This window comes from Rhizobium sp. Pop5, from assembly GCF_024721175.1.
Lineage (GTDB): Bacteria > Pseudomonadota > Alphaproteobacteria > Rhizobiales > Rhizobiaceae > Rhizobium.
In genome coordinates this window covers 343553-400810 of record NZ_CP099400.1, presented here as the reverse complement: position 1 = coordinate 400810, position 57258 = coordinate 343553, and the positions used below count along the sequence as shown (strand labels likewise).

Below are 57258 nucleotides of genomic sequence, written 5' to 3'. Positions count from 1 at the left end.
CCGCAGCAAACGGAAACGGTATTCTCGAGATCACCGCGCGCGGCAATCTGCAGATCCGCGGGCTGCGAGCCGAAACCGTAGGGCCGCTCGCTGCCGATATCGATGCCGCCGGGATCATCGTGCCAAACGGGCCGGCGATCGAGACCTCACCATTGCACGGCATCGACCCGGAAGAGACGAGCGATCCGGCGATCATGGAAACTGCATTGCGCACCAAGCTAGGCGATCTCATCGCCTCGCCGCGGCTCGCGCCAAAACTCTCGCTTATCGTTGACGGCGGCGGAGTATTCAGCTTGTCGGCACTTTCCGCCGATATCCGTGTCATCGCGCAACCTCGCGCTCATTGGCTTGTCGCAATCAATGGCGACGGCGAGACTGCAATGCCAATCGCGATCGGTCCGGCCGAGGCGGCAATCGCGGCCGTCGGCGAAATTCTGAGCCTGCTGGTAGACCTCGGGCAGGGTGGGCGGGCGCGGTGCATCGACCTGGCGCTTCTGCGGGCGCGTTTTCCCAATATGGACGGCACCCATTTCATTCCGTCACGAGCAGCAAAGATGCCGCTTTGCGGCCTGCACACGCTTGCGGACGGCAAGACAGTGCTCGGTGTCAGACCGGAATTCGGACAAATGAGGGCACCCGATCTGATCGCGCTACTCGATTTGGCAAAGACCGCTGGTGCAACGGCGATCCGGCTTGCGCCCGGTCGTGGTTTCTTCTTGATCGGGCTTCCAGAAGAGACCGTGGCGGCCATACAGATCGCGGCCGCCCGGTACGGCTTCAGCGCGCAACCCGACGAAAACAGCGAGCATATCGCCGCCTGCGCCGGCGCAGGCGCCTGCGGCTCCGCTTTCTACGAAACGAGAACCCTGGCGCGCCGCATCATCGCAGCAGCGCCTGCCCTCTTTGATGGTTCACTGACGCTACATCTCTCCGGCTGTCCCAAGGGCTGCGCCCATGCCCGGCCGGCGCTGACCCTGACGGGCTCGGCTGAAGGTTACGGTCTCATCCTCAACGGGCTTGCGTATGATCAGCCCGATGAACGGATCGCTGGCGGTCGGATCGATTTCGCTATAGAGAGGCTCGCCCGGTCCATCGAAGACAACAGAGGCGCTGGCGAATCGGCTGCCGCCTGCCTTACACGGCTTGGCGCAACCGGCGTTTCGAAGGCGCTGCGACAGGAATAGGAATGCCAGACTACGATTATATCCGCAGCGGCGACGCGATCTATGAGCGTTCTTTCGCCATCATCCGCGCCGAAGCCGATCTTTCGCGTTTCACCGAAGATCAGGCCGAAATTGCCGTGCGCATGATCCATGCCTGCGGACTGGTGGAAGCAGCGCAGCATTTTGTTTTTTCCGCCGATTTCGTCGGTACCGCGCGCGATGCGCTGAAGGCCGGGGCACCGATCTTTTGCGACGCGGAAATGGTATCCCATGGCGTCACACGCGCTCGGTTGCCGGCGCTGAACGACGTCGTCTGCACGCTACGAGATCCTGAGACGCCGGAGCTTGCGCGTGAGATCGGCAATACGCGCTCTGCCGCCGCCATGCATCTCTGGCTCGATCGGCTTGGCGGAAGCATTGTCGCGATCGGCAATGCGCCGACCGCGCTCTTCCATCTGCTCGAACTCCTGCGCGATGGTGCCCCGAAACCGGCTGCAATCCTCGGCATGCCCGTCGGTTTTGTCGGAGCGGCGGAATCGAAGGATGCGCTGGCGGAAAATTCTTATGGCGTCCCCTTCGCCATCGTGCGCGGACGGCTCGGCGGTAGCGCCATGACGGCTGCTGCCATCAACGCGCTGGCGAGGCCGGGCCTATGACGACATCAGGCCGCCTCATCGGCGTCGGCACGGGTCCCGGCGATCCCGAGCTTCTGACCCTCAAGGCAGTCCGCGCTATCGAAGGCGCTGATGTCGTCGCTTATTTCGCCAAGCAGGGCAGGGGAGGCAACGGCAAGGCGATTGTCGAACCGCTGCTGAAGCCGGGCGTGACACTGCTGCCGCTCTACTATCCCGTGACCACCGAGATCGACAAGAACGACGAGCGCTATCAGCGCCTGATCACGGAGTTCTACGACCAGTCTGCCAAATCAGTCGCCGGGTATCTCGATGCCGGACGGACCGTTGCGGTTCTCAGCGAAGGCGATCCGCTTTTCTACGGCTCTTACATGCATCTGCATGTCAGACTTTCCACCCGCTATCCCACGGAAGTGATCCCCGGCATCAGCGCCATGTCAGGCTGCTGGTCGCTGGCCGGCATGCCGCTCGTCCAGGGCGACGACGTGCTTTCCGTACTGCCCGGTACGATGGCCGAGACCGAATTGACCCGGCGCCTCGCCGATACGCAGGCCGCCGTCATCATGAAGGTCGGTCGCAATCTCCCGAAGATCCGCCGGGCGCTGGCGACAGCCGGCCGTCTTGCGGAGGCCGTCTATGTCGAGCGCGGCACCATGGCGAATGCGGCGATGGAAAAGCTTGCCGACAGATCCGAAGGCGATGCGCCATATTTTTCGCTTGTGCTGGTGCCGGGTTGGGAGAGCAGCCGATGAGTGGCAGGCTTTTCGTGATCGGCACTGGGCCTGGAAATCCCGAGCAGATGACGCCGGAGGCGCTGGCGGCCGTCGAGGCAGCGACGGATTTCTTCGGCTATGGGCCTTATCTCGATAGGCTGCAGCTCCGCCCCGATCAGCTGCGGCATGCTTCGGATAATCGCGAGGAGCTCGATAGGGCAGGGGCCGCTCTCGCGATGGCAGCGGATGGCGCGAAAGTCTGCGTCGTTTCCGGCGGCGATCCCGGTGTCTTCGCCATGGCCGCCGCCGTCTGTGAAGCAATCGAGAATGGGCCGGCCGCCTGGCGTGCGGTCGACGTCACCGTGCTCCCCGGTGTCACGGCGATGCTGGCGGTGGCGGCAAGAGCCGGTGCGCCGCTTGGCCACGATTTCTGCGCAATATCGCTTTCGGACAACCTAAAGCCTTGGAATATCATTGAAAACCGTCTTGAACTGGCGGCGAAAGCGGGCTTTGTCATTGCCCTCTATAACCCGATCAGCCGGGCGCGGCCCTGGCAACTCGGCGAGGCCTTCAAGCTGTTGCGCCACCATCTGCCGGCAAAAACCCCCGTCATTTTCGGCCGCGCAGCCGGGAGGGAAAACGAGCGCATCGCGGTGCAACCGCTGTCGGAGGCGGATGCGTCGATAGCCGATATGGCGACCTGCATCATCATCGGCTCCGCTGAAACGCGGATCGTCGAGCGGCCCGGCAAGCTGGACCTCGTTTATACGCCGCGTTTCATGGCGGGAGAAAAGAGGTGATCGATCGCCACAAGCGCCGCCTCGACAGTTTCGACAACGGTGACGGCCGGGGCCGATGCCCGAACGACCATCATCACTTCGATGCCGAGCAAGCGAGCGGCCTCGATCTTCGCGTAGATGGCAGCGCCGCCGCTGTTCTTGGCAATGATGACGTCGATATGGTGTTGTTTGAGCAAGGTGCACTCGCGCTCCAGGGTGAACGGGCCGCGATCAAGCACGTAGTCGACATTGGCAAGCACAAGCCGCGGTTCGACGGGATCGACGCTGCGGATGAGATAGTAGTGTTGCGGCGCGGATTCCGCGTGATGGGCTCCCTGCCGGCCCGTCGCCAGGAAGACACGGCGGGGGGGGGGCCGAGCGCTGCGATGGCAGCCAGAATGCTTTTCACCTCCTGCCAGCGATCGCCCGGCTGGCGTTGCCATTCAGGACGCCGCAGAGCGATCGCAGGAATGGAGGCGGTCTCGGCCGCGATGGCGGCATTGGCCGAAATTCGTTCAGCGAAAGGGTGCGTGGCGTCGATCAGCAGCCCATATTCGCCGATTTCCAGGAAGTCGGCCAGCGCCGCAGCACCGCCGAAACCGCCGATGCGGACCGGAACCGGCTGTGCGGCCGGTTTTTCAGTGCGGCCTGCAAGCGAGAGAAGAACATCGCAATCGTCCCGCACCGCGAGCGCTTCGGCGAGCAGACGCGCCTCGCTGGTGCCGCCGAGAATGAGGATGCGGGGGTCTTCCCATGTCTGATCTTTCTCCCCCTTCCGGCCAGCGCTGGCTGACTATTATCGGCATCGGCGAAGATGGTCCAGCAGGGCTGGGCGAGGAAGCGAAGAGGCTGATTGCGGCCGCACCCGCCGTCTTCGGGGGAGCGCGGCACCATGCGCTCGCCGCCTCGCTGATATCAGGCAAAAAGCTCCCCTGGCAGAGCCCGTTCGAACGCTCGGTCGAGGCCATCCTCGAAAGACGCGGCACGCCGGTCGTCGTGCTTGCTTCAGGCGATCCGTTTCTCTACGGCGTCGGCGCGACGCTCTCGCGCTATGTGGCGGAGGAGGAGATGCACACCATTCCCGCGCCGTCCGCCTTCAGCCTTGCCGCCTCCCACCTCGGATGGCCATTGCAGGACGCGACGACGATCTCGCTGCATGGAAGGCCGATCGAGCTGATCCGGCCGCACCTGCACCCCGGACGGCGGATCATTGCGCTGACCTCGGATGAAAAGGGACCTGGCGAGCTCGCCGCCCTGCTTGCCGCTGCCGGTTTCGGTCAGTCGCAGCTTACGGTGCTCGAGGCGCTGGGTGGTCCGCGGGAACGGCAGAGGCGGACCATCCCAACGGCTTTCGATCTCGTTGACATCGATCCCCTGAACGTTTGCGCGCTTGAGATTTCGGCAGGGGAGGGGGCTCGCATCCTGCCTTTTGTCGCGGGTCTCGAGGATGATCTGTTCGAGCACGACGGCCAAATTACCAAACGCGAAATCAGGGCGATGACGCTTTCGGCGCTTGCACCGCGTCACGGCGAACTGCTGTGGGATATCGGCGCGGGCTCCGGATCGATCGGCATCGAATGGATGCTGGCCGATCCCAGCCTGAAGACGATCGCCGTCGAGCAATCGCCGGAGCGGGCGGCGCGTGTCGCCCGCAATGCATCCGCCTTCGGCGTGCCGCATCTCGCCATCGTCGAAGGGTCAGCCCCCGATGCGCTGCACGGTTTGCCTGAACCGGATGCGGTCTTCCTCGGCGGCGGTGGCAGCGAACCTGGCGTGATGGACGCCGCGATTGCCGCGCTGAAGCGGGGAGGGCGGCTTGTTGCCAATGCCGTGACGCTGGAGATGGAAGCAGTGCTGCTCTCAGAACACGCAAAACGCGGCGGCTCGCTGACACGGATCGAAATATCGCGCGCGGGGCCCGTGGGGCGCATGGGCGGCTGGCGGCCGGCGATGCCGGTGATGCAGTGGCGCTGGACGAAAGGATAAAGGGATGACGGTGCATTTTATCGGCGCGGGGCCCGGGGCAGCGGATCTGATCACGGTGCGCGGCCGCGATCTGATCGCCCGGTGCCCGGTCTGCCTCTATGCCGGCTCGATCGTCTCGCCTGAACTGCTGCAATATTGCCCGCCTGGTGCACGCATCATCGATACTGCCCCTATGTCGCTCGATGAGATCGAGGCGGAATATCTTCGCGCTGCTGCCGCCGGCCAGGATGTCGCCCGGCTGCACTCCGGCGATCTCTCCGTCTGGAGCGCGGTTGCCGAGCAGGTGCGCCGGCTGCAAAAGCACGGGATCGCCTATACGATGACACCCGGCGTTCCGGCCTTTGCTGCAGCGGCCGCAGCACTAGGACGTGAACTGACAATCCCTGCCGTAGCCCAAAGCCTGGTCCTCACCCGCGTTTCCGGCCGGGCTTCACCGATGCCGAACGAAGAGACGCTCGCCAAATTCGGCGCGACTGGCGCCACGCTGGCGATCCATCTGGCGATCCATGCACTGAAAGAGGTAGTCACGGAATTGACGCCGCTTTACGGCGCCGACTGCCCGGTCGTCATCGTCGTCAAGGCCTCCTGGGCGGACGAACGCATCCTGCGCGGCACGCTTTCCGATATCCGGGCAAAGGTTGCGGCCGAACCGATCGAACGCACGGCAATCATCTTCGTCGGCCCGTCGCTCGCGGCGGAAGATTTCCGCGAGAGTTCGCTCTATGATCCGGCCTATCAGCGCCGGTTCAGGGGCAGGGAATAGCTTCAAAAAGATTGGCCGCGCTGGTGGCGCGGCCGCTTGGATGGCAACAGTAAGCGAGCTTGCTCTGCTTCAAACCCGCGCTCCCAGATAATCCATGCTGGCGCGAAGCGCACCGGCCGGATCCTTGACCGCATGGACTTCTGCCGCGAAGGGTTCGAAGGAGAACGGCCCCTGATAGCCCGCCTGCAGCAGCGCCTTGATCTGCCCGGCATTGTCGAGCCGGTCGTCATCATCCACGAGCACACGATGGGAATCGCGCATGTCGGCAACGGACACGGAAGGATCGCTGACGCCTGAGATGTGCACGAGACCGACGAGATCAGGGAAGGTCGCCGCCTCGCCGGCAAGGTGATGATGGAAGGTGTCATAGACGAGCTTGAACGTCGATTGCGCCCCAAGCTCCTTAATCGCTTCGGCCGCCTCGGTCTTCGACCGCAGCGAGCAGATCTCGAAACCGAGCGGCTCGACGAGACCGACAATGCCGGCCTTATCGAGCATCGGCTTCAGCGCAGACAGAGCCTCGCGTAGGTTGGCCTGCCGTTCGCCATCGGCGCAGCCGGTGCCGTCGTTCTTGGGAACGAGGACGAGCGCCTTGGCGCCGGATGCGCGGGCATAGTCGATCAATTCTTGCGCTTCCTTGGCGCGCGTGTCGTTCCATTCGTTGAAACGCTGCAGGGCGTTGATCGAAATGATCGTCAGACCATGGCGGGCGGCTGCTTGTCTGATCGCTTCCGGCTTGGTGCCGTCGAGAATTGCATTGCCGGGAAGGTCGTTGCGGATCTCGACGGAGTCGATGCCGAGCGCCTTTGCCAGTGCGAAGAAATCACCAATGGCAAGCGACGGGGCGGCCATATGGTTGAGCGCAAAGCGGATCGAAGTCATGACGAATATCTCCTCCTGATCTCCGCGCCACGGCGGAGCAGTCCTCGTGAATGGGCGTGGGAATCTCTATCGGAATTCGCCCGGCAATCCATCCGTCATCGCCCGCGCCGGCTCTCATTTCTGAAAGAATTTCAGCAATAATGATAGTATTCCATCATTTCTCAGATGTTCTCTGAGATATGAATATCGAAGGGCAGGAAGAACTGGCCGGGAACGGCCGTTTCGCTGTTTTCGATCGCACTCGTCATCAGTGCCATCAGTTCCTTGCACAGTGCGGGCAGGGGGGTGCCGATCGCCATGGCTACGATATCGTCGGCAAGCCCGGCTTTGCTGTCGGGCGTCAGCTCGTTGACCACAAGAACGATCTTGCCGCCGAGATTTTCCTCACGGATCGCCGAGATCGCGCCCTCCATGCCACCGCCGCAGACATAAAGGCCGACAAGATCGGGATGCTTCTGCAGCAGCGTCAGCGTCGCCTCATGGGTGATCTCTGGAGTATCCAGGTTGATCAATGTATCGATGACGTCGAATTCCGGCGCGTTTTCACGAAAATAGGAACGAAAACCGATTTCGCGCAGCTCATGTCCGTGAAAACGGTGGCTGCCGACGAAACAGGCGACCTTGCCCGGCACACGGGCAGTCTTGGCGATCACCCAGGCTGCTGTGCGGCCGACCTTGCGGTTGTTGACGCCAATATAGGCATTGCGCACCCCTGAGGCGAAGTCGGAAAGCAGCGAAAAGACGGGAATGTCTCTTTCCCTCAGTTCCTCGATTGCCGCCGTCACCGCAGGATAGTCTGGAGCGACGAGAGCGATAGCCTGATTGCGGGCGCCGAGAGCCTTGAGCTTCTCGACGATCGCCGCCGGTGTCGAAGCGGAGGGATAGTCGATCTGGATCTGGAGACGGGCGGTGGTCACGGCGCGCGCCGCCGCTTCGATCTCGCGGGCGAAAGCCTGATAGAAGGGCTGCATCGGCTTCTGCAGCAGAAAGGCGAGCCTATATTGCGGCAGATCCTCGAACACGCGTTGCCGGATAAGCCCGACGGCATGATAACCGATCGCCTGCGCCGCATCATAGACCCGCCGCGCCGTCTCCTCCCGCACCCGGTGGCGGGCATTGAGAACGCGGTCGACGGTGGCGACGCTGACGCCTGAGGCGCGGGCGAGATCGGATATGGTGGGGCGGCGCATGGCTTTCCTGATGGATTCAATCATTGATGCAAGCCATTCCTGATGGTTTTTGATAGAATATATCAAGCCTGCATTGAGCGCCCTCGAAAGTCAACTTATTCTCCTCGGCAACAGCATAGCGGGAGGCGGTTGATGGCGATCCAGACGACGAAACGTGACTACGACCTGCTCGGCGAAAGCGGCCGCACCGCCGTCGAGACGGGGCTGGCGGCAGCCGAATGGTATCACACCGATATTCCGCGCAAGGAGATGAAGACGCTGATGCAGCGTTCCGATGCACCGGCGATCCGTGACACCATCATCTGGCTCGGCAGCATGGTGGTCCTTGCCGGGCTCGGCATTTATTTCTGGGGTTCCTGGATCGCGCTGCCCTTCTTCCTCGCTTATGGCGTGCTCTACGGCTCGGCCTCCGACAGCCGCTGGCACGAATGCGGTCACGGCACCGCCTTCAAGACGCGCTGGATGAACGACGCCGTCTATCAGATCGCCTGCTTCATGATCATGCGCAATCCGGTGACCTGGCGCTGGAGTCACACGCGCCATCATACCGATACCGTCATTGTGGGCCGTGATCCTGAGATCGCCGTGATGCGGCCGCCGGATCTCCTCCGGCTGATCCTCAATTTCTTCGGCGTTCTCGACGTATGGCACGCGGTCGTCGACATGCTGCGCAATGCCTTCGGCGTCATCAGCGCCGCGGAGAAGACCTTCATTCCTGAGATGGAGCAGCCGAAGGCGATCCGCTTCGCCCGCATCTGGCTCGCCATCTATGTCGTCACGATCGCAATAGCGATCGCCACTGGTTCCATCCTGCCGCTGATGCTGATCGGTCTACCGCGCCTCTATGGCGCCTGGCACCATGTGCTCACCGGGCTGCTGCAGCATGGCGGCCTTGCCGACAATGTGATCGACCACCGGCTGAACAGCCGCACGGTCTATATGAACCCGGTCAGCCGCTTCATCTACTGGAACATGAACTACCACGTAGAACATCACATGTTTCCGATGGTGCCCTACCACGCGCTGCCCAGGCTGCATGCGATGATCAAGCATGACTTGCCGGCGCCGAACCCGTCGATCTGGTCCGGCTATCGCGAGATGATCCCGGCCTTCCTTCGTCAGTTGCGCAATGAGGACTATTTTCTGAGACGCGAACTGCCGGCGACGGCACGGCCCTATCGCGAAGAATTCCACAACGAACTGGCCCCGGCGGCACAATAATCACGATCGAGGGAGGATAAGATGAGCGGAAACTGGATCGAAGTCTGCGGCAAGGACGAGATCGACGAAGAGGATGTCATCCGCTTCGATCATGGCGGGCGCACCTTTGCGGTCTACCGCAGCCCGGATGACGAATTCTTCGCCACCGACGGGCTTTGCACGCACGAACATATCCACCTCGCCGACGGGCTTGTCATGGATGAGATCATCGAGTGTCCGAAACATAATGGCCGCTTCAACTATAAGACGGGCGAAGCCAAGGGTGCGCCGGTCTGCGTCAATCTCAAGACCTACCCGGTAAAGATCGAAGGCGGCAGTGTCTTCATCTCGGTCTGAAGGAGGCTGATGTGGCTCATTTCGTCATCATCGGAGCCGGCGAATGCGGTGCACGCGCCGCCTTCGCCTTGCGGGAAAAGGGTTTTGCCGGCGAGATAACGCTTGTCGGTGCCGAGCCTCTCCATCCTTATGAGCGGCCGCCGCTTTCGAAGGCGGTATCCGCCGATGCGTCCGATCCGAAATTCATCGCCACGTTGGAAAAATACGTCGACAGCGGCATACGGTTGCTGACCGGCGTCGAGGCGAGGGATCTCAACACCGCATCCAGGACCGTCTCGCTGTCCGGCGGCACGACGCTCTCCTATGACAAACTTCTGCTTGCGACGGGCGCGAGCGCTCGTTCGTTTCCGGGCGCTCCGACTGACAGCCCGCATATCCGCTCGCTGAGAACGCATCACGATGCGGCAGCGCTACGCGATGCGATGAAGCCCGAACGGCATATCGCCATCATCGGCGGCGGCTTTATCGGACTGGAACTTGCGGCAACCGCACGGCTGCTCGGCGCCGAGGTCACAGTCGTCGAAGGGCTAGAACGCGTGCTAAAGCGCGGCGTACCTGAAGAAATCGCCCATCTCCTCACAAAGCGCCATCGCGCCGAAGGCGTCGATATCCGCTGCGGCGTCTCTATAGCAGCGCTGACCGAGGAAGGCGGAAAGGCCGTGATCAGATTGTCGACTGGCGAGGTCATGGAAGCCGATCTCGCCCTCGTCGGCATCGGTGCGCGGCCGAATGTCGAACTCGCCGAAAAGGCCGGGCTCGCAATCGACAACGGCATTGCCGTCGACACCTATCTCCGGACTTCAGCAGCTGACGTTTTTGCAGCTGGCGACTGCTGCTCCTTTCCGCTGCCGATCTATGGCCGCCGGCGGGTGCGGCTCGAATCCTGGCGGAACGCCCAGGAGCAGGGCACATTGGCCGCGGCCAATATGCTCGGCCTCGACGAAGCCGTTTCATCAGTGCCGTGGTTCTGGTCGGATCAATACGACATGACGCTGCAGATATCAGGCCTTGCCGAAGGGGCCGTCCTGCATCTGCGCCGCGACCTCGGCCCAGGCGCCTTCATTCTCTTCCACCTCGACGCCCATGGCCGGCTGATCGCCGCGAGCGGCATCGGGCCGGGCAATGTCGTAGCGCGCGACATCAGGCTCGCGGAAATGCTGATCGCAGCCCGCGCCCGTCCCGATCCGGGCGCGCTGACATCAAGCGACATCAAGCTGAAATCCCTCTTGGCCCCCTGAGCCGCCTCTCTTTTAAGGACTTGACGATGAAGAAACACAAGCGCGCGACCGTCGCCGATCTGCTGGCGGAAAAGGGCAAGCGCCCGCTCACCATGTTGCGCGTCACCACTCTGGAGGAGGCGGAAGCCGCCGAAAAGGCGGGGATCGACATGGTCTCGGTGCCGCCCTCTCTGCTTGGCCCGGTCTTTCGCGAGATCGCGCCCACGCCCTTTGCCATTCCGGGGCTCGAATATGGTGACCATGTCTCGGCGGAAGACTATCTTCGCGCCGCTTTCGCGGCACTCAAGTCTGGAGGTGATGCGGTCTATTGCGCCGCAAGCCTGCAAACGATCCGGCGCTTGCGCGACGAGGGCATTCCCGTCTGCGGTCATCTCGGGCTGATCCCTTCGAAGGCGACCTGGACAGGCGGCTTCCGCGCGGTCGGCAAGACGGCGGCGAGTGCGGCCGAGATCTGGCGCCAGACCAAGGCGCTGGAAGAGGCCGGCGCCTTCGCCGCCGAAATCGAAGTGGTGCCGGGGGAAGTCGCTGCCGCCATCAGCGTCAACACGTCGATGCTGATGATCTCCATGGGCGCGGGCACAGGCTGCGATGCCCAATACCTCTTCGCCGACGACGTGCTCGGCGCCAATCGCGACCACTATCCGCGCCACGCCAAGGTCTACCGCAACTTCGCCGCCGAATACGACAGGCTGCAGCGCGAGCGCATCGCCGCCTTTACGGAGTTCGCAGACGATGTCCGGAGTGGCGCTTATCCGGAAAAGCGCCATCTCGTCGGCATCGATGAGGCGGAATTGAAGATATTTCTGGAGCAGTTGAAGACGGGCAATAGCTGAGCGCAACTACGCTGAGTGCCTCCATCATGTGGGAAGCGCCGCGTTGGCGCTTCTCCTCCATTGATTCCGCCCAGGCCTGTGTCAGGAATGACTCTGCTCGATTCATTCGAAACGGAGTATTCGGCCCCCCTGTGACAATCGGCTTTGCGCATGCGGAATTGATTGCGGTGCTCGTCGCGGTGACGGGTGATGAGCCGCGTGTCATGACCATTCGGTCCGGCGATGCGCTGCCATCAGGCCCCTTCGAAATGGGGCATCGCACGCTGCAATCCGGCCTGCGCGAATGGGTGCAGGAGCAGACCGAGCATCCGGTCGGCTATCTCGAACAGCTCTATACCTTCGCCGACCGCGACCGAAACAACGACATCCCAGGCGGGCGGACGATCTCGATCAGCTATCTCGGCCTCGTCAACGAGCAGTCGGGCGCCGGCCGGCCGGGATGGCACGGCTGGTACGAATATTTCCCCTGGGAAGATCATCGGGAGGGCCGGCCGGCTGTGCTCGAGGAGGTCATGACGCGCCTCAGGAACTGGGCCGATGCCGATCCGGCGCGGCGCGACCACCGGCATCGCCGGGCGGATTTCACCTTCGGCCTCGACGGCGGTGGCTGGAACGAGGATCTGGCGCTGCAACGCTATGAACTGCTCTACGAAGCAAGGCTCGTGGCCGAAGCGGGATGCGCAGCGGAAGCCAATCTCGGCCGCGCCATGTTTGCCGATCACCGCCGTATTCTGGCAACCGGCATTGCAAGGCTGCGCGCCAAGATCAAATATCGTCCCGTGGTCTTCGAACTGATGCCTGACAGTTTCACGCTGCTGAGGCTCCAGCGCACCATAGAAGCACTCGCCGGGCTGACATTGCACAAGCAGAATTTCCGCCGCCTGATCGAACAGCAGGAGCTGGTCGAGGAAACTGGCGGAACGGAAAGTGAAACCGGCGGCCGGCCGGCCAAGCTCTTCCGCTTCCGCCACACGGTGCTCGAAGAACGCGCGCTCGCAGGAACGAAATTACCGCTCTCTCGCAATTGACATATGCTCACCATGAGAATATCTCTTTGCACACGATATGCTCAAATCGAGCATAATAAGGAGCCGGTCATGAATCACGCTGTTTCCGCATCCTCGCTCTACGACCGCGTCAGCCGCGTCATCCCGAAAGCCGAATGGATGATGTTCGCGAACGACGTCGATGCGATCCTCGAGCTTAAGCGTCGCCGCAATGCTGTCATTCTCGCGCATAACTACCAGACGCCGGAGATCTTCCATGGCGTGGCCGATATCGTCGGCGACAGTCTGGCGCTCGCCCGCAAGGCGATCGAAGTCGACGCCGATGTGATCGTGCTTGCCGGGGTGCATTTCATGGCAGAGACAGCCAAACTTCTGAACCCCGAGAAGACGGTGCTGATCCCCGATCTCGGCGCCGGCTGCTCGCTGGCGGATCTGATCACGCCTGAAGACATAGCGCTGTTGCGCCAGGCCCATCCCGGCGTACCCGTCATCACCTACGTCAATACGTCAGCCGCGGTGAAGGCTGCCTCCGACATCTGCTGCACCTCGGGTAATGCCAAGCAGGTTGTTGAATCGCTTGGTGTCCCGAAAGTACTGATGATCCCGGACGAATATCTGGCGCGCAACGTCGCCCGCGAAACCGATGTCGAGATCATCGCCTGGCATGGACATTGCGAGGTGCATGAACTCTTCACCGCAGACGATGTGCGCCAGCTGCGCGAAAACCATCCCGGCGTGACGGTGCTCGCGCATCCGGAATGTCCGCCTGACGTGGTGGCGGAAGCCGATTTCGCCGGCTCGACCGCCGTAATGTCCGACTACGTCGGCAAGCAAAAGCCGGCGCGGGTCGTGCTGCTCACTGAGTGTTCGATGAGCGACAATGTCGCCGTGCACCATCCCGAGGTCGAGTTCATTCGGCCCTGCAATCTCTGCCCGCATATGAAGCGGATTACGCTCGCCAATATCCGTGCCGCGCTCGAAGAAAACCGTCACGAGGTCACTGTCGACCCCGCGATCGCCGTTGCCGCACGCCGCGCTGTCGAAAGGATGCTCGCGATATGACCGAGATCCTCGAACAGTTGGCAGGGCGCACCGTCATCGTCGGCAGCGGCCTCGCCGGACTTATGACCGCCCTGACACTCGCGCCCGAGCCTTCCGTCATCGTGACCCGCGCAGCACTCGGCGCGGAAACGTCGAGCGCATGGGCACAAGGCGGCATCGCCGCCAGCATGGGCGTGGACGACCGCGCCGAACTGCATCTTGCCGACACGCTTGCCGCCGGCGACGGTCTCTGCGACCCGGCGGTCGCCGCCGGCATTATCGCCGAAGCACCGGCGGCGATTGCCGCGCTCGAACAGGCCGGCGTGCGTTTCGACAGGAATGCCGCGGGCGAGCTTTCGCTCGGGCTTGAAGCCGCCCATAGCCGCCACCGCATCGTCCATGCCGAAGGCGACGGCTCCGGCGCGGCGATCATCGCCGCACTCGTGCGGGCGGTGATACAAACGCCTTCGATCACCGTTCTCGAAGGCTTCGAGGCCCGGCGGATTCTGATGAACGGCAAGCGTGTGGCGGGCCTGCATTGCGCGACCGCGAGCGGCGCCGCCGTCCTTCGGACATCGAGGGTGGTGCTCGCCACCGGCGGCATCGGCGGGCTTTATGATGCGACCACCAATCCGATGGGCAATTTCGGCCAGGGGATCGCGCTTGCGGCAAGAGCGGGTGCCGTTCTCGCCGATATGGAGTTTGTGCAGTTCCATCCGACAGCGCTCGATTCACGCCGCCGGCCGCTGGCGCTCGTCAGCGAGGCGGTGCGCGGGGAGGGGGCTTTCCTCCTCAACGAAAAGGGCGAACGCTTCATGGCCCGCATAACAGGCGCCGAACTTGCGCCGCGTGACGTGGTGGCGCGGGCGATCAGCGCCGAGATCGCCCGTGGCGGCAAGGTCTTCCTCGATGCCCGCGACGCTCTCGGTAGTCGGTTCGCTGCGCGCTTCCCCGTCATCGCTGCCCTGTGCGGCGAGGCGGGCATCGATCCGGCGACAGACCTCATCCCTGTGCGCCCGGCCGTTCATTACCACATGGGCGGTGTTGCGACGGATGCGAACGGCCGCAGCTCGGTGCCCGGTCTCTGGGTGGCCGGGGAAGCGGCGTCGACGGGTCTGCACGGTGCAAATCGGCTCGCGAGCAACTCGCTGCTGGAAGCGGCCGTAATGGGCATGCGGGCGGCGCGCGACATCTCCGGCGCGCCGGCAAGTGGTGCCGGCTGCACTATCGCCGGGAAGCTGCCGGCGCCGGCCGATGCATCACTCATCCGGCCAATCGTCTCGCGCCATCTCGGCGTGCTGCGCAACGCCGGCGCCTTGCAGGGAGCGATCGCCTCACTGTTGCCGCTTGCCGAAGGCGACGGTGCCGCCGCCGATCCTGCCATCGTCGCGCTGCTGATCGCCGTTTTTGCCAGCTTGCGGATGGAATCGCGTGGTGCCCATGCCCGCACCGATTTCCCGCTGAAACTTGCCAATGCAGGCCGGCGACAGATGAACCTTTCCCAAGCGCTGGAGATCGCCCGCGCAACATCTCCCTATTCGCTTGCAAGGAGTGCCTGAGATGAACCTCGTCCCTCTTCCGCGCCTGATCGTCGAACCTCTGGTGCGCGCAGCCCTTCTCGAAGATCTCGGCCTTGCCGGCGACATTACCTCGGCATCGGTCATTCCGGAGCATCATCGCTCGACAGTAGTGATGGCCGCCCGGCAGCCGGGGGTGATCGCCGGCCTCGATGCGGCCCAACTCGCCTTTTCCCTCGTCGATCCCGAAATCGTCATGCGCCGCCATCTCAAGGACGGCGATGCAGTCAAGCCTGGCGATGTGATCGCCACCATCGAAGGTCCCTCGCGCGGGCTGCTTACCGCCGAGCGCACCGCGCTGAATTTTCTCGGCCACCTCTCGGGCATTGCAACCGTTACGTCTGAGATTGCGGCCACCATCAGTGGCACCAAAGCGTCCGTCGCCTGCACGCGCAAAACGACACCGGGGCTCAGGGCGCTGGAAAAATATGCGGTGCGGGCCGGCGGCGGCATGAACCACCGTTTCGCGCTCTATGACGCGGTGCTGATCAAGGACAACCACGTCGCTATCGCCGGTGGCATCGCCGAGGCAATCCGCCGGGCGCGGGCCGGCGTCGGCCATATGGTAAAGATCGAGGTCGAGGTCGATACGCTCGATCAGTTGCGTGAGGCGATGGAGGTCGGCGTCGATGCCGTCCTGCTCGACAACATGACGCCGGACCAGCTTCGCGAAGCCGTTGCGATTGTCGCCGGCCGCGCCATCACCGAAGCATCCGGCCGTGTCACCCCAACAACCGCCACCGCGATCGCGGCATCAGGCGTCGACCTCATTTCTGTCGGCTGGCTGACGCACAGCGCGCCGGTGCTCGATATCGGATTGGATTTCGTCGAGGCTGCGATCACAATGGAAGCAAGCGCAAAACGGATCGCCCAGGCGCTATGATGCCTTGGCTGCCGAACTGATTTTCGACCTTCGCCGACGGCGATCGCCGGCTTGAAGAGAAGTAATGCGCCAGAATGAGGCACCTCGCACAGCGCGCATCAAGTGTCGATAAAGCATTTTCCTCCACAGATGGCATGAGAAGATGCAATTATTCGATGAAATTTCTCATTTTTATAGCAAAGCCGCTATGCGAGACGCTCTTATAGCTCTAACATGCTATTAACCGGCCGGCGCGTCAGCGCGCCGTGGCTTCAGGGGTGAGAAGCGAGATGCAAGGGACATCGGGAGAGGTATCGACGAACAGGCTCTGCCTGCTCGGAAGACCGCGATTGATGGCGGCAGGGAGAGAGCTCCCCTTGCCGGAGAAGTCTTATTTTCTCCTCGCCATGCTCGCCGCAGAAGCCAATCTCGAACTCGACCGCGAAACGATCAGGCGGCAGCTCTGGCAATCGGAGCTTCCGGAAAAGCGGGCAGGGAGCCTCCGCCAGCTGCTCGCGCGCATCGAACAGAGCATCCCCGCCGACCTTCCGCCGCTCCTCGCCACCACCAGAACCCATATCGGGCTTGCGGACGGCTGGGAAGTCGACGTCCGCATCCTGAAGCAGAAAGGGCCGCTCGCGCCCGAAGACAGCGAAATCCTCAACGGCGAATTGCTGGAAGGCGCCAAGTCGCCGACGCAGGGTGCGGAGGACTGGCTGACCTTCGAGCGTCAGCGTATCGACGAGTTACGCTCGACCCATCTCACCCGACTGGTCGAGACATCGGAAGACAGGTCGGATGAAGAGCAGGTCGCGCTTGCAAAGCGTCTGCTGGAACTCGACCCCGCCAGCGAGACCGCCTATCGCGCCTTGATGCGCCTTCATGTCAGGATGCACGACCCGGCTGCGGCGCGTCAGGCGTATCTGAAGTGCAAGAGCCAGCTCAAGGACGATTTCGATACCGAGCCGGAAGAAAGCACCACGGCGCTCGCCCGCGAACTCGGCCTGATCCCGGCTGCGCAGGCTGCCGCTGCGGAGCGTCCCGCGGCGCCCGGCATGTTCGCCGACATGCTCGGCCAGCCGCGCATCATCATCCTGCCGCCAGAAAGCATCTTCACCGATCCGCTGATGGAGCGCGTCGGCAGAGCGCTTCTCGAAGACGTCACCATCGGGTTGAGCCAGCAGCGCGGCTTCAAGGTGATTGCGGCGCATACGAGCTTGGAGATCCTCAGCCGCTCGGTCGATCCCTCGCGCGCCGTACCCGGCCCGCTGGATCTCAGCTTCGACTACGCAGTCTACGTCACCATTCAGGGTCGCGACGAGGATGTCTATGCGACCTGCCGCCTGACACGGACGACAACCTCGGAGGTGATCTGGGCGCTGGAATTGCCGCTGGTGATGCAGAAGATCAGCGAATCCTTTGCGCATCTGACGCGGCGGATCGTCTCCTCGCTCGCCGATACGATCGAGCGCCACGAGCTGGCGATGCCGATCGGTGATGCGCCGGCCTCAGCCTATCGTCTCTACCTGGAAGGCAAGCGGCTGATCTCCCGGACAGATCTGCAGCACCTGCGTCAGGCACGCAAATGGTTCAAATCCTCGCTCAACCGTTATGAGCATTTCTCGGCGGCCCATGCCGGAGTCTCACGCGCGCTCGGCATGGAATGGCTGATCCGCGGCATGCAGGATACGGAGTTGCTCCAGGAGGCGAATGGGGCTGCTCGGCTGGCACAGCAAACTGATCCGAACAGTGGCCGGGCCTATCGCGAGCTCGGCTTCGTCGCGCTTTACCGCCGCCGTTTCGACGAAAGCCTGGAATATTTTCAGCAGGCTCAGGACCTCAACCCCAACGATGCGGATATCCTTGCGGACTATGCCGACGCTCTGTGCCACAATGGCGATTTCGACAAGGCGCTTGAGCTGAACCAAGCCGCTTTCAGATTGAATCCGCTGCCGCCAGACTATTACTACTGGAATCTGGGCGGCATTCATTTCGACCGCGAAGACTATGGAAAAACGATCGAGGCGCTTGAGCCGGTAAAGTCCAAGCAGGCGACCGCTCGATTGCTCGCCGCCGCCCATGCCATGGCAGGGGATATGAAAAAGGCGGAAAGCTACACGAAGATCGTTCTGGAAAACTTCCCCGATTTCCGCAGTGAGGATATTCGGCATTTCGTCCCGGATCGCCATCCCCGGTACACGGAAGCGCTGATTCATGGCCTGCAACTGGCCGGACTTCCTTGATCCATTGCATTTTAACTAAGCCTGTAACGCTTAAATGACGCAGGGGATGATCCTCTCCAACGGCTAACGGCGGCGTCCCGCCGCCTGTCTATTGGAGATGGAAAATGAAGACCAGTGTTGAAACCAACGCAGCAATTCTCTCCCAGCCGCGCTTCTCGGCCGCAGCCAAGGCGGCAATGAAGCAGGACGAACTGAGCATCGCTCCTAACGCCCTCGAAAACCTGACGCATGCTCTGAAATTCCGCTAAGGACGAGATTGCATGTCCGCTTTCGCCGATCTTGAGACGCTTGCCGGTGACCTCAAACGATCATCGGCCGGCGTCAGCGAATATCATGACCGCGCGGTCACGCCGGCTCAGACCTTGGCAGCGATCAGGCCGCACCTGCGTGAATTCGGCGTTACGCGCGTCGGCCTGCTGACCGCGCTCGATGTCCTGAACATTCCGGTCGCCTTCGCGACGCGGCCGAACAGCCATACGCTCTCGGTCTTTCAGGGCAAAGGCATCGACAATGATGCCGCCATGACCTCGGCGGCCATGGAGGCAATCGAGACACGGATCGCGGAAATTCCGCCGTCCGACCTGACGCTGGCGACGGTTGAGAGCATGCGGGCGGAGCGCGCTGCCATGATCGATCTGGACAGTGTGGCACGCTGCGCGCCGGACGAGATCGGCAGTCACCCTATCCCCTGGTGCTCCGGCCTCGACATCCTTTCCGGCAACAGCGTTTTCGTGCCCTGGTGGCTCGTCGGTCTCGACCATCGCGGCGAGAGGCCGCCGGGCTTCGAGCAGTCGAGCGACGGGCTTGCCTCCGGCAACACGCCCTCCGAGGCGGTGTTGCATGGGCTTTGCGAACTGGTGGAGCGCGACGCCTGGGCCTTGACCCAATTGAAATCGCCTGAAAGCCTGAAGGAGAGTCGCATCGACCCCGCCTCCTTCGACGATGCGGTCATCGACATCATGATCGATCGGATCGCGCGCGCCGGCATGCGGCTGCTGCTCCTCGACATGACGACGGATATCGGCATTCCCGCTTTTCTCGCAGTGATCATGCCTGGAAATCTTTCCGACCGTGTCGATGCGCGCTGGTCGTATGTTTGCGGCGGCTGCGGCTGCCATCCCGATCCCGTTCGCGCCGCGCTGCGCGCCATCACCGAAGCGGCGCAGAGCCGGCTGACCGCGATTGCCGGCAGCCGCGACGATTTCTCGCCGCGGATCTATCAGCGGCTCGACCAAAGTGCGGCGATGCAGCAGGTTGTCGAGCTCTGCGAGGGCGACGGCCGGATGCGCGCCTTCCAGGCCCACCATCGCCGCCCGGCGACGATACAGGACTCCATCCGCCATGTAGCCGACCGGCTGACGGCGAACGGCATCGAGCAGATCGTCGTCGTGCCGTTTGCGCATGCGGCACTGCCGGCCTCGGTCGTCAGGGTGATCGTGCCCGGCCTGGAAGTCGATATTTCAGGCCAGTACATCCAGCTCGGCATGCGTGCGGTCAACACGTTGAGAGGAGCCCAGTCATGAAGGTGATGTTCGTCGGCCCCAGCCTCGGCAGCGATCTCGCCGCGGCAAGAGCGAGATCCCCCCGCATCGATTTCCGCCCGCCGGCCGCCTGCGGCGACATCCTCAAGGCAGTCCGGGACGGCGCAACGGCGATCGGCCTCGTCGACGGTTATTTCGGCGATCTGCCTTCGGTCTGGCACAAGGAAATCCTCTTCGCCCTCGAACGCGACGTCGCGGTTGCCGGCGGCGCCAGCATGGGAGCGCTGCGGGCAGCCGAATGCGCTCCTTTCGGGATGATCGGCCTCGGCTCGATCTTCGAAGATTACGAGACCGGACGGATTATCGACGACGAGGCCGTCGCGCTGGTGCATGCGCCGCAGGAACTTGGCTGGCTGCCGCTGTCCGTGCCCTGGGTCGATTTCGAGCCGACGATCGATGCGCTTCATGCCAATGGCGAGATTTCGCCCGGCGAGCGCAAGAAATTGCTGCTTGCCGGCCGCTTTCTGCATTTTTCGGAGCGTACCTATGCGAAGGTGGTCGACGAGTGCCACTTCGCCCGTAAACCGCGCCGCGACCACATTCTCGCAGCCATCCGCAAGTACCGTGTCGAGCGCAAGCGCAACGATGCGCGGCTGGTGCTGGAGTGGCTGCGCCGGGACGAATTCCTTCCCGTCAACCGTGACTGGCACTTTGCCGCGACTTCCCATTGGGAGCTTCTGCATGCCGAAGTCACGCGCAGCGTGACACCTGTAACGCTAGAATAACGGTCGCGGCAGAAAGATGCACTGGTGATGGAATCGTAGGGTTTCACGACCAAGAGGGCGGGAACGATGTTTGAACAACATGCCGAAGGTACAGGCAGTGAATACGCAAGGATCTTCCGGCTGCTGTCGGCAGCCAAGGAGGAGGCTGAAAAGCTTCAGCTGCGTAATCTGATGCACCTGACGAACATGGCGCTGCTGCAGGTCGTCATCGATTGGGACGGCATAGATCCCGACAGGGAACTAGACGTCAATCTCGAGAAGCTGCTCGGCAGCAAGGCCAAGATCGCAATGAAGGATGCCAGCGAGAATCTGATCCTGATCGATCGCCATTGATCGCGATCAATCGCTATTGATCCTCATGCGGCCCGTTGGGATCGCGTGACGGATAACCGGTTTATTCGGCCGCGTCAGCTTCCAACTGTTCGGTGTGGGCGATCGCCTGAACGAGCTTCAGGATCTTCTTGCGAAGTGCTTCGTTCTTGATCGAGAAGAACGCAGCATTGAGAAGGACGCCCTCACGCGAAATCACGAATTCCTCGCTGGGAGCGGGGTTGTCGTTAGCCGTATCGGGCGTCGATAGATCGTCGAAGAACGTCCTGACGTCGACCTTCAATGCGCCTGCGATTTCAACCAGCATGCTGGCCGAAACGCGGTTTGAGCCCTTTTCATATTTCTGGATTTGCTGGAACGTCACGCCGACGCGATCGCCCAATTCCGTCTGGGAAACTTTCCTCAGCAGACGTTGTATACGGATGGTCTTCCCGACGTGAACATCCACTGCATGCGGTTCTTCTTTCATTTTATTTTCCCTCCTGAGGCCAGTGGACATGATGTTATTCGCCATATCCCTGCCTGACAACTTTTACCCGAGATGAATAAAGCTAGCAATTGTTTGGTTGTAAGTCGTTTCAAACCGAAACATCGCGTCGCTTCATTTAGGAAGCAGCAAAAAACATGCCAAAGTAGCACTTTTGTAAGGCACATCACTTTTTTCGCGATATCGTAGCGTTCCCGCAAAATTGCGGTGCTTCCCGTCAGGAATTGCGTAAAGCGGATCAGAGCGACCAGATGCGCTGCGCATTGGCGAAAAGCAGCCTGGAACGCTCCGCATCGCTGCTGGAGGAAAGCACGGCATGGGTCGCCGCTACCCAGGTGGAAAGCCCGCCGCCGCGCGTGCAGACGGGCCAGTCGCTGCCCCAGACGACACGATCCCAGCCGAAACTTGCTGTGACATGTTCGATATAGGGCCTCAGCGTCTCAGCCGTCCATCTTTCGGCATCGGCATAGGCGACGACGCCGGAGACCTTGCAGATGACGTTCGGCCGCCGGGCTATCTCCGATACGCCGGCCTTCCAGGGCTTGAAGGCATTCGAACGGATATCGGGCACGCCGCAATGGTCGAGCACGAACTGCACATCGGGAGCAAGATCGAGAAGGGCGGTCACGCGGCCTGCCTGATGCGGCAGCGTGCAGAGATCGAAGGTCAGGCCGCTGCCGCCGATCCGCCGGATGTTTTCGCGGAACAGCGCGCCTTCAGACACATTGTCGGGCACGACATGGAGCACGCGGCGGAATCCCTTGACGAATGGATCGGCCTTTTGCCTCTCGAGATAGGCGGCAAAACCTTCCTCTTCCGGCCGGCAGGAAACGATGGCGCCGGCAAGCATGCTGCCTTCTCTTTTAGCAATGCCGGCGACGTGGTCGGTCTCGGCCTGCATGACGGCGGGATCAACGTCGACCTCCATATGCAGCACCTTCGTGATGCCGCAGCGTCGGGCCTCGGCCGCATAAGTCTCGTAGAGGAAATCGTGATCGAGGTCGGGTTCGGCCGAAAGCCAGGGATAGCGCAGCGCCGACCGGTCGACGATATGCAGATGGGTATCGATGAGCACGCTCTTTTCCTCCAGGAGTGGCTTTCCGGCAACCTAACTTTGGTGAATGGATTGTTCAAATAAAAATTATCAGCCGTCAGCAGGGTTGGCGACGTCGGCTCCGGCCAGCAGCGAAAGCTGGGCCGCGGCCTTCTGCACCAGCAGAACTGTCTGGCTGATATCGGGTGACGAAGGCGCATTCACGAGAGCGATGAAGGGACAGGTCAGGGCTGCGATGCAGCGCCGATCCGGCCCGAGAACGGGAGCGGAAAGATTGTAGACCCCTGATGTCTGTGCGCTCGCCATCATCTCGTAGCCACGTTCGCGGATCTGGTCGAGGCGATCGTAAAATTCGGCGCCAAGCTCGATGTCGGCGCGGCTGCGCACATGTTCCGAGATCATCATCTCCCGTTCCTCCTCGCTGCGGAAGGCCAGCAGCACATGACCCGAACCGGTGTCGAAGAGGCTGATATGAGCACCGACGCGGATCGAAAATCCCCAGTAGTCCGGCGCTTCCTGCTGGGCGATGACGACAGCCGCGCCGCGGTCGAAGACGGCGAGGTGATTGGCCTGCCGCGTACGCTGGGCAAGATCGCGCATCAGGGGCGTGGCATAGGAGGCAAGGCGGCGCACCGGCGCGTGCAGCTGGGCGAGGCCGAAGAGCTTCAGCGTCAGCGAGTAGCGATCGCCATCCAGCCGGGTGACGTAACCGCGGCGAACCAGACGGTCGAGCATGCGATAGAATTCATTGGGGCTGCGGTCGAGCCGCTTGGCGATCTCCGCCTGGGTGAGGCCGCTGTCAACGCCGGCAAGCAGCTCCAGAATATCGAGGCCCTTGTCGAGAGCGGGAGCGCGGTAGCGGTCTGACTCGTCGATCTCCATTCCTTCCTCCTGTGAATATCGTCCTGCATATACGCAGAACCGCAGCCGGAAAAGGAAAACTTCGCACTTGACCCTTGGCCAATCGTCTGTTTGTCTATAAACAGACAAATCATACCTGAAGACATGATGGGAAGACAAAGACCCAAGATCCCCGAACCGGGAGATCAGCGGGCTGAGGACAAAGGGAGGAAGACCATGCGGTCCATGGGAACGGCTATCGCCCCGGCGTTGGCCGGAAGCATGCCGACGTGCTGTGCACACATCTTGCCAGAACCCGGTCGAAGCGCGCAAAGAAAGTAAATGACAGACGGTGACGGGCGAGCTTCATGGCTGCGCCTTACCTGAGACAGAGCCGCACATCGTTCAGCGCAATCAAATCAAGAAAAGGTCCGTGATATGACAAACAGACTTTCCGGCAAGACCGTTCTCATCACCGCCGCCGGTCAGGGCATTGGCCGGGCGACGGCAATGGCCTTTGCCGCGGCCGGGGCCAAGGTCCACGCGACCGACATCAACACCGATGCTCTGGCAACGCTCGCCGCCGAAACCGGCGTTTCCACCCATAAACTGAATGTGCTCGACGGTGATGCGGTCACGGCCCTCGTCGCCGAGATCGGCGCCGTCGACGTGCTCTTCAACTGCGCCGGCTTTGTGCATGCGGGCTCGATCCTCGAAATGCCGGATTCCGATCTCGAATTCGCCTTCGATCTCAACGTCAAGGCGATGATCCGGACGATCCGCGCGGTGCTGCCCGGCATGCTCGAACGCAAGGATGGGGCGATCATCAACATGGCCTCCGTCGCCTCCAGCATCAAGGGCGTGCCGAACCGCTTCGCCTACGGCGTTACCAAAGCGGCGGTCATCGGCCTCACTAAAGCCGTCGCCGCCGATTACGTCGCTCAAGGCATCCGCTGCAACGCCATCTGCCCCGGCACGGTGGAAAGCCCGTCGCTGCAGGACCGCATGCGCGCGCAAGGCGATTATGATGCGGCGCGCGCCGCCTTCATCGCTCGCCAGCCGATGGGCCGGCTCGGCACGCCGGAGGAGATCGCCGATCTCGCCGTGTATCTCGCCGGGGCGACCTACACGTCGGGCCAGGCGATCGCCATCGACGGCGGCTGGACGATCTGATCGGAGCATATCGCGCAAAACCGTGCAGCGGTTGCGATGACGACATGCAGCGGCCGGCAGCCTGCCGGCCGGTTCGGCCACCGCCACCGGCCCAATACAATTACAATCGGGAGGAACAATCATGACCCGCATCACCGACCTTCGCGTCTTCGACCTTCGTTTCCCCACGTCGCAAAGCCTGGACGGCTCCGATGCGATGAACCCCGATCCGGACTATTCGGCCGCCTACGTCATTCTCGATACGGATGCGCCTGATCTTGCCGGCCACGGCCTGACCTTCACCATCGGCCGCGGCAACGACATTTGCTGCATGGCGATCGAAGCGATGCGCCACCTCGTCGTCGGCACTGAGCTTGCCGATGTTCTCGCCCATCCCGGCAAGTTCTGGCGGCATCTCACGAGCGACAGCCAGCTGCGCTGGATCGGCCCGGAGAAGGGCGCCATTCATCTGGCGACCGGCGCCGTCGTCAACGCCGTCTGGGATCTGCTCGCCAAACAGGCCGGCAAGCCCGTCTGGCGGCTCGTTGCCGAAATGTCGCCGGAAGAGATCGCCGATATCGTCGATTACCGCTACCTCACCGATGTGCTGACGCGCGACGAGGCAATCGAGATCCTGAAGCGCGCTGAGGCGGGCAAGGCGGAACGCATCGCCACCCTCGAAAAGGAGGGCTATGCCTGCTACACGACCTCGGCCGGCTGGCTGGGATATGAAGACGAAAAGCTGCGGCGCCTCTGCCAGGAAGCGATCGACGCCGGCTTCAACCATATCAAGATGAAGGTCGGCCGCGACCTGGAAGACGATATCCGCCGCCTCAGGATCGCCCGCGAGGTGATCGGTCCCGATCGCTATCTGATGATCGACGCCAACCAGGTCTGGGATGTCGGCCAGGCGATCGACTGGGTCAAGGCGCTCTCCTTCGCCAAGCCCTTCTTCATCGAAGAGCCCACCAGCCCCGACGACGTCGCCGGTCACCGCAAGATCCGCCAGGCGATCGCGCCGGTGAAAGTCGCGACCGGCGAGATGTGCCAGAACCGCATCATGTTCAAGCAGTTCATCGCCGAAGGCGCGATCGATATCGTTCAGATCGATTCCTGCCGCATGGGCGGTCTGAACGAAGTGCTCGCCGTGCTCCTGATCGCCGCCAAATTCGGCCGACCGGTCTGGCCGCATGCCGGCGGCGTCGGCCTCTGCGAATATGTGCAGCATCTGTCGATGATCGACTATGTCGCGGTCTCGGGGACCAAGGACGGCCGCGTCATCGAATATGTCGACCATCTGCACGAACACTTCCTCGACCCCTGCCGCATCGAGGATGCCGCCTACATGCCGCCGACCCTCCCGGGCTTCTCTATCGAGATGAAACCGGCCTCAATCAGCAACTATACGTTTCGGCGCTAAGAAAACGTCATCGAAGCTGACGTATCCCAGAACGACCGCAGGAAGATTTTCGGACTTTTTACAGTCTTTCTTGCCTGCGGCAGAGCTTCCAATCTGGCGGAGCCGCTCCAATTCTGTTGGAGGCGGCGAAGCTTGCTTTTTAGACCGCCGAGGAATATTTTTGAAACGTGAATGCGGAGGGGGCCAAGCACCAGCAGGCCAGCAAATTTTATTGAACAGAAACAATAGAATGTTTGCGATCCAGCCATGCCCAAGTTTCACGCCGTCAGGAGACTGTATGCCTATCTGCTGATTGCCGCGGCAATACTGCTGTCGCTCGGCACGGCCCATGCCGCCATTACCGAGGAGAGCGGACGCCGCGTGGCCCTCGTCATCGGCAATTCGGTCTACAAGACGCTACCCTCGCTTCCCAATCCCGCCAATGATGTCGAAGAGGTCGCCAATACGTTGCGCGCGGCCGGTTTCGACGTGACGATCGGCGTTAATGTCGACCGCATCGGTCTCGAAGATACCGTGCGTCGCTTCCTGCGTTCGACCAACAATGCCGAAGCCGGCCTTATTTATTACGCGGGCCATGGCATCCAGGTGGGGGGGCAGAACTTCATCGTGCCGGTCGATGCGACGCTTGAGACACCCTACGACGTCGAGACGCAGACCATGCCGCTCGACTTGATCCTGAACCACCTCAAACAGAATTCGCGCGTGCAGCTGATCTTCCTCGATGCCTGCCGCAACAATCCGTTCAACGCGCAGAAATTCTGGATGGCCGAAAAGCTGGAACCGGTCGGCGCGACACGCGGACTTGCGCGCATCGATAGCGATCTTGGCAGCCTGATCGCCTTTTCCACCGAACCCGGCCAGGTGGCGCTCGACGGCAGCGGGGCGCTCAGCCCATATTCAGAATCCTTCATCAAACGCGCCAGCGAGCCCAACAAGGAAATCCGCCAGGTCCTGACTGATGTGCGTCGCGACGTGATCGCGATGACCGACGGCAAGCAGGTCCCCTGGGAAAACTCCTCGCTGACCGACAGCTTCTATTTCATTCCGGCGCCGCCGCCGCCGAGCGTCGAACCAATGCAGCAGGCGAGCGTGCCGGAAGGTGCTGCCGCCACGAAACTTTCCATTGCCCCGCCGCATGACAAGACAGGCTCGGCTCTTATCGTCACCCTTAATCAGCTTCCGCAAACCGGCAAGCTTACCTTCGACGGCAAGCCGGTCGAGCAGGGCGCAAAACTTCCCGCCGCGGCGCTGACGGCGCTGACCTACGATTCCACGGGCGTTGCCGCCGGAACCGTCGGCCTGATCGGCTATACCGTCAGCGACCCTTACGGCCAGGCGACCCAGGGGGTGGTCGCGATCACCGTCTCGGCCGATGCCGGCGCCAAGCTCGCCCAGCTGGAACAGGAGAAACAGACACGGCTTGCCGATGCCGGCGCCTATCTGAAGGAACTGCCGCGCGATATCGACGCAACGATCGGCGTCGGCCCCGTCAAGGCCAGCCTGCCCGTAGTACCCGCTTCGGCGGGAGAAATGACCTTCAAGGTCGCCGCCCTGCCTGATAAAGGCACGCTGCGTGCCGGAGACCGGGTGATCGGGCTCGGCCATGTGCTTGAGGCAGCCGATATTCCCGCCCTTTCCTACGAGCCGCAGATCGGTACGGAAAACCAGACCTTCGCCGTGACGCTGCAAGCCGCAAACGACGACCTGCCGCCCGCGACCGTCAGCTTCAAGCCGACGCTCGACGCTTGTGATACCGCAGCCGCAGCGCCCCTCGACCTGCAGGGAGTGACAGCAGGCAAACTACCGAACGAAATCGACCCAGCCGTTGCCGTGCGTGCCTGCACCGAGGCGATGAAGACCTATCCCGAGGTCGCGCGCTTCATCTACCAGCTCGGCCGCGCCCAGCTTGCCAACCGCGACACGAAGACGGCCTTTGAGACGATCAAGAAGGCGATGGATGCCGGACATGTAAGGGCAATTTCTGAGATCTCTGCCCTCTATCTCATCGGAGCGTCTGTACCGACGAACCTAGAAAAGTCGAGCGAGATAGCCGCCATGGGCGCGAAGAAGGGAGATCCTTTTGCGCTCTACGCCTACGGGAAAAGCCTCTACTATGGCAGAGGTGCCAAAGCCGATACCCAAGAAGGCCTGAAGCTAATGCTGCAGGCCGCCGACTTGGGCCATACCTACGCAATGAACGAACTTGGCTACATCTTCTTAAACGGCGTCAATGTCACAGCCGATGTAGAACGTGGCGTTCGCTTTTACGAGTCAGGTCTCAAGCGAGACGACATATATTCGATGAACAGCCTTGGGATGATTTATCGCGCGGGCAAAGGTGTACCGCAGGATCTTGAGAAGGCCCTTGAGCTTTTTAAAAGGGCAGCAGAAGGCGGCCAGCCTTATGCGCCGCGAAATATAGGCCTTATGTACAGAGATGGCTTGGGAGTGCCCAAAGACGAGACTGAAGCCATCAGATGGCTGGAGATGGGCGCGGAGCGCGGCGACTACTGGAGTGCGTTCGAACGAGCAAAAATGGCTAAGGGCGACGGCTCGAACTCCGAAAGCCTAGTCACCGCTGCACACTATTTCTCACTTGCAAGCGCACTCAACCGGCCCGGAACCGGCGACCCTAAAAAACAGTCGGACAAGGAACTCGCATCTTTAGCTGATGCCGCAAAAAAGAAGGCAGCAGAAGCTTTTTCGGGCGAACTAACTTCGCAAGAACTCAAAGCTCTTCCGAAGACTAAATCGTTGAACGAGAGGCTGGTGCTTCTCGCGAAAGCGACGTGGGTGAAGCGAAATCCGAGGTATGATCTCTTTTAACTGGCGATCGTGGGGACGCTCTATATGACCAGCAAAATCACCATCCGTGTACTCCTTTGCTCTACCTTCATCGCCGGCTCGGGCGCCATCTTGCAGAGCTGTATTTTTGATCCAGGAGCGCAAACGTTATTTGCCACCAAAGAGCCGGTTAGAAAGAATCCGCCGACCGTCACAAGAGTATCAGCCGGGAACGTCGCAAGAAGCGATCAGAGGACTTTCGCCAGTTCCGACAAGGGTTCCAGCTCAGGTAGCTCTTCGAGCTCCGGCGGTTCTTCCGGAATGGGCGGTGGTTCCTCATCCAGCAGTTCCTCATCGAGTAGTTCCTCTTCCGGAGATACTGGCGGGCCTTCCAGCGATCCGGGTTGGTCTGATCGCCGCCTCAAAACTCATATTCGTCGTCTCGGCATATCGCCGACTGGCATTCCAATCTACTCCTTCCGTTACGTCTGGGGAGGGCCTGTTTTCGTTGGGACAATGGCACAGGATCTCCTTTCGATCAGGCCTGATGCCGTTATCGAAACTCGATCAGGTTATTATATGGTGGACTACGGCAAGTTGGATATCGACATGACTTCTCTCAGCGCGGAGGTCTCACTGACCACCGCAGAAGCAGTGTCGGCGGCCGTTGCGCTCGCCCTGGCCTCGGGGTCCGCACAAGCTCGATCCGTCGTTTCGGCGATTTAACGCTTCAATGGGCATCGTGATGGGGAGGTTTCTGTACGCGACCTCAAGATGTTTGAGCTTGCGTATGGGCAGCGCTTACCATCGAGGCGGCGTATCGCTCAGAGTGCTGCCGGTGGAGCAATGTACGTCATCTGTCAACAGTGGCCACTTCTAAGCTCGCCTATCACGATAGCGCCTTACACCTCTTCAAATATCCAGCCCATATTTCGAAGAACATTCCCAATCGGGCGTGAGACGATCCTCTTCAGCCATCCAGCCCCTTGAAACGCACCGGCTGGTATCCGCGCATCAACAGGCTGCCGAGCGAGTAGGTATTGCGGCAGACGCGGCCTTTGCAGGCGTTGGGCGAGGCTTCCATCACCTCCACTTTGCGGTCGTCGGTGAAGCGCATGAACAGGAGCACGTGCGAGCCCGGCTTGTTCAGAGCGTCGCCCGGCTGCATCGACCAGGGGTCGGAGAGTCGCTTGGCGATGCCCGGAATGGCGCGGGTCGATACGTGCATCTTCAGGCCCCAGGCATCGCTGACGAACCCGGAGCAGTCGACGCCGAGGATATTGGATTGCGGCAAGCTCTTGGTGCAGACATTGCCTGCGGTCTGGCCTTTCTCCACACCCTCGACGAAATCCTCCAGCGGCGTCTTGCAGCCCCAGCAGTAGGGAACACCCTTCACCGTCTGCCCGCGTTTGCCGATCAGGTAGATCGGCCGGCGCAACCGGTTCATGTTGGCGCAGCCCGGCCCGGGATCGCCGCCATAGGCGGTCGGCGTCACAAGCCAGTTCAGCGTTTCGAAGCCGATCGCCCGCTCGATGACGTCGCTGCGCGATTTCGGTACGATCGCGACCTTCGGCGTCTTGCCTGGCTTGCCTGTGTTCAACGGCTTGGCAGGCTTGGCGACGGCGAGCTTGCGGCCGGGCTCCCTGCCGTCGAGTTTCAGCACCTGCGCCCGGCTCTCCTGTGATCTTAAATAGAGCACGTCGCCGCGCGGACCGATCGCGACGAAACGCCTCGAGAACACCGTGCCGGCATCGATCGGCAGGTCGTAGACACGGTCCATCGCCCCGTTCGGCGTGAAGCGAACCACCAGCATCCCGGTGCGATCAGGCTGGTCGGCGGGCACGAGCTCGACCAGCGCGTAGGGCCTGCCTGTCGTGTCGATATCGAGAAGTTCGACGGTCCCGATCCGCCCTTCCGATGTCAGCGACAGCGACAGGAAATTCTCTTCCGAGCTGCTGCGCCGCAGCAGGATTTCCGCCTTGTCGTTTGCCGCCGAGACCTCCGCGACGATATCGCCGAGCCCGCGGCTCGGCACGTATTGGACGATCGGTGGGCGGGCTTCCGGCCGGCTGGTACTGCGGCCGATCTCATCGATGATGCTGTTCAAGGGACCTGGCGGCACCGAGCCCATGGAGGCGAAGACGGAGCGGGTGTAATCGTCGGCATCGCCGCCGTCGACGGCGCGCAACGTCTGCGACCGGCCGTCGGCATCGGTGGAGCGCTCGAGCGGCACGACGCCATCCGACCAGAGGTAGAGTTCGTTATGGACGACGGCGAGATCCTCCGGCGCCGCGTTTTCCGGCAGCGGCAGAATTTCGGGATCGGCCTGCGAGCGTTCGGCATCGACGGCGAGCACGCGGCCGTTGTTCTGGTCGAGGATGTAGATGGTACCGTCATCGCCGACAGTGATCGCCGCAGGCCCCGATGCCTCCACTTCCTCGCTCGAGGAAACGATGCCGACAGAACGGCCGCCGTCGCCACTGCGAAGCTCGATCATCACGGTGTCTTTGGCAAAACCTGGCGAGGCGACCGCAAGTGCCGCGGCAAACAGAATATGCGACCCCAAACTACGCATTGCCTCGACCTCAAAAAGGCTGCCAAGTCTTTAAAATGGTAGGCTAGATGCGCCTCGCCAGCAAGCCGTTGCTTTCCAAACGATTTGGAGATCTGCCTCTGCGATAGTACAAGATCATCGTCTCGAAGATTTGCTGGCAGGGAATGCTTATGCTGGAATGGAACGGTGACGAACTGGCGCTCGACGTAAGCCTGCTGGAGCAGGTCCGCGCGGCGCGGATAGGCTTCTCCGATCGCGTCTGCGCGGCCTCGGCCAGCAAGGATGAAAAGCATCTGGCGCAGCTGCGTTCTGAGCCGACCTATCTGATGGCAGAGTTCCTTTATTCGATGAAGGTCTTTGGCATCAGCACGGCGGAAGATATCGAACGCTTCGCCGACCTGCATAATGATTACGTGGTCTCGCTCACCCGCGATCCCGCCAAGCTCCAGCGCCTCGGACTTTCACAGGACCGCGCGCTGGCCTCGATGTTCACCGCCGACACCAAGCCGCGGCTGATCCAGAACTGGGCCGATAAATCAGGCGCGATCGACCAGTCCAATCTCGCCCGTTTCCTTGTCGCGGTGATGTCGAGCGAGACCTGTCGCAAGACGCTGATCGATTTCGAGACGGCGGGCTTCATGCAGCGCACCCGCTCGCCCTACGGCACCATGGTCGTCTGGTCGACTGGCAAGATCGAGGAAATCTTCGGGGAAATGCTGCGCAATCTCCGCCTCGGCCTGCAGGAATTGAAGATCCTCTGATGTATGCCGCCCCGAAATTGCAGCAGTGCGAGGTCAACGACATACATAAAACAAAGAGCCAAAGCGCCGCTGCCAGTCGATTTCAACCCTCCCAATCGATTGGCACTGAGCGCCGTTGCCTTCCTTCCGGCCTCTCCCTATTGTCGTGCTGCCAGCCATAGCGCGGCGCATCGGGTTGATAACGGATTTGACGACGATGACGAAATTCCGGCTCGTAACCTTGTCGATCGGCCTTCTGCTGGCGCTGCAGCTACCTGAGCTTGCCTATTCCGGGCCAGTCGAGGATGCGCTGGCCAAGCGAAATCCCTCGCTTTCGGCACTCCGCCAACATGACGAAAAGGCGTTTGCCGCCGCTGCCGCGATCATTGCCGAACACGAACAGGCCAAGGGACTGACGCCGGGCGAAAGCAAGCTGCCGGATGCGACCTCGCCCGGCCGCGACATGGGCTCAGCCCCCGGCAAGGAATTCACCACAGACAATCCGGATATCCTTTGGCTCTACAATTCCTCGCCCGAGGGAATGAGCGACCTGATCTCGATCCTGAAATCGGCCGGCCAGAAGCCCAAGAACTAACCCTCTCCTGGCAGTCGAACCGAATATATCAGGCGGCGGATATTACCGATCGCGAGTCTTGCTCACGTCTTCGCCTTACCGGTTCTTCGAGGTTCCAAATAATTTGTAACCCTCCCTCAAGCAAGACAGGCACAGCCATCCCAATTTCGCCGGTCAGTGCTATTCTCATCTTCAGCACAGTGTGAGATTGTTCGAAGAGGGAGGTTTCCAATGCTGACCCGCAAAGCCATCCTAGCCGCAGCCACATTTCTTTCGCTTTTCCCGATGGCTCCCGCCGTCGAGGCGCAGAACGAACGCACCTTGACCGAAGCGCCCGCCCAGGCCGGACCCGTCAGCATTACCTTCGATCGCGCTGAGGCGAAATACGCCATCGGCGAAGTCGTCGGCCTCTTCATCCAGTCGACTGAGAATTCCTATGTGACGGTGCTGAACGTCTCGCCGAACGGCTCCGTCGTGAAGCTTTTCCCGAACAAATATCAGACCGACGCTCTCGTTAGCGCCGGCAAGCGCGTGCAGGTGCCGGATCCGGCGAGCGGCGCCAGACTGCAGGTTTCCGGCCCGGTCGGCCAGGAACAGATCAAGGTCTTCTATTCCTCCAAGCCGCTGACCATTTTTGCCGATCTCGGCGGCAGCGGCAGCGGCATGTTCCGCTCGATCGACGGCGGAATGGACGCCGTTTCCCGCAGCCTCGAAGAAGCCCGCAGCCTCGGCACGAAGATCAGCAGCAAGACGCTGATGCTGACGACGGTCGATAGCATGCCCGCCGCCCCGCCCGTCGCAGCCGCCCCCGCGGCAAAGCCCGCGCCGGTCGAACAGGCTGCAAAGCCGCCCGTTGAGCCGCCGAAACCTCCGGCTGCTGCGAAGCCGAAGCCTGTCGTGAAACAGGAAGTCGCCAAGAAGCCGGAACCGGCGATCGAAAAGCCGAAGAAGCCTGCTCCCCAGCCTGTCGAACAGGCCACGTCGCAGCCGCCGAAGAAATACAAGATCGTCACCAATCTGGCGCCCGGCCAGGAGCTTTCCGCCGATGAGCTGGAGCTGATCGGCCCCGCCACCGGCAGCACGTCCAACCGGCCCATGCAGTCGTCGCAATCGTACCAGTCGTCGCAGTCTTCACAGATGAAGATGCCGAAACTGCCGATGCCGCAGATCAAGATGCCGCAATTCAAGTTGCCCGGCGGCTTCGGCATCAAGATGCCGCAGATAAACCTCGGCCGCTCGGCCGAGCCGGAGGCTGCCGGCCAAGGCGAAGAGATCGAGATGGCGAATGCCGATACGCCCGCCTGCAACGCCCTTCTCGACAAGCTGAACACCGCCGTCGCCGCAAAGGATATCAACGCTGCCGCGACGGAGGCCGATGCAATCGCCGTCAGCGCCGATTGCGGGCAATTCCAGATCAATGCCCAACGCCGCGTCGCTGCACTCCGGCTCGCCGCAGCCCAGGAAATGATGGCCGCCGACAAGCCGGTCGCCGATTACGAGCCGCTGCTCGTCGCTGCCGACAGCCCGCAAGTGCTCTGGCAGGCCTCCGCCACACTCGGCGAGATCTATTTCTCCGGCCGCCGCTTCGCCGATGCCGCCGCCGATTACCAGCAAGCGATCGAGATCATCAAGAACGAGACCCGCACGCCGAAAGCGCCGCCGGCCGAGACGATCTCCGATCTCATCCAGCGCGCCGCCCAGGCCCGCATCCTTGCCGCCAATCCGACGAGCGACAACCCGCAAGGTAGCTTCGTGCCAGCCGAGAAGGATCACCGCAGCGGCGTGCTTGGCGGCATCTATTCGGAAAACGTCCGCGGCATCGTGCCGGTCTCGATCCCGGTTCCGATCACCTTCGATTTCGACAAGTCGACCTTTACCTCGATCGGCACGGAGGCGGCGCAGGAATTGCTGGAAGCGCTGAAGGAGCAGAAGCCCGGCCGTGTTATCCTGATCGGCCATACTGACCGGCGAGGCGGCGACGATTATAACCAGAAGCTCTCCGAGCGCCGCGCCAAGGCCGTCGCCGATTTCCTGAAGAGCAAAGGCATCGATGCGACAATTGACGCCGAAGGCCGCGGAGCCTCCGAGCCGGTCGACGTCACGGCGACGGCGAACCTTACCGAAGACGATATCGACGCGCTGAACCGCCGCGTCGAATGGCGGCGCGAATAGCCGGGCGAGGGGAGGTTTGGCCATGTCCGCATCCGTTTCCATGGCCGCAGCACTCGCCCTCTTGGCGATGACGGCCACCGACAGCCTGGCAAGAACGATCGAGGCGCCCGAACGCGGCACGGTCAGGGCAGTCCTGATCGGCATCGACCTCTATCGCAATGTTCCGCCGCTGCACGGCGCGGTCGCCGACGCCGAGGACCTTTCCCTATCGCTGCGCTCGGTCGGCGTCGAAGACATGACGCTCCTGAAAAACGGCGAGGCCGACCGCGAAGGTATCTTCCATGCGATCGAGGCCGTCACGGAAAGGGCCGGCTCCGGCGATCTCGTCGTGCTCGGCATCGCCGGCCACGGATCAAGCGAACCGGAGCGCGTCCGGGGCTCCAAACCGAGCGGCCGCGACGAGGTCTATGTGCTTGCCGGCTTCGACACGCGCCTGCCCGGATCGCGCGAGCGCATCTTCGGCGACGAATTCAAGGTGCTGATCCACAAGCTGGAGGCCAAGGGTGCCGATGTCCTCTTCATCGCCGACACCTGCCATGCTGGCGGCATGACTCGGGATGTCGATCCGCGCGGTGCTGACATCACCTGGCGTCAAGCGCCTTCCTATACGATCGAGGAGGACGACCTCGCGCCGATTTCGACCACGGCGGATGCGCTCTCCACCGGCTTCGATTACAGACGGCTGACCTTCCTCGCCGCCGTCGACGAGAACACCAAATCGCCTGAGATATCAATTCCCGGCATTCCGCAGAAACGCGGCGCACTGAGTTATGCGACGGCCCGCGCCTTCGAAGGCGCCGCCGACCGCAACGGCGACGGTGCCGTCAGCCGCCGCGAACTCTTCGAATATGTGCGCCAGTCGGTCTATCAGTTCACCGACCAGCGGCAGAACATCTTCACGGAGAGCCCGCCCGGAACCGATCTCGACCACGCCGTCGTCTATAACTACGACGGTGCAGGCACCACAACGGGATCGGAGAAATCGAACGTTCCGCCGCCACCGGCCGCGCGCGCGCCGATCAGTATCGCCGCCCTCGGCACCGATCCGGTGCTGCAAGGAATCGATCCGGCCATCACGCCGTTCAAGCTGACGGACGGTGCCAATGCCGAACTCGTCTTCGACCCCGAAAAGCACGAGGCGATCGCTGGTGGCGATGTCGTCTCCTCCAGCATCGGCGCCGGTGATATGCCTTTCGTCGTCGACCGGATGGCCGCGCTCGACACGCTGAAGCGACTGTCAGAGGCAAACCCGCAGACCGTGCGCGTCACGCCTTCCGATGCAGTTCATCGCGAAGGCGAGCGGGTCGGCGTCACGGTTTCGGATTTATCAGGCCGCAAGCTCGTGCTCTTCGATATCACCGGTGATGGAACCGTGCAGTTCCTCTATCCCGGCGAGAGAGAGGTCGATGCAGAGATGTCGGCGAGCTTCGATCTCGATCTTTCCGTCGTAGCCCCCTTCGGCACGGACCTGCTCGTTGCCGTCACCTCTGCAACGCCGATGCCTGATCTCATAGAATTCCTCAAGCAGAACGACAGGCGCCGCACCGCCGGCAATATCGCCAAACGCCTCGGCGAACTCCTGCCCGAAGAGGCGCGCGTCGGATTTACGGTTCTCTATACCTCCGCCGGAGCCAAGCTATGAGCACGCCAATCAGCAGGGTCCTCAACATTGCGGCCGTCCTTCTGCTTCTGGCCTCTCCGGTGCTTGCGCAGCAGGATACGGATTTTGCCGGCGAGGATGGCGGGCGCGTCATCGGCGGCCAGGCGGCGAAAAAGGGTGAATGGCCCTGGCAGGTGAAGATCCTGGCGCCCGATCCCGAACAGCGCGGCCGCTTTGGCGGCCATTGCGGCGGCTCGCTGATCGCGCCGCGCTGGATATTGACGGCCGCCCATTGCGTCACCAGCGGCCGTTCCGGCAAGCAGGACCTCTTCGCCCGAGATCTTTTGATCGTCGAAGGAAAGTCGAAGATCGACAAGGTGATCTCCGTCGACGGCCCCGACAAACCGGGCCTCGCGGTAGAAGACGTGATCATCCATGAGGATTTCGATCGCAAGGTCTTCGCCAACGACATCGCCCTCATCAAGCTCGCCGAACCCGCTGTCTCGAAGCCTGCAATCCTGGCCTCCGCCTCGGATGATGCGGTGGAGGCCGCCGGCCACACCGCCGTCGTCACCGGCTGGGGTTACACCAAGGCCGATCACGGCTGGGATGACAAATACCTGCCGACCGAGCTGCAGGAAGTCGAGCTGCCGATCGTCTCGCGGGAAGACTGCCGCGCCGCCTATCGCGAGAGCTCGATGCGCATGAACCCGATCGATGAGCGCAATGTCTGCGCCGGTTATGCAGAGGGCGGCAAGGACGCCTGCCAGGGCGATAGCGGCGGGCCGCTCGTTGCCCAGCGTCCCGACAAGCGCTGGATCCAGCTGGGCATCGTCAGTTGGGGCGCCGGCTGCGCCGAGGCGGAGCATTATGGCGTCTATACCCGCGTCGCCGCCTTCCGCGACTGGATCGCCACAAAGACCGATGGCGACGTGCCGAATGCGCCCGACACGTCGGGGCCGGCCGCGAGCGACCAGGTCGCAGCGATCGATACCAAGCGCAAGCCTCTTGGAAGCGACATTACCGTCGGGCCGAAGCAGAAACAGCAGCCGGCCGGTCAGCTGGAATCCAATCTTTCGATCACCACTCCGCCCGGTAACACTACCACACCGGATAAGACGCCGGCCGCCGATGCACCCACCGTCAATCAGCCCGAGGTTCAGGCACCAACCGTCGAGACGCCCGCCGTCGAAAGCTCTCCCGGCGACCGCGCGCTTCTGATCGGCATCGACGACTACGAAATGCGCGAGGCGAAGCTGACGGGCTCGGCCGACGATGTGAAGGCGATGCAGCTCTTCCTCGTCAAGACGCTCTCCTACCGCCCGGAACAGATTCATACTTTGACGAACCGCAAGGCGAGCCGTGAAGCGATCCTGGCCGAAATCGATGACTGGCTTGTGCGCCAATCACAATCCGGCAGCCGCATCTTCCTCTATTTCAGCGGCCAGGGTTCGGAAGAAATGGGCGCCGAGGCGACGACGAGCCCGACGCTCGTTGCGGCCGATGCGAAGCTGGTGCGCGACGGCGGCAAAGTGACCGTCACCAACCAGATCCGCGAGACCGAAATCGCCGCGCGACTGAACAGCCTCAAGGATCGCCATGTCACGCTGCTGATCGACGCCTGTCATGTCGGCCCCGGCAGCCGCAGCGCCGTCGCGGCACCGGCCGGCGGCACGGTGCGCTGCCTCGGCCCGGCATTGGCATCGCTGGAACCGCCGAACCGCTCCGGCAAGGAAGCGAAATTCTCATTCGGCGGTGAGACGGCAATGGTCTGGTCGGCCGTCAATTCCGGGCAGTGGGCGCTCGTCGACAAGGAAGCCAAGCCGCCGCTCGGCGTCTTCACCCGCCGCTTCATCGAGGGGGTGCAGGAAGGGGTGGCGCGCGCTGCCGACAAGCCGAATGTCAGCAACGCAGCTTTGCTCGACTACGTCAGGCGCAAATCGGGCGAATATTGCCGGGCGCATGCCGAGGACTGCCGCTTCACGCCGGTACCGCAATTCTACGGCCTGCCGGACGCGCTCGGACGCGATGTCGTCACGGGTGAGGAGGCGAAGACCCCGGTCGCCGCCGTCGAAAATACGCTGAAGACCGACAATGAAGCGGGCGTTGCCGTCGACGTGCTGCCCGGCACCTCGGTCAGCATCGGCGACAAAGTGGCGATGCGCGTCTCCACCAAGAAGGCCGGCTATCTGATCCTGGTCGATATCGACGCCTCGGGCAAGCTGACGCAGCTTTACCCGAACAAGCGCTCGATGGGCCTGAAGCCGAATGCCAAGGGCGGCGACAACCGGCTTGATCCGGCTAGGCCCGTGGTCGTGCCGGACGCACGCAATCCTTATATCGGCTTCGAATATCAGGTGGAGGGGCCGGCCGGCGTCGGCATGGTCGTCGCCATCCTCAGCGACAAGCCGATCGAGGTGCTCGACCTGCCTGATGTGCCGACACCGCTCGTCGGCCAGCGCGCTGCCTTCAACTATGTCTATGACCTAGCCCGAAGCCTGAGGATCGTCGGCGACGACGAGACCGGCGCCCAGGGCAAGTGGTCCTTCGATTCCAAATTCTATCGCATCCGCTAAAGAGGAGCGAACCATGTCGAAATCCATTCTGCTGGCAGGCCTTGCCGTTTCCCTGATGGGAATTGTCCCGGCCCGTGCCGGCGATGCGATCGACAGCAAGGCGATCCTTGCCGCGCAGGCGGGGCTTGCAATCGACCTCATCGACCGCACGCTGGCGAAAGAGGGAGCAGCAAACGTCATGGTGTCGCCGGCGAGCCTCGCCGCCGCTCTCGGTCTGGCGAGCCTCGGCGCGTCAAACGAAGGCAAGGCGGCAATCGCCAAGAGCCTCGGCTTTGCCGGCGCTGTGAAAGGGCCGGAGAAGGTGCTCGACGAGATGACGCCTGAGAAGCCCGCAGCAACCGATGCGCCGCTGGCAGCGGGAGCGGCGATCGTCTTCGACGATAAGCTGGCGCTCGTCCCCGATGCCCTCTCCATGCTCGCCGGCCATCGCATCACGCCCTCGGTCGAGGATCTCGACGGGCCGAAATCGGTCGAGCGCATCAATGGCTGGGTCAAGGACGCCACAAGAGGTGCTATTCCGGCAATTCTCGATACACCGCCCGGCGGCGGCTTCGTCAGCCTCGGCGCGCTCTCCTTCAAGGCTCGATGGAAGACCTCCTTCGATAAGGAAAGCCCGGCAACACCCTTCCGGCGGCCGGACGGCTCCACAGTCTCCGTGCCGATGATGCATCTTGCCAGCGATGGACAGAAATTCCGCTTTGATGACAATTTCGCCGCCGTCGATCTCGCCTATACCGGCGAAGCCTATCGCATGGTGGTGATCGCAGCGCGATCGGGCAAAGGCGTCGGCGGGTCCGACCTGAAGGCGCTTGCCTCCTGGCTTCAGGGCGAAAAATTCGAACCCGCTGCAGGCGAAATTTTCCTTCCCCGCTTTTCGCTGAACGACGGGCGTGATTTGATGCCGATACTCAGTGCGATGGGAGTGGCGCCTGAAAAGGCCAAGGATGCGGCTTTTCCAGGGTTTACCAAGGAAAACATCAGCTTGTCGCGCGTCCTGCAGAAGACGATGATCAAGGTCGACGAAAACGGCACGGAAGCGGCAGCGGCAACAACTGCTATCACCGAGCGAAGCATCGATCCGAAACTCGTCCGCGTCACAGCCGATGCACGTTTCGCCTTTGCGCTCCGGGATACCAAGACCGGCCTGCTCCTGGCCGCGGGCCTGATCGGAGATCCGCTTCTGGCCGGCGAATAGAATTCGGTTTCATTGACATAATGATGGCAGGGGGACAAGTGCATGAGAAGTGATCTGATCGCCCGCTACACGATCGGCGAGCCGATCTACGAGAACGAGTTCATCGTCTATCCCGCTGAGGACAAGCGGATGGACCGTTCGGTCTTCATCGTCGCGCCGGATGTGGCGCTGAAGCTGGACAAAGCCCGTTTCGAGCGCGTCTGGACATCGATCAACGAAGCCAAGTCGCTCACGGCCCGGCGGTTCGTCGAAATCGAGGATCTCATCCCGCCGTCGCCGGAAGATGACAATTTCTACATCGTCGAAAAGCGGCCGTCGAAGACGCTGCATCAATATCTCGACGAAACGGAGATGGTGGCCTACGAACGCGCCGTCGAAATCGGCCGCCACATTCTCGAAGGGCTGGCGACGCTGCATGGTGCCGGTTACGCCCACAATGCGCTGACGGACCAGTGCATCTACGTCTCGGAGGATTATTCCGGCCTCTCGGTCAGGATCGGCAACCTGCATCTGATCTCGAAGATCGGCGAGCACATCATCCCGCCCTATGCGCCGGAATTCGGCGCGCCGGAGATTTACGCGAGCGGCACCTTCTCCGCCTCATCAGCCCTCGACATCTATGCGATGGGCATGATCGCCTACAAGCTCTTCCTGCCGCGCCAGACCTATGCCAGCGTTTTCGATAGCGTCATGGTCTGGGAGGACGAACACCAGCGCGAGCAGAGCTGGAAGAACATCCATCTCGACCCTTCCAATATCTTCCCGCGCCTCGACGTGCTGATCCCCGGCTTTCCCGAGGGGCTCGCAAGCCTGATTGAAAGAATGCTGAGCCGCGACCCAGCGCAACGCCCGCGCATGGGCGCCGATGCGCTCGGCGAATATTCCCGCGTGACGACGGGCATCCAGCCGATGACGTGGGATCCGCGCGGCGGCATGCCGCAGCAGCCGGAAGCGCCGAAACCGAGAAAGTGGACGCCTGCCAAGTTCGTGATGATCGGCGGGCTGATCCTGATCTGCATCGGGGTCGGTGTCGTTACCATTCCGAAACTGCTGGCGCCCGATCCGAAACTCGTCGCCGATGTCGGCACGTGGAAGAAAGAGGCCGAAAGCCGCAAGGAAAAGGCGATCGCCGCCAGGGCGCCGGAACGCCCGGCCAGTGACGAGGCAAAGCTTTCCTATGATACCGGTGCCTCGGCGCTGACCGAGGCCAATGCCCTGCTCAAGGACGAAGACTATAAAAAAGCTCTTCCAGGTTACCAGAAGGCCGCCATCAGCCTCGGCAAGGCGCTGATCGCCATTTCGAAAGAAAATGCCGAGAAGGCGAAAGCCGCCGCCTCCGCCGCAGGCGGCGACAAGGCTCCCGCCTTTGCTGAAGCGGACACGAAGATGAAAGCTGCCGCCGACAGCGCCGCCGCCCAACAGATGCACGGCGCGGTCGACGGTTACGATGGCGCGAAGGCCGCTTTTGATGATCTCGCCAAGGCGCTCACCGCGCTCACGGCGGCTGAAAAGGACGCGGCGACCAAGCGCGACACCGCCAACCGTGTCGGTGCCGGCGACAGTCCCGATTTCACCAAGGCGAAGGGGTTGATGGCGGACGCCAAGACCAAGGGCGAGCAATGGCAGATACCGGCGGCCATGACAGGCTATGGCGACGCGACCAAGCTCTTCGACGCCTTGATCGCCGATGTCATGGCGGCGAAGGACGGAGCGACGGCGCTGAAGCAGAAGGTCGCCGATCTCTATGCTTCGATCGCGAACCGCGCCGGTGCCGCCGATCCGACGCTTGCGGCCATCCAGCCGAAGCTCAGCGAGGCCGACGGCCGCTACGCCGCGGAGGCCTACAAACTTGCGATCGTCGGCTACCAGCCGATCCTTGCCGATCTCGAAGCGCTGTCGGCACGCGGCTTCTGCCCGGTTTCGCAGACTCTCGCCTTCGAGACCGTTCCGGCGGGAAGCTATTCGCTGGAGAATGTCCGGTTGATGACCTCCTCGATGAAGGAGCTCGGCGGCATGCTCGGCGTCGCGAACGGTGCCGTGAAGATCGACAAGTCCTTCTGTATGCAGACGAAGGCCGTCACCCGCGCCGAGATGGCGGAATATTACACCGCCAATTCCGACCCCGCCGCAGCACAGGCCTATGCCGACAATCCGCAGCAGCCGGCCGACGACGTGCCGCTTGCCGTGGCGCAGAACTATACCGCCTGGCTGTCAAAGCAACTGAACGCCCCTGTCCACCTGCCGTCGGCGACGGAGTGGATGGCAAGTGCCGTGAAGATCCCTGCGGAAAAGCTGCCCGATAACGGCGATATCATCCTGCAATGGAGCGCAACCCCCTGCGAGGCCGGCGGCAATGTCGCCTTCATGGCGCAGGAAGGCTCGACCTTCGTCGTCTGCTCCGACGCGTCGGCCGGCGGCATTTTCCGCGTTACCGCTGAGTTGAGGTGAGGCGAAGGGGCTGGACCGGAAAGGGAAGCGCGCGCGGCTGAGGGCCCTGCGGTGGTTGGCGAAAGGCGGAACAGGTCCGTCGGCGCAAGGCTTGACGCTGCAGCGCAGGGCGCTCTGACAAGGTGCGGAGCACCCCTTTTCGTTCATTTCGGAATCCTCCCGCTTAAGCAGCGCCCATCCAAAAATTTCAATTCCAAATTTCTAAATACGCGCGTACATTGAACGTGGGGACTGCAGTATCCGTGCGTTGAGGGGTCGGGGATAATGTGCTGGAATACATCATCAGCATTCACGCCTGTCGGGTTTGCTTTGCGAGGTCGTGCTCCTCGCAAGATTGTGTGGACACTGGGCGACGCGGCGCGTCTCCTGATGAACGACTGGCCTTGCGATGACGGCGAGGAATATGTGGCCGCCGTCAAAGCCTGCGTCGACGCATTGAGCGGGAAAATTGGCCCGGAACAATTCCGGGAAGCACTTTTGCGCGCGGCCGATGAGGCGGGTATCGCAACTCTGTCGCTCGTCCCGCAAGGAATGGCAGAGCGACGACCGGACCTTCCTCCGACGATGCGAAGATAGGGCTTATTTCCAGGGCCATCTGCGACCGTTTGTGGACAGGCAATCCAGAGCGAACGACCGGTATGGGGCGGAAAGCAGCCTTATCCTCCGGCAACGATAGGCCCGCTTAGCGCCGAACTCCGGTCAGGTGCACCAAAGGCAAATTCCCCGGCGAAGTGGGCCGCCTGCAGGCTCGCGGGCGGTGAAGATGCGGCAGCCAGCAAGGTCAACGGTCGCCCGCCCCCGGTCGGCACGGAAGCCGAGTGCCGGCTCCCTGCCCAGACCATGCGGAGGCCTCTCCCGCATATCGAGCCTTGGATGCCGCCGGTCGTCTCTCAGGCCTCGGACTTCAGCTTGCCGCCGACCGCCCAGGAATCCTTGTTGATCTCCGTTATCAGAATTTCCACCGACTCGGGCGGGCACGCCAGAGTTTCCACGGCGGCCTTGGTCGCTTCGCGCACGAAGGCGCGTTTCTGATCGTAGGTGCGGCCGGGATGCATCTGCAGGTGAAGAATGGGCATGTTTACTCCTGGTTCAATTTGGTGATGTCCGTCGTCTTGGCGCCGGGCATAATGACTGTGTTGTAAATCTCTTGGTTGATAAATAAGCTGTTGGTATCGTCATTCGAAACCAATAGGTAGGCAATCGTGGATAAGCTGGCCGGCATGGCGATGTTCGTCAGGGTCATCGACAATGGCAGTTTCGCGGCGGCCGCGGAGATCGCGCAGGTGTCGCCGGCCATGGTTGCCAAGCACATCAAGACGATCGAGAGCCGGCTCGGGGCAAAACTGATCCATCGCACCACGCGACGCCATCAACTGACAGAGGTGGGCCAGCTCTATTACGAGCGCTGCAAGCGCGCACTTTCCGAAGTGGCGCTGGCCGAGGCTTCAGCAAACGAGCTGCGGTCAGCGCCCCGCGGCCGGCTTCGATTGGTGGCGCCGGTCAGCTTCGGCACGCAAGTTCTGGTGCCAGCGCTGATCGACTACCAGAACACCCATCCCGACGTCAGCATCGAGCTATCGCTCGACAACAACGTCCATGACCTCGTCGGCGAGGGTTTCGAGCTCGGTATTCACATCGGCCCGCTCTCGGACAGCAGCCTGGTCGCCCGCCCGCTCACACCCTATCGGCGGATTCTTGCCGCCTCGCCGGACTATCTTGCCCGCCATGGCCGACCGGCCTCGCCTGAGGCCCTGACCAATCATCTCTGCCTCGGCCACTCCTATTGGCGTCTGCGGGACCGCTGGCACCTGGTCGGGCCGGAGGGCGAAATGCGCGAGGTATCGATTTCCGGAAAATTCTCGACCAACCAGGGAGCGGCGCTGCGCATGGCAGCCCTCAGCGGCGCGGGAATCGTGCTTCAGCCGGAACTGCTGCTTGCCGCCGATATCGCCGAAGGACGGCTTGAACAGGTGCTGCCCGAATGGTCCTACCGGCCCGTTCCGATGTTCCTCATCTACCCGCCGAACCGGCGGCCGACCGCGATGCTGCGAACGGTGATCGACTACCTGATAGAACGGTTTGGTTGACGCCGCCAGGCACGTCGCATCGGATCGCCCTTACCGATGATCTGGCCTCGATCTCAGGCGACGGACCATCCACCGTCCACCAGCAGGTTCGTGCCGGTGATCAGGCTGGCAGCCGGCGATGCCAGGAAGACGACGGCGCCCACCACATCATCGGTTTCACCGATCCGGCCGAGGGGAATGTGATCGAGCGTCGCTTTGCGATTGGCGGCGTCGGATAGAAAGGGGGCTGTACCATCCGTGTGGATGAAAGTCGGCGATACGGTGTTTACGGTGACATTATAGGGCGCCCATTCGGCTGCAAGGCAGCGCGTCAGGTGATTGATTGCCGCCTTGCTCATGCAATAGATTGCCTCGCCGCGCAGGGCCACGGTGCCGGCCTGTGAGCTGATGCTGATGATCCGGCCGCCATTGCGCTTGATCATGTGACGCCCGACTGCCTGCGTCATCAAGAAGGTGCCCTTGATGTTGACATCCAGGATCTCATCAAGGTCCTTCTCCTCGACGAGTTCCGCGAGATTGCCTGGGGCCACGCCGACGTTGTTGACGAGGACGTCGATCCGGCCAAATGTCGTCAACGCTGTGTCGACGGCTTGTGCGATTTGGGCTTTATTGGGAATGTCCAGTTCAACAGCGAGGACTTTTCGTCCCGCGCCCTCGAGTTCGGCGATCAGATCCGCCGACGCTGCGATATTGCGGACTCCCAAGACAATATCGGAGCCTGCCGCAGCACAGGCAAGCGCGCAAGCTCGCCCGATGCCACGGCTCGCTCCTGTTACCAGAGTCACTTTGCCCTCAAGGCTGAAGTCCGGCGCATTCCTCTGCATCATGGTGCCTCCTTTATGAACCTCAATTAGACCTCGACAACTGTGCGACTGCCGGAGTGCGAGGCAGGGAAGCCTCTCGGGCAACCATAGCCCGGTGCAACTCCGAGCGGCTCGCCCGGACACGCGAGCCTTTCTCCAGACCTTCGATCACCGACGGGCCGGGGGCTTCATGGCTGCCCGCCGCTGCAGAGCGAAACGCGCCGCGGAGCAGTTGACGTCGGGAACGAGGTCGTAGGTCTGCTGGTAGAGGCTCAGCGCCAGCGTCTTGTTGCCGCGGTTTTCCGAGGTGAGTGCTGCGAGCGCCGTGCGCTTATAGGCCTCGACGATCGGCTCGGCGGCTTTTGCCAGCGCGGCGTCATCGGAAGGCTCCGTCGCCAGAGAAAGGGCGGCATAGGTCACGTCGCCGTCCCGCCCGACACGGCCGCCGACGGCACCGTTGAAGCTTTGCTCGGAAACCTGGCGCATGCGCCTTGCGTTCTTGATGCATGTCGGGATGCGGGCGGCTTCCGCATTGATGCGCTCCGCCGTCGGGCCGCTCTCAGCGCTCCCGCCGCCGGAGAGGATCACGTAACCGATGATGCCGACGATGGCGAGATAGACGACGCCCATGCCGGCGAGGAAGGCCGGCTGCTTGAAGAGAGGCTTTTTCGGCTTCTCGCCGCTTGTCTTGGACGCCTCCTTTTTCGGCACCTCCTTGGCAGGCGCCTTCTCGACGAATTGGAATTCGACATCCTTGCCGAGGCGAAAGCTGTCGCCAGCCTTCAGCGAAGCCGTCTGCAGCAGCGCCTCGCCGCGCAGCATGATCGGGTTCAGCCCCATGCGGCGGATGATGAAACCGCCGTCGCTCTGCTTTTCGATGCGCGCATGGATCGGCGCCAGAAAGGGATCGTCGACGACGATGTCGGCATTGGCCGCCCGCCCGATCGACATTTCGGGGCGGTCGAGCACGTGGCTGCGGCTCTGGCCGCCGGGACCGGTCTGCAGAAGGCTTGGTTTGTTTCCGCGAAAAAAGGAAAAGGCCATGGTCAGAACATCCCACTCGACATCATCTCGACAATTGCCGGCGCCAGCACCAGAAGCAGGATCGACACGACGATCATCATCGCCGGCATGACGATCTTGGCTTTCAGCTTTTCACTCGCCCTGTCCGCCTTTTCCCAGCGGCGGAAGCGCAGATCGCGCGCATGTTCGCGCAGCAACTCGACGCGGTTACTGCCTTCGACCTCGCCCTGGATGACAGCGCGGATGACGCGCACGACCTCCTCGGCGGTCATGCGCCGCTCCAGGCGCTGAAGCGCCTCGATCATGCCGGTGCCGAGCGCCACGTCCTTCAGCGTCTGTTCGATCTCCTCGCTCATGACGGTGCCGGGCGCGGCCTCGGCATAAAGCCTCAGGCTTTCCGGCAAGGTCGCCTGCGCCTGCTGCGTCATGACGACAAGATCGAGAAAGTAGGGAAATTCGCGGGAGATGCGCTCCTTGCGGTCCTGCATCTTGTCGTCGGCGACGACCCAAAAATAGATGGCGGGAATAAAGCCGAGGATCAGGCCCGCCGCGAGCCCGCCGAACGCGCTGCCGCTCGCAATGCCGAACAGCACGCCGAGCAGCACGAAGCCGAAGAGGCTGAGAACGACGAGAAGCGCGATATATTCCCGGCCCGTCACGCCACCGAAGGGCCGGCCGCCATAGATCAGCTTCTGCTCGAGCTGCGCGCCGAAATCGGCGAGAAGCGGCTCGAAATGCCGCAGCACGAATTCAACCGGCGTGCGCATCCCGATGCTGTCGACGACATTCGGCGGCGGCCCGTCGCCGCCTGCCGTGCGGCGAACGACCTGGATGCTGCCGAGGAGATCGCCGATCCACCAGACGAACAGCGCCGCGGTGATGCCGGCAAGGACGATGACGATGGGGCCAAGAGGGATCTCGGACATCATACCGACACCTTCATCATCGAGCGCATCCAGAAGAAGCCGGTGGCATAAAGGATGGCGCCAACGATCGCGATGACGATGCCGATGGCATTGCCGAACACCTTGTCGATCAGCTCCGGCTGGCCGAAGAAGATCATCAGGATCATGAAGAGCGCGCCGCCGTTGACGACTCGGAAATTCATACGCGCCTGAGACGACGAGGTCGTGATCTTCTGGTCGAGCTTCCATATTTCCTTGAAGGATTTCGACATTTCCGTCAGCGGCTCGGAAATGTCACCGCCCTGGCGGGCAAAGAGGCCAAGGGCCGCATCAACCATCTTGAAGTGCAGGCTCGGCACGTTGCGGCCGTGCCGGTCCAGCGCCTCGACCAGTCCGATGCCAAGCTTCTGTTCGCGGGCGATGCGCTCGAACTCGCGCGAGGCCGGCATCTGGCCGGTATCGGCCACCGCATTGACGGCGACGGCGAGCGGTTTACCTGTGCGCACCGCCGAGACGATCTGGTCGACCGCATAGGGGAGCTGGGATTCGATTTGCAGCCAGCGGCGCTGCAGGAAATAGCGGATCGTCGCCTTCGGCAGGAAGAACGCGACCGGGATTGCGACGACGATGCCGAAGATCGGGCCGAAGATCAGCCAAATGATCAGGAAGACGACGACCGCCGTGATGAGGTAGGCGAGGATCATCGTATAGGGCGGAACGGCGTCGCGCCCGAAGACCTGTGCCGCCTCGCTGGCGAGCGCGATATCCCGCTCGGTCGCCCGCAGCAGCGGCGCCGGCCAGCGCACCGGCGCTCCCCAGACGAGCAGCCCCGCCGTCGCCGCGCCGAGGACGACCGTAAAGATCTGCAGGATGCTGATATTCATGGCTTCCCCCTAAAAACAAAAGCTTAGAGCGGTTCTGCGCTTCAGCGAAAACCTGAGCCGCTCTAAACGAACATATCGAGTTTCTCGATCTCGCCGTCTTCGCCGAACTCCACGAGTTCGGCGACGAAGCTCGGCAGATAACCGGTAAAGGCATGCACCGCCTGTCCGCCGGCGCGGCCGACGAGATTGAAGATCGGCTCGACGATGACGAGGCCGGTATCCGGATCGATGCCGATCACCTCCGAGATTTCGGTGACGGCGCGCCGGCCGTTCTCCAGGCGGTTCAATTGCACGACGAGCTCGACGGCGGCGACGATCTGCTGGCGGATCGCCATGACGGGCAGTGAGCTCTGACCCTGCAGCACCATCACTTCCAGACGGGTCATCATATCCTGCGGCGTGTTCGCATGCGCCGTCGTCATCGAGCCGGCGTGGCCGGTGTTCATCGCCTGCAGCATGTCGATCGCCTCGGCACCGCGGCATTCGCCGACAATGATGCGGTCGGGGCGCATGCGCAGCGCATTGCGCACGAGGTCGCGGATGGTGACGCTTGTTTCCGACTCCGCCGTCTTCGGCCGCGATTGCAGATAGACGACATGGATGCCGTCGAGCTGCAGTTCGGATGTATCTTCGACGGCGACGACGCGCTCGCCGACGGGGATGAACTGCGAGAGGCTGTTCAGCAGCGTCGTCTTGCCGGAGCCGGTGCCGCCAGAAACGACGATGTTCTTGCGAGCCCGAACGGCAGCCTCCAGGAAGGCGCGCATCGGTTCGCTGAGCGCGCCTGCGGTGACCAACTTGCTGATGTCGAGCCGCGACTTGCCGCCGAATTTGCGGATGGTCAGGCAGGCGCCTCTCACCGCCAGCGGCGGAATGACGGCGTTGACGCGCGAGCCGTCAGGCATGCGGAAGTCGGCCATCGCCTCGCTCTCGTTGATCGAGCGGTTGGAATCGACGGCGATGCGCTCGATCACCTTCATCAACTGCCGCTCATTGGCGAAGGCGAAGGGATAGCGCTCCAGCAGGCCGAATTTTTCCACATAGATCTCGTCGTAGCGCGTCACCATGATTTCCGAGATGACATCGAGATCCATGAGTTCGGAAATCGTGCCCCAGCGGTACATCAGCTCCTCGATATTGGAGCGCAGGTGCGCATGGGCAATCTCGTACCGGTCGCCGGCGTTGAACAGGGCCTGCCTCGCCTGGAAGGCAGCGCTGAAACGCGAGTCGAGCTGGGCGAAATCGGAGCGGGTGGATTCGAAATTGAGCTTCAATTGCAGGGCCGAGATCAGCGCCTTGCCGACATCGAAGAGGCGGCGGTTCTCCTGCTCTTCGCGGATCAGCGCCGCCGCATTCGACGAGGCGTCGCGCCGCGTCGTGCGGGCGATGCGTTTTGCGAGCCAACGATAGACAGCGTTTCTGATGACGAGGATGACGAGGTCCTGCGGCGCGGCGTCGAGCGCTTCCTTGATGAACATGTCGAGGCGTTCGCGAATGCGGCTTCGCGTCTCCTCGCGACCGAAATCGGAGGATTTCACCAACCGGTCATATTGCGTATCCTTCAGCAGCCGCTCGTGGATTTCCATCTGCAGGGCGAGCACGCGTTCCTGATCGGGAAACTGCGTGACGGCCTCGGGAGCGGCGGTCGGCTCGACCAGTTCGATCGTGACGTTCGGCACCCAGATCGACATGCCGGCCGATACCGCGACCGGCGTGCCGGCGCGAAGCGGCTGGTCGTCGACGCGCGTCGGGTTGCGGCCGTGATGCTGCACCGACCATCCCTGGCCGGACTTGCGCAGCACGAATTGCGGCGAGGAGACATGGCTGCCGCGCAGTCGCACGACGCCGGCGCCGGCGGGAAGCGAAAGCGTACTGCTTTCGCCGACGAAATAGGTCTCGTTCGAAGAAAGCGGGATTACCTCCCGCCCGCTGCCGTCCTCATAGGAAATCTTCAACAGCATGGCTCACTCCCTCGGCGATCGTCACATGCGCGTCCAGTTGATGCTCGGCAGATCCTGAACCGTATTGTCGGCGGGATTGCGCAGCACGAGGTTGAGGCTGCCGTTCGACTGGCCCATGGCGAAAATCAGCATTTCGGCTTCCGCCGGCGTCACTTCGACGGTCACGTTGTTGTAGGTGCTATTGGCCTTGGTAACGGCACCCTCGGCCGTCGTTGCCGCGCCGACGGCCAGCACTTTGACGTTCTGCAGGAAGGTGCGGGTGACGACGCGCGTGCGCGAACTGATACCGAGCTTATAATCCTGCGCCTGTTTGCGGTAAGCGTTGACGTCATTCTCATCGGCCCCGGGATATTGGGTCAGATAGTTCTTCAGCATCTGCTCGACCGGCGACTGCGGCTGGGCCGGAGCCTGCGGCTGCCCGGCTGCAACGGGCGCTTGTCCGGGAGCGGCGGGAGGCTGGCCGGGAGCTCCAGGCTGGGTCGCGGCGACAGGCGCCACGGGCTCGACCGGCTCATCGACCGTGCCGAGGATATCGACATAGCTGCCCGGCTCGACGAAGTGGCCGACCGCCGCGGCCGCATTGACGGGAAGGGTCAACGCACGCTTGCCGGGCGCGATCATGGTCGTCAGGCGTCCGCCGTCGGTATCGTCGAAATATTGAAAGAGCAGCACCGAGCCTGCGGGAATGTCGGCCGCCGCCGTCCGGTCCTTCAGCCATTCCTGATAGGCGCTCGCCGCAGGCACGGCGAGCTTGGCCAAGGCCCCGAAGCTTTCCGGCAGCATGACCGGTTCGGCGAGCATGTCGGGCGTGATCGCCTGTCCTCTCGTCACCTTCCGGTCGGGCTGGAGGCGCATGAAGGCATAGGCCACCTGCTCGTTCTTGACGCTCTCGGTCCAGAAGTAAAGCAGAACGCCCGTGATGAGCCCGACGATGACTGCCGCGATGAGCTTCCAGTTCATGGTGTAGTTCCTTCGACGAAGGGTTGCCTGATTTGAACGACCTCGACGGTCCTGCCGTCGCTCTTGCTTCTGGTGTAGAGAACATTGGCCTCGACGCTGCCGCGCCGACCATAAAGGGCGGTGACGCCGCCGCGCTGCGCCGGTGGGGTCTCGATGGTGAAGCCGTCGCGGGTGAGAAGATCGGCCCGCGTATCCGACCAGCGCGCCGCAGACAGCGTGCCCTTCGACACAACCGTGCGCGACATGTGGCCCTCGTCATGGTCGCCGATATCGCTCAGCACCTCTACGCCGGCCGGCGGGCGCAGCGACATCGGCAGTTTACTGACATCGGCGGGAGCCGCGAATGCCGGCAATGTCGCAGCGACGTCGTCAAAGCGGGTCATCAGCACCTCGGTCGTCGGCGCATCGGTGGCCCGGCGGATCATGATCGACACGCCGGGAATGGGCGCCCGTGCCGACGGGTTCGCAGGGTCCTGCCGTCTGAGATAGTCAAGCGCGGCCTCACCATCGCCATCGAAGAAACGCACGACCACGGCGAGATCGTCGCGGATGCGGCTCGTCTTCGGAACAATCAGCATGTTGGCGGCGATGACGGCGGTCAGTTCTTCCTTGTCGTTGCTCCTCGGCATGGCGGGCCGGGTATTGGCAGCCAGCACCCGCAGCCATTCGTCGGTAATGTCGGAAATGCTGCGATCGCTCTGATAGGGCGTGAACTGCAACGGCTGGCCGTTGATGATGAGGTCGCGCGGCGAGCGTTCGGGTGCGCCGAGAATGCCTGCCAACATTGAATTCAGCGTCGCCTTGAAATCCTTGTAGACCTCGGCATGGCCGGGTTTGGCCATGATCGCGGCCGCGCACCCGACAACCAAAATCAAGCCGACGAGATGGCCGATGAGGCGAAGAGAGATGCGCGCACCTTTTCCCATCTTATTTCGCTCCCGGAAAGACGCCGTCGAAGAGATCGCCGGAATCGCTGGCCACGTCGCGGATCTCCCGGCGGAGCGTCGGATCGTAGCCTCGGCGGGTGGTGTCGTTGTTGTGGGAGGCAAAGAGCGTCGAGTCGTTCACCGTGAATGCATCCTTCCAGCGGATGCTCCGGATGGTATCGAGATCGTCGGAATCCCTGAACTTGTAGACGCGGTCGGCCGTTGCGGTGACCAACTGCGGCTTCTCGTTGGCGAGGTCGCCGACCATGTCGCCGAAGTCGCGGCCATTGCTCTTGAGAGTGTTCTGCACATCGTCCCAGACAAAGGTGCGCTGCGGATCGCCATCGCCTTCATGCGACGGCGTGCGCGAGCAGTTCATGGCGTCGCCCCCCGGCAGGGCTGGCAAGGCCGGGATCGGAAAGACGTTCGAGAAGTCGGAGGTGCAGTTGAGCCCATTGGCTTCGGCAAAGGCGGCGTTGCGCATGGCGAGCATGGTTGCGACCTTCTTGGTGGAAATCCGGTTCGCGTGAATGACGAAAATCACGATCAGCAGGATAACAGGCGCGGCGAGCACGAATTCGATCGAGGCAAGACCGCGTCTGTCGCGGTGCAGCCGCATCAACAGCCCGCCAGCCGGAGCGCGGCCTGCATGTTCAGTGTGTGTTGACGGCAGCCCAGGCATTGGCCCCTCCCTGGTCGAAGACGCGCGTCAGGCCGGTGAAACTATCGGCGGCCGGGCTTTGCTTGATGGTGTTGGAAACCGCGCCGATATCGTCGGCAAGGGTCGCGGGCGCAAGCGATGCGAGCCAATCCTGCGTGTAGAGATCGAAGGCCGTGTAGTTATGGACCCAGCTCTGGGCCAGCGCATAGGCGGACGGCGTCTTGTCCTTGAACAGGCGGACCTGGAGCCTGGCGCGAGGCGCACGCGAAACGATCGCCAGCGTCTGGTAATCGGTGAGTTGATCGCCACCGAAGGGCGTGAAGTTGAAGGGGATGCGCCCTTTCAGCCAGTAGGGCTTCGGGAAAGAGACGACGGGCAGGCTCGCACCGGCCACGGAGATCGCACCGCCCGCCGGGCCGCAGACCTGGTTCCAGATCATGTCGAACTTGCGAGTGAAGTCGTTTTTGTTCTTCGTCTGCGAGTCGGAATAGCGTGGCGGCACGTCGATTGGCAGCTGGAAGGGGTTGGTGATGCCGAAGCCGACGCCGAAGACCTTGTCCGCGATCCAGAAGCTGGCATCGAGCGCCAGCTCCTGCCACCAACTCAGATCGCCGGCATACTGCTCGACGATCGCCTTGAATGGAACCTTGCTCAGATAGGCCGGGCCGAAGGCTTCATAGAAGATGTAGAATTCCACCAGCTGATTGTCGATGCCGCTCTCGTGATTGACCCAGTCGCGGATATGGCTGCCGTCGACGCCGCCCGCCGTCAGCGGACCTTTGCCGTTGGGGAAGCCGCGATTGGCGAACTCGCCGCGCATGAGGAGCGGGTCCTGCCCCTGGGTGCCATAGGTCATGGCGAGGCACATTTCGGTATAGGCAGCGGCTGGATTGACGCCATCCCGGTCCACCGGCAGGTTGCCGCCGGCACCTTCTCCAGCCTGGCCGCAGGATTCGCACGGCGGATGGAAAATGACGTGGTCCGATTTATTGAGACGCACCAGATGCAGGGCCTCGTTGCCGACGCGCTCGGGGAAGCTTTCCACGAGGTAATCGTTCAGGTCGTTCATCGCATCGATGATGTCACTGGACTTGTTGATGAGCCCCCAGGGATCGTATTTGATTTGCGCCGCCACGGTATATGCGATCGCTTTGGTGGCTTCAGTCGCGCGGAACCCCTGAAACGCCAGGCAAGCGCCATAGATGATGCCGCCGACGATCGGGACCTTTTGCCAGCCGGGGCAATAGGGCATCGGCGGAAGCGGCGGCAGCAGAGATGCCGGCCCGAAGCCTTCCGTGAAGGAATATTCGGCGAGTTTCGCCAGAATGACACCCGAGCGCAGGGCCAGTTCCGCCGTCGTGAGCTGGTAGGCGACCGAGGTTGCCATGACCACGGTGGCCTGGGACGAGGCGACGTTGTTCATCGCCATGATGTTGAGATAGCGTGCTTCCCAGTCGGCATGGACGAGAGCGGCGGCGTCGGCAGTGTCCTGCGTGCGCTGCTTGTCATAGATCATCTGTCCGGTGTTCAGGATCCAGACGATCATCAGCGCGAGCGCGATCGTCATGTAGAGGATGATCGGCGAAAGAAAGCCGCGCTGGTCGCGATGCAGGCGCTTGATGAAGGTCGGGGTCATAGCAGGTTCACCTCCGCCGTCGAAATCGTGTAGTAGCGTCCGTCCTTCCTCTGGCCGCGGGCAAAGACCCAGCCGGCATATTCGAGCAGCAGGAAACGCGCTTCCACCTTGGCGGTGACGGGCACGTGCGGCGTGCGGTTGATGGCGGCGTAGAGCGCCATCGGCGCGCGATCGACGGTGACGGTGACGTTCTGTGGGTCGAACATGTAGCGGGCCTGGTTGCGCATCGCGCGCCAGTTCTTCGAGAGCCCCGAGGCATCGGCAAGCGCCTTCAGCGCCTCTTCCGGCGGCTGGCAGGCGCCGACGCATTTCAGCTGGTCGTAGGGTGCGGCCGGGATCAGCGCCAGGCGGGCGGCAAGATCGGCCTTGCCGGCGGCTGCATCGTCATCGCAAGTCTTGGCGTCGATGAGGCTCCGGATGGTGATCGGCAGGGCCGGGCAAAAATAGACGCGGGCGCTGCGCGCCGCCGCATAGGCGGCATAATGGGTGAAGAGATGGTTTTTCGCCAGGATCGTGAACTGGAAGACCACGAACATGAAGAAGACGAAGACCGGTGTGACGAGCACGAAATCCATCATCGTGGTGCTGCCCGAGCTATCGCCGTGCAGTTCCGATATCCGGCGTCGGCGGGCAGAAAGCCGCGGCAGCAGCAGCATCGAGGCGAAGAGAATGAGGGCGATGGTAAAGGTACCGAGAAGAGCGCCATGATCCTGCGGGATCCAGAAGGTCCGCGAGTGCAGGATTGAACTCCAGAAGGCACCGTCGAAAGTGGGGCGTTCGAGTTCGGGGCGCATTGCCGTTACCTCACGAGGGCAAGAGGGGTGAAATCCGGTATGAATAGGCACCACAGAAGTCCGAGAGCGGCGGCAACGCCGAAGCGGACGGTATGGTGAGTTTCGCGTGGTTTCAGCACCGAAGCGGCGTCGCGGAAACCTGCAGGCAGGAGCAGGGCGAACAGTCCGACCGTGCGTGCCAGCACGCTCCACTGAACCCGCCGCGCCATCGAGAAGACGGCGATCATGCCGCCGACCATCAGCGATGCAAGGGTGACGTCGATGGCGGGCCAGAGGCCGAGAATGGCGCCGAGCGCCGCCATCAGCTTGACATCACCGCCGCCGCAGCCTCCGGCTGCGAAGGCGATGATGAAGATTAGGCCTGAAGCAAGCAGGCCGGCGAAAGCCAGGCCGATCCCCGCCAAACCGCCGCTGATGGCTGCCAGCATGAAGCCGGTAAGCAAGCAGGGATAGGTCACGGCGTTCGGGATGTGACCATGGCGGTGATCAAGCACCGCCGCGGTCGTGGCGCAGGCGACGGCAAGAGCCGCCGCCGCAGGCATCTGGGTCAGATCGTAGGTCGTATCCATGACACGGATCCGCTTATTGGCCCGGCTCAGGAATTCTCTCGGCGTCCGAGAGAGCCGTGTTCTTTTCGTTGAACCATTCGCCGATCTGTTTGCCGAATGCGAGCAGGAGCAGCATCAGCGGAATGACGATCAGCGCGACGGCCAGGACGATCTGGGCCATGTCGCCGCGCTCGTCCTTGTGAAGTGCAATTGCGAGAGTCTTGAGTTTTTCAAACATCTGCGTATTCCTCGTTCCTAGGTTTGTTTCGGATCGAAGACCTTGGTGAAGATGAAGCAAGAATACGATATCGTTTCGAACCGGCACGTTGCTCGTTTCAACGATATTTTCTGCTTCGGTTTATCTTCCCCGGCGGCCAACGCTTGTTGAGCAACACCATTAAGACCCAAGAGTGCGCCCAAGGCCAGCCCTCCGTCAAGCAAACGAAACGAAGGGTTCCAATTGCTTTGGAGGCGTCGCCCGTTGAGCCGGAATCGATCAGGGCAATTTCCGGACAACATTATGAAATCGCTGAATTTTTACCTTGAAGATGCGCTGCGCCACGAGCTGGTCCGGAATTGTCTACTGCCCCATAATTGGCCAATCCTTTCAAAGCGATAGAATATCCGGATCGACGCAGCCATATCGCTCGCCCGTGCGGGCCGCACCCATAGCGTTGCTTGGCGATCTGGATTAAGCTTATCCGACACATTGGGCATGACCCTTCAGTCGTTCCGGAGAAAGAGCCATGGAAACGATGAGCAGCGTCTTGATACTTGCATTGGTCCTCATTCCACTGATGATGTTCTTCCCGACGGCGGTTCAGATGATGGTAACGCTGTTCGGCATGAGCACTGTTCTTGTCGGGATGCCGCTCTGATGAAGGCCGTTTCCGACGATGCCGCCGAACAGGCGACCTTCCAGGTCCTGACCCGGGCGCTGGACAAACTCTTGGGACCGATCCGTTTCCTTCTCGAGGACCCGAGCGTTTCCGAAATCCTGATCAACGGAACCTCCGACATCTTCGTCGAAAGGCGGGGAAAGCTCGAACGCGCCGATACGCGTTTTGCCAGCCGCGAGGATCTGGAATCGGCTGCGCGCAGCATTGCGCAGTTCTCAGGCAAGCGGCTGACGCCGGAGGAGCCGAGCGTGGAAGCCCGTCTGCCGGATGGCTCGCGCGTGCAGATGATCCAGCCGCCGGCCGCCCGCACCGGGCTCTGCATCTCCATCCGCCGCTTTCTGAAAGAGCATCGCAGCATTCGCGATCTCGTCACTCAGGGCAGCCTGACCGAGGAGTCGCTGTCGCTGCTGCAGGCGGCCGTCGGGCTGCAGAAGAACGTCATCATCTCCGGCGGCACCGGCACCGGCAAGACGACGATGCTGAACGCGCTATCGGAAGCCTTCGCCGATCACG

General features: G+C 62.2%; 53 protein-coding genes and 1 pseudogene (2 of these 54 only partly in view). 34 read left to right on the top strand and 20 right to left on the bottom strand.

Annotated features, from left to right (window positions below):
- The 4 genes in view from cobG to NE852_RS25705 are tightly spaced (at most 2 nt apart) and all read left to right on the top strand, a layout consistent with a single transcriptional unit that may run on beyond the window.
- Positions 1-1184 carry the 3' portion of a precorrin-3B synthase gene (cobG, locus tag NE852_RS25720; protein ID WP_258156787.1) on the top strand. Its footprint begins 199 nt before the window's first position, so 1184 of the gene's 1383 nt are visible here — the last part of the coding sequence; its start codon lies beyond the left edge, outside the window; its stop codon occupies positions 1182-1184.
- 2 nt (positions 1185-1186) lie between these two features.
- On the top strand, positions 1187-1819 hold the full coding sequence (locus NE852_RS25715) for a precorrin-8X methylmutase (RefSeq protein ID WP_258156786.1): 633 nt from the start codon (positions 1187-1189) through the stop codon (positions 1817-1819).
- Complete coding sequence (locus NE852_RS25710) at positions 1816-2547, top strand: precorrin-2 C(20)-methyltransferase (protein WP_008531529.1); 732 nt, start codon at positions 1816-1818, stop codon at positions 2545-2547. Before NE852_RS25715 ends, NE852_RS25710 begins: the two co-directional genes overlap by 4 nt.
- On the top strand, positions 2544-3308 hold the full coding sequence (locus NE852_RS25705) for a precorrin-3B C(17)-methyltransferase (protein ID WP_008531528.1): 765 nt from the start codon (positions 2544-2546) through the stop codon (positions 3306-3308). The genes NE852_RS25710 and NE852_RS25705 overlap by 4 nt, the downstream gene beginning before the upstream one ends.
- Here the strand turns inward: NE852_RS25705 and NE852_RS25700 are convergent.
- Positions 3272-4026 (bottom strand): annotated as a pseudogene (locus NE852_RS25700) (cobalt-precorrin-6A reductase). The gene NE852_RS25705 and the pseudogene NE852_RS25700 sit on opposite strands and share 37 nt — an antisense overlap.
- Before the next feature lie 14 nt (positions 4027-4040).
- On the opposite strand from NE852_RS25700, the gene NE852_RS25695 reads away from it, so the two are divergent.
- Positions 4041-5273: a bifunctional cobalt-precorrin-7 (C(5))-methyltransferase/cobalt-precorrin-6B (C(15))-methyltransferase gene (locus tag NE852_RS25695; RefSeq protein ID WP_008531525.1), complete on the top strand. Its 1233-nt coding sequence runs from the start codon at positions 4041-4043 to the stop codon at positions 5271-5273.
- A 4-nt stretch (positions 5274-5277) separates the two neighbouring features.
- Positions 5278-6036, top strand: coding sequence for a precorrin-4 C(11)-methyltransferase (cobM, locus tag NE852_RS25690; RefSeq protein ID WP_008531523.1), 759 nt, complete (start codon positions 5278-5280; stop codon positions 6034-6036).
- A 69-nt stretch (positions 6037-6105) separates the two neighbouring features.
- Here cobM and NE852_RS25685 read toward each other — a convergent pair whose 3' ends face one another.
- Complete coding sequence (locus NE852_RS25685) at positions 6106-6918, bottom strand: TIM barrel protein (RefSeq protein ID WP_008531522.1); 813 nt, start codon at positions 6916-6918, stop codon at positions 6106-6108.
- A gap of 161 nt (positions 6919-7079) precedes the next feature.
- The gene (locus NE852_RS25680) at positions 7080-8108 is read right to left on the bottom strand and encodes a LacI family DNA-binding transcriptional regulator (RefSeq protein ID WP_008531521.1); all 1029 of its coding nucleotides are present in this window, start codon (positions 8106-8108) and stop codon (positions 7080-7082) included.
- Between the two features lie 132 nt (positions 8109-8240).
- Here NE852_RS25680 and NE852_RS25675 point away from each other — a divergent pair, with 132 nt between their 5' ends.
- The 13 genes from NE852_RS25675 to NE852_RS25615 all read left to right on the top strand — a co-directional run bounded on the left by NE852_RS25675 (position 8241) and on the right by NE852_RS25615 (position 21065).
- The gene (locus NE852_RS25675) at positions 8241-9329 is read left to right on the top strand and encodes a fatty acid desaturase family protein (RefSeq protein WP_008531520.1); all 1089 of its coding nucleotides are present in this window, start codon (positions 8241-8243) and stop codon (positions 9327-9329) included.
- 21 nt (positions 9330-9350) lie between these two features.
- A complete protein-coding gene (locus NE852_RS25670) occupies positions 9351-9665 on the top strand; it encodes a MocE family 2Fe-2S type ferredoxin (protein ID WP_258156785.1) in 315 nt (104 codons plus the stop codon).
- A gap of 11 nt (positions 9666-9676) precedes the next feature.
- Positions 9677-10903 (top strand): NAD(P)/FAD-dependent oxidoreductase, encoded by a 1227-nt coding sequence (locus NE852_RS25665; RefSeq protein WP_258156784.1) that lies wholly within the window; start codon positions 9677-9679, stop codon positions 10901-10903.
- A gap of 26 nt (positions 10904-10929) precedes the next feature.
- Positions 10930-11736: a 3-methyl-2-oxobutanoate hydroxymethyltransferase gene (locus NE852_RS25660; RefSeq protein ID WP_008531512.1), complete on the top strand. Its 807-nt coding sequence runs from the start codon at positions 10930-10932 to the stop codon at positions 11734-11736.
- A 131-nt stretch (positions 11737-11867) separates the two neighbouring features.
- Complete coding sequence (locus NE852_RS25655; RefSeq protein WP_008531510.1) at positions 11868-12764, top strand: membrane protein; 897 nt, start codon at positions 11868-11870, stop codon at positions 12762-12764.
- Positions 12765-12833: 69 nt separating this feature from the next.
- Positions 12834-13805: a quinolinate synthase NadA gene (nadA, locus tag NE852_RS25650; RefSeq protein WP_258156783.1), complete on the top strand. Its 972-nt coding sequence runs from the start codon at positions 12834-12836 to the stop codon at positions 13803-13805.
- Positions 13802-15343 carry an L-aspartate oxidase gene (locus NE852_RS25645; RefSeq protein WP_258156782.1) on the top strand — a complete coding sequence of 514 codons (1542 nt, stop codon included), beginning with the start codon at positions 13802-13804 and terminating at the stop codon, positions 15341-15343. The genes nadA and NE852_RS25645 overlap by 4 nt, the downstream gene beginning before the upstream one ends.
- Position 15344: 1 nt before the next feature.
- On the top strand, positions 15345-16244 hold the full coding sequence (gene nadC / locus NE852_RS25640) for a carboxylating nicotinate-nucleotide diphosphorylase (RefSeq protein ID WP_258156781.1): 900 nt from the start codon (positions 15345-15347) through the stop codon (positions 16242-16244).
- A gap of 269 nt (positions 16245-16513) precedes the next feature.
- A complete protein-coding gene (locus tag NE852_RS25635) occupies positions 16514-18466 on the top strand; it encodes a tetratricopeptide repeat protein (protein WP_258156780.1) in 1953 nt (650 codons plus the stop codon).
- Between the two features lie 104 nt (positions 18467-18570).
- On the top strand, positions 18571-18714 hold the full coding sequence (locus tag NE852_RS25630) for a hypothetical protein (RefSeq protein ID WP_008531494.1): 144 nt from the start codon (positions 18571-18573) through the stop codon (positions 18712-18714).
- A gap of 12 nt (positions 18715-18726) precedes the next feature.
- Positions 18727-19989 carry a YcaO-like family protein gene (locus NE852_RS25625; protein WP_008531493.1) on the top strand — a complete coding sequence of 421 codons (1263 nt, stop codon included), beginning with the start codon at positions 18727-18729 and terminating at the stop codon, positions 19987-19989.
- On the top strand, positions 19986-20732 hold the full coding sequence (locus NE852_RS25620) for a TfuA-like protein (RefSeq protein ID WP_008531492.1): 747 nt from the start codon (positions 19986-19988) through the stop codon (positions 20730-20732). Before NE852_RS25625 ends, NE852_RS25620 begins: the two co-directional genes overlap by 4 nt.
- A 66-nt stretch (positions 20733-20798) precedes the next feature.
- Positions 20799-21065, top strand: a complete 267-nt coding sequence (locus NE852_RS25615) for a hypothetical protein (RefSeq protein ID WP_008531491.1) — start codon at positions 20799-20801, stop codon at positions 21063-21065.
- A 61-nt stretch (positions 21066-21126) separates the two neighbouring features.
- Here NE852_RS25615 and NE852_RS25610 read toward each other — a convergent pair whose 3' ends face one another.
- The 3 genes from NE852_RS25610 to NE852_RS25600 all read right to left on the bottom strand — a co-directional run bounded on the left by NE852_RS25610 (position 21127) and on the right by NE852_RS25600 (position 23485).
- Complete coding sequence (locus NE852_RS25610; protein WP_008531490.1) at positions 21127-21531, bottom strand: helix-turn-helix domain-containing protein; 405 nt, start codon at positions 21529-21531, stop codon at positions 21127-21129.
- A 256-nt stretch (positions 21532-21787) separates the two neighbouring features.
- Positions 21788-22624, bottom strand: a complete 837-nt coding sequence (locus NE852_RS25605) for an amidohydrolase (protein WP_008531489.1) — start codon at positions 22622-22624, stop codon at positions 21788-21790.
- Positions 22625-22693: 69 nt separating this feature from the next.
- A complete protein-coding gene (locus tag NE852_RS25600) occupies positions 22694-23485 on the bottom strand; it encodes an IclR family transcriptional regulator (protein WP_008531487.1) in 792 nt (263 codons plus the stop codon).
- Positions 23486-23881: 396 nt separating this feature from the next.
- Here NE852_RS25600 and NE852_RS25595 point away from each other — a divergent pair, with 396 nt between their 5' ends.
- The 4 genes from NE852_RS25595 to NE852_RS25580 all read left to right on the top strand — a co-directional run bounded on the left by NE852_RS25595 (position 23882) and on the right by NE852_RS25580 (position 29525).
- Positions 23882-24616 carry an SDR family oxidoreductase gene (locus tag NE852_RS25595; RefSeq protein ID WP_258156779.1) on the top strand — a complete coding sequence of 245 codons (735 nt, stop codon included), beginning with the start codon at positions 23882-23884 and terminating at the stop codon, positions 24614-24616.
- Between the two features lie 121 nt (positions 24617-24737).
- Positions 24738-26015: an L-fuconate dehydratase gene (locus NE852_RS25590; RefSeq protein ID WP_008531482.1), complete on the top strand. Its 1278-nt coding sequence runs from the start codon at positions 24738-24740 to the stop codon at positions 26013-26015.
- 246 nt (positions 26016-26261) lie between these two features.
- Positions 26262-28841: a caspase family protein gene (locus NE852_RS25585; protein ID WP_008531481.1), complete on the top strand. Its 2580-nt coding sequence runs from the start codon at positions 26262-26264 to the stop codon at positions 28839-28841.
- Positions 28842-28865: 24 nt separating this feature from the next.
- Complete coding sequence (locus NE852_RS25580; protein ID WP_205621969.1) at positions 28866-29525, top strand: tail fiber domain-containing protein; 660 nt, start codon at positions 28866-28868, stop codon at positions 29523-29525.
- A gap of 244 nt (positions 29526-29769) precedes the next feature.
- Here NE852_RS25580 and NE852_RS25575 read toward each other — a convergent pair whose 3' ends face one another.
- A complete protein-coding gene (locus NE852_RS25575) occupies positions 29770-31374 on the bottom strand; it encodes a hypothetical protein (RefSeq protein ID WP_258156778.1) in 1605 nt (534 codons plus the stop codon).
- A gap of 149 nt (positions 31375-31523) precedes the next feature.
- Between NE852_RS25575 and NE852_RS25570 the strand changes: the two genes are divergently transcribed.
- The 8 genes from NE852_RS25570 to NE852_RS25535 all read left to right on the top strand — a co-directional run bounded on the left by NE852_RS25570 (position 31524) and on the right by NE852_RS25535 (position 43234).
- A complete protein-coding gene (locus NE852_RS25570; protein WP_037173343.1) occupies positions 31524-32114 on the top strand; it encodes a hypothetical protein in 591 nt (196 codons plus the stop codon).
- A gap of 196 nt (positions 32115-32310) precedes the next feature.
- Complete coding sequence (locus tag NE852_RS25565) at positions 32311-32688, top strand: hypothetical protein (RefSeq protein WP_037173340.1); 378 nt, start codon at positions 32311-32313, stop codon at positions 32686-32688.
- A 210-nt stretch (positions 32689-32898) separates the two neighbouring features.
- The gene (locus tag NE852_RS25560; protein ID WP_258156777.1) at positions 32899-34839 is read left to right on the top strand and encodes a DUF4384 domain-containing protein; all 1941 of its coding nucleotides are present in this window, start codon (positions 32899-32901) and stop codon (positions 34837-34839) included.
- A 22-nt stretch (positions 34840-34861) separates the two neighbouring features.
- The gene (locus tag NE852_RS25555; protein WP_258156776.1) at positions 34862-36481 is read left to right on the top strand and encodes a caspase family protein; all 1620 of its coding nucleotides are present in this window, start codon (positions 34862-34864) and stop codon (positions 36479-36481) included.
- Positions 36478-39015 carry a trypsin-like serine protease gene (locus NE852_RS25550; protein WP_258156775.1) on the top strand — a complete coding sequence of 846 codons (2538 nt, stop codon included), beginning with the start codon at positions 36478-36480 and terminating at the stop codon, positions 39013-39015. The genes NE852_RS25555 and NE852_RS25550 overlap by 4 nt, the downstream gene beginning before the upstream one ends.
- Positions 39016-39028: 13 nt before the next feature.
- Complete coding sequence (locus NE852_RS25545; protein ID WP_258156774.1) at positions 39029-40210, top strand: serpin family protein; 1182 nt, start codon at positions 39029-39031, stop codon at positions 40208-40210.
- A gap of 42 nt (positions 40211-40252) precedes the next feature.
- Entirely contained in the window at positions 40253-42658 is a 2406-nt protein-coding gene (locus NE852_RS25540; protein WP_258156773.1) for a serine/threonine protein kinase, read from the top strand.
- A gap of 264 nt (positions 42659-42922) precedes the next feature.
- Positions 42923-43234 (top strand): DUF982 domain-containing protein, encoded by a 312-nt coding sequence (locus NE852_RS25535; RefSeq protein WP_008531448.1) that lies wholly within the window; start codon positions 42923-42925, stop codon positions 43232-43234.
- Between the two features lie 314 nt (positions 43235-43548).
- On the opposite strand, the gene NE852_RS25530 is transcribed toward NE852_RS25535, so the two are convergent.
- Entirely contained in the window at positions 43549-43734 is a 186-nt protein-coding gene (locus NE852_RS25530) for a 4-oxalocrotonate tautomerase (protein WP_008531447.1), read from the bottom strand.
- A gap of 126 nt (positions 43735-43860) precedes the next feature.
- Here NE852_RS25530 and NE852_RS25525 point away from each other — a divergent pair, with 126 nt between their 5' ends.
- Positions 43861-44745: a LysR family transcriptional regulator gene (locus tag NE852_RS25525; protein ID WP_258156772.1), complete on the top strand. Its 885-nt coding sequence runs from the start codon at positions 43861-43863 to the stop codon at positions 44743-44745.
- Positions 44746-44798: 53 nt separating this feature from the next.
- On the opposite strand, the gene NE852_RS25520 is transcribed toward NE852_RS25525, so the two are convergent.
- The 12 genes from NE852_RS25520 to NE852_RS25465 all read right to left on the bottom strand — a co-directional run bounded on the left by NE852_RS25520 (position 44799) and on the right by NE852_RS25465 (position 56084).
- Entirely contained in the window at positions 44799-45569 is a 771-nt protein-coding gene (locus tag NE852_RS25520) for an SDR family NAD(P)-dependent oxidoreductase (RefSeq protein WP_037176094.1), read from the bottom strand.
- 147 nt (positions 45570-45716) lie between these two features.
- Complete coding sequence (locus tag NE852_RS25515) at positions 45717-46592, bottom strand: FHA domain-containing protein (protein ID WP_258156771.1); 876 nt, start codon at positions 46590-46592, stop codon at positions 45717-45719.
- A 2-nt stretch (positions 46593-46594) separates the two neighbouring features.
- On the bottom strand, positions 46595-47500 hold the full coding sequence (locus NE852_RS25510; RefSeq protein WP_008531440.1) for a type II secretion system F family protein: 906 nt from the start codon (positions 47498-47500) through the stop codon (positions 46595-46597).
- Positions 47497-48360 carry a type II secretion system F family protein gene (locus tag NE852_RS25505; RefSeq protein WP_258156770.1) on the bottom strand — a complete coding sequence of 288 codons (864 nt, stop codon included), beginning with the start codon at positions 48358-48360 and terminating at the stop codon, positions 47497-47499. Before NE852_RS25505 ends, NE852_RS25510 begins: the two co-directional genes overlap by 4 nt.
- A 62-nt stretch (positions 48361-48422) precedes the next feature.
- The gene (locus NE852_RS25500) at positions 48423-50321 is read right to left on the bottom strand and encodes an ATPase, T2SS/T4P/T4SS family (protein WP_008531434.1); all 1899 of its coding nucleotides are present in this window, start codon (positions 50319-50321) and stop codon (positions 48423-48425) included.
- Positions 50322-50342: 21 nt separating this feature from the next.
- Positions 50343-51281, bottom strand: coding sequence for a Flp pilus assembly protein CpaB (locus tag NE852_RS25495; RefSeq protein ID WP_008531433.1), 939 nt, complete (start codon positions 51279-51281; stop codon positions 50343-50345).
- The gene (locus NE852_RS25490; protein WP_008531432.1) at positions 51278-52207 is read right to left on the bottom strand and encodes a hypothetical protein; all 930 of its coding nucleotides are present in this window, start codon (positions 52205-52207) and stop codon (positions 51278-51280) included. The genes NE852_RS25495 and NE852_RS25490 overlap by 4 nt, the downstream gene beginning before the upstream one ends.
- Position 52208: 1 nt before the next feature.
- Entirely contained in the window at positions 52209-52889 is a 681-nt protein-coding gene (locus tag NE852_RS25485) for a TadE/TadG family type IV pilus assembly protein (RefSeq protein WP_037173301.1), read from the bottom strand.
- Positions 52861-54504 (bottom strand): TadE/TadG family type IV pilus assembly protein, encoded by a 1644-nt coding sequence (locus tag NE852_RS25480; RefSeq protein WP_008531430.1) that lies wholly within the window; start codon positions 54502-54504, stop codon positions 52861-52863. Before NE852_RS25480 ends, NE852_RS25485 begins: the two co-directional genes overlap by 29 nt.
- A complete protein-coding gene (locus tag NE852_RS25475) occupies positions 54501-55298 on the bottom strand; it encodes a TadE/TadG family type IV pilus assembly protein (RefSeq protein WP_008531429.1) in 798 nt (265 codons plus the stop codon). The genes NE852_RS25480 and NE852_RS25475 overlap by 4 nt, the downstream gene beginning before the upstream one ends.
- Before the next feature lie 5 nt (positions 55299-55303).
- A complete protein-coding gene (locus NE852_RS25470) occupies positions 55304-55867 on the bottom strand; it encodes a prepilin peptidase (protein WP_008531428.1) in 564 nt (187 codons plus the stop codon).
- Between the two features lie 13 nt (positions 55868-55880).
- The gene (locus NE852_RS25465) at positions 55881-56084 is read right to left on the bottom strand and encodes a hypothetical protein (RefSeq protein ID WP_008531426.1); all 204 of its coding nucleotides are present in this window, start codon (positions 56082-56084) and stop codon (positions 55881-55883) included.
- A 508-nt stretch (positions 56085-56592) separates the two neighbouring features.
- Between NE852_RS25465 and NE852_RS25460 the strand changes: the two genes are divergently transcribed.
- Both NE852_RS25460 and NE852_RS25455 read left to right on the top strand, forming a co-directional pair.
- A complete protein-coding gene (locus NE852_RS25460) occupies positions 56593-56724 on the top strand; it encodes a hypothetical protein (RefSeq protein WP_008531424.1) in 132 nt (43 codons plus the stop codon).
- Positions 56724-57258: the start of a CpaF family protein gene (locus NE852_RS25455; protein ID WP_008531423.1), read on the top strand. 614 nt of this gene lie beyond the right edge of the window; the window shows 535 of its 1149 coding nt (coding positions 1-535); it begins with the start codon at positions 56724-56726; the stop codon falls past the right edge of the window. The genes NE852_RS25460 and NE852_RS25455 overlap by 1 nt, the downstream gene beginning before the upstream one ends.

Bases quoted from the DNA above. Each gene is read 5' to 3' on its own strand.
- NE852_RS25715 (WP_258156786.1), top strand. From the start codon at position 1,187: ATGCCAGACTACGATTATATCCGCAGCGGCGACGCGATCTATGAGCGT.
- NE852_RS25710 (WP_008531529.1), top strand. From the start codon at position 1,816: ATGACGACATCAGGCCGCCTCATCGGCGTCGGCACGGGTCCCGGCGAT.
- NE852_RS25705 (WP_008531528.1), top strand. From the start codon at position 2,544: ATGAGTGGCAGGCTTTTCGTGATCGGCACTGGGCCTGGAAATCCCGAG.
- NE852_RS25695 (WP_008531525.1), top strand. From the start codon at position 4,041: ATGTCTGATCTTTCTCCCCCTTCCGGCCAGCGCTGGCTGACTATTATC.
- cobM (WP_008531523.1), top strand. From the start codon at position 5,278: ATGACGGTGCATTTTATCGGCGCGGGGCCCGGGGCAGCGGATCTGATC.
- NE852_RS25685 (WP_008531522.1), bottom strand. From the start codon at position 6,918: ATGACTTCGATCCGCTTTGCGCTCAACCATATGGCCGCCCCGTCGCTT.
- NE852_RS25680 (WP_008531521.1), bottom strand. From the start codon at position 8,108: ATGCGCCGCCCCACCATATCCGATCTCGCCCGCGCCTCAGGCGTCAGC.
- NE852_RS25675 (WP_008531520.1), top strand. From the start codon at position 8,241: ATGGCGATCCAGACGACGAAACGTGACTACGACCTGCTCGGCGAAAGC.
- NE852_RS25670 (WP_258156785.1), top strand. From the start codon at position 9,351: ATGAGCGGAAACTGGATCGAAGTCTGCGGCAAGGACGAGATCGACGAA.
- NE852_RS25660 (WP_008531512.1), top strand. From the start codon at position 10,930: ATGAAGAAACACAAGCGCGCGACCGTCGCCGATCTGCTGGCGGAAAAG.
- nadA (WP_258156783.1), top strand. From the start codon at position 12,834: ATGAATCACGCTGTTTCCGCATCCTCGCTCTACGACCGCGTCAGCCGC.
- NE852_RS25645 (WP_258156782.1), top strand. From the start codon at position 13,802: ATGACCGAGATCCTCGAACAGTTGGCAGGGCGCACCGTCATCGTCGGC.
- nadC (WP_258156781.1), top strand. From the start codon at position 15,345: ATGAACCTCGTCCCTCTTCCGCGCCTGATCGTCGAACCTCTGGTGCGC.
- NE852_RS25635 (WP_258156780.1), top strand. From the start codon at position 16,514: ATGCAAGGGACATCGGGAGAGGTATCGACGAACAGGCTCTGCCTGCTC.
- NE852_RS25630 (WP_008531494.1), top strand. From the start codon at position 18,571: ATGAAGACCAGTGTTGAAACCAACGCAGCAATTCTCTCCCAGCCGCGC.
- NE852_RS25625 (WP_008531493.1), top strand. From the start codon at position 18,727: ATGTCCGCTTTCGCCGATCTTGAGACGCTTGCCGGTGACCTCAAACGA.
- NE852_RS25620 (WP_008531492.1), top strand. From the start codon at position 19,986: ATGAAGGTGATGTTCGTCGGCCCCAGCCTCGGCAGCGATCTCGCCGCG.
- NE852_RS25615 (WP_008531491.1), top strand. From the start codon at position 20,799: ATGTTTGAACAACATGCCGAAGGTACAGGCAGTGAATACGCAAGGATC.
- NE852_RS25610 (WP_008531490.1), bottom strand. From the start codon at position 21,531: ATGAAAGAAGAACCGCATGCAGTGGATGTTCACGTCGGGAAGACCATC.
- NE852_RS25600 (WP_008531487.1), bottom strand. From the start codon at position 23,485: ATGGAGATCGACGAGTCAGACCGCTACCGCGCTCCCGCTCTCGACAAG.
- NE852_RS25595 (WP_258156779.1), top strand. From the start codon at position 23,882: ATGACAAACAGACTTTCCGGCAAGACCGTTCTCATCACCGCCGCCGGT.
- NE852_RS25590 (WP_008531482.1), top strand. From the start codon at position 24,738: ATGACCCGCATCACCGACCTTCGCGTCTTCGACCTTCGTTTCCCCACG.
- NE852_RS25585 (WP_008531481.1), top strand. From the start codon at position 26,262: ATGCCCAAGTTTCACGCCGTCAGGAGACTGTATGCCTATCTGCTGATT.
- NE852_RS25580 (WP_205621969.1), top strand. From the start codon at position 28,866: ATGACCAGCAAAATCACCATCCGTGTACTCCTTTGCTCTACCTTCATC.
- NE852_RS25575 (WP_258156778.1), bottom strand. From the start codon at position 31,374: ATGCGTAGTTTGGGGTCGCATATTCTGTTTGCCGCGGCACTTGCGGTC.
- NE852_RS25570 (WP_037173343.1), top strand. From the start codon at position 31,524: ATGCTGGAATGGAACGGTGACGAACTGGCGCTCGACGTAAGCCTGCTG.
- NE852_RS25565 (WP_037173340.1), top strand. From the start codon at position 32,311: ATGACGAAATTCCGGCTCGTAACCTTGTCGATCGGCCTTCTGCTGGCG.
- NE852_RS25560 (WP_258156777.1), top strand. From the start codon at position 32,899: ATGCTGACCCGCAAAGCCATCCTAGCCGCAGCCACATTTCTTTCGCTT.
- NE852_RS25555 (WP_258156776.1), top strand. From the start codon at position 34,862: ATGTCCGCATCCGTTTCCATGGCCGCAGCACTCGCCCTCTTGGCGATG.
- NE852_RS25550 (WP_258156775.1), top strand. From the start codon at position 36,478: ATGAGCACGCCAATCAGCAGGGTCCTCAACATTGCGGCCGTCCTTCTG.
- NE852_RS25545 (WP_258156774.1), top strand. From the start codon at position 39,029: ATGTCGAAATCCATTCTGCTGGCAGGCCTTGCCGTTTCCCTGATGGGA.
- NE852_RS25540 (WP_258156773.1), top strand. From the start codon at position 40,253: ATGAGAAGTGATCTGATCGCCCGCTACACGATCGGCGAGCCGATCTAC.
- NE852_RS25535 (WP_008531448.1), top strand. From the start codon at position 42,923: ATGTGCTGGAATACATCATCAGCATTCACGCCTGTCGGGTTTGCTTTG.
- NE852_RS25530 (WP_008531447.1), bottom strand. From the start codon at position 43,734: ATGCCCATTCTTCACCTGCAGATGCATCCCGGCCGCACCTACGATCAG.
- NE852_RS25520 (WP_037176094.1), bottom strand. From the start codon at position 45,569: ATGCAGAGGAATGCGCCGGACTTCAGCCTTGAGGGCAAAGTGACTCTG.
- NE852_RS25515 (WP_258156771.1), bottom strand. From the start codon at position 46,592: ATGGCCTTTTCCTTTTTTCGCGGAAACAAACCAAGCCTTCTGCAGACC.
- NE852_RS25510 (WP_008531440.1), bottom strand. From the start codon at position 47,500: ATGATGTCCGAGATCCCTCTTGGCCCCATCGTCATCGTCCTTGCCGGC.
- NE852_RS25505 (WP_258156770.1), bottom strand. From the start codon at position 48,360: ATGAATATCAGCATCCTGCAGATCTTTACGGTCGTCCTCGGCGCGGCG.
- NE852_RS25500 (WP_008531434.1), bottom strand. From the start codon at position 50,321: ATGCTGTTGAAGATTTCCTATGAGGACGGCAGCGGGCGGGAGGTAATC.
- NE852_RS25495 (WP_008531433.1), bottom strand. From the start codon at position 51,281: ATGAACTGGAAGCTCATCGCGGCAGTCATCGTCGGGCTCATCACGGGC.
- NE852_RS25490 (WP_008531432.1), bottom strand. From the start codon at position 52,207: ATGGGAAAAGGTGCGCGCATCTCTCTTCGCCTCATCGGCCATCTCGTC.
- NE852_RS25485 (WP_037173301.1), bottom strand. From the start codon at position 52,889: ATGCCTGGGCTGCCGTCAACACACACTGAACATGCAGGCCGCGCTCCG.
- NE852_RS25480 (WP_008531430.1), bottom strand. From the start codon at position 54,504: ATGACCCCGACCTTCATCAAGCGCCTGCATCGCGACCAGCGCGGCTTT.
- NE852_RS25475 (WP_008531429.1), bottom strand. From the start codon at position 55,298: ATGCGCCCCGAACTCGAACGCCCCACTTTCGACGGTGCCTTCTGGAGT.
- NE852_RS25470 (WP_008531428.1), bottom strand. From the start codon at position 55,867: ATGGATACGACCTACGATCTGACCCAGATGCCTGCGGCGGCGGCTCTT.
- NE852_RS25465 (WP_008531426.1), bottom strand. From the start codon at position 56,084: ATGTTTGAAAAACTCAAGACTCTCGCAATTGCACTTCACAAGGACGAG.
- NE852_RS25460 (WP_008531424.1), top strand. From the start codon at position 56,593: ATGGAAACGATGAGCAGCGTCTTGATACTTGCATTGGTCCTCATTCCA.